At 71.8% G+C, this 49,287-nt stretch carries 47 protein-coding genes (1 of these 47 running past the window's edge); 29 read left to right on the plus strand and 18 right to left on the minus strand.

What is annotated here, in order from left to right:
• Positions 1 to 587 carry the 5' portion of an NADH-quinone oxidoreductase subunit D gene (locus ACZ32T_RS16805; protein WP_467269762.1) on the minus strand. It extends 556 nt beyond the left edge of the window, so only the first 587 of its 1,143 coding nucleotides appear in the window; it begins with the start codon at positions 585 to 587; its stop codon lies off the left edge, out of view.
• Between the two features lie 37 nt (positions 588 to 624).
• Entirely contained in the window at positions 625 to 1,623 is a 999-nt protein-coding gene (locus ACZ32T_RS16810; protein ID WP_467269764.1) for an SAM-dependent methyltransferase, read from the minus strand.
• 96 nt (positions 1,624 to 1,719) lie between these two features.
• On the opposite strand from ACZ32T_RS16810, the gene ACZ32T_RS16815 reads away from it, so the two are divergent.
• Positions 1,720 to 2,928 carry a sensor histidine kinase gene (locus tag ACZ32T_RS16815; protein WP_467269766.1) on the plus strand — a complete coding sequence of 403 codons (1,209 nt, stop codon included), beginning with the start codon at positions 1,720 to 1,722 and terminating at the stop codon, positions 2,926 to 2,928.
• 19 nt (positions 2,929 to 2,947) lie between these two features.
• Entirely contained in the window at positions 2,948 to 3,622 is a 675-nt protein-coding gene (locus ACZ32T_RS16820; protein ID WP_467269768.1) for a response regulator, read from the plus strand.
• A 54-nt stretch (positions 3,623 to 3,676) separates the two neighbouring features.
• Here ACZ32T_RS16820 and ACZ32T_RS16825 read toward each other — a convergent pair whose 3' ends face one another.
• Positions 3,677 to 4,789: a DUF5937 family protein gene (locus ACZ32T_RS16825; RefSeq protein ID WP_467269830.1), complete on the minus strand. Its 1,113-nt coding sequence runs from the start codon at positions 4,787 to 4,789 to the stop codon at positions 3,677 to 3,679.
• Positions 4,790 to 4,892: 103 nt separating this feature from the next.
• Here ACZ32T_RS16825 and ACZ32T_RS16830 point away from each other — a divergent pair, with 103 nt between their 5' ends.
• On the plus strand, positions 4,893 to 5,051 hold the full coding sequence (locus ACZ32T_RS16830) for a hypothetical protein (RefSeq protein ID WP_467269770.1): 159 nt from the start codon (positions 4,893 to 4,895) through the stop codon (positions 5,049 to 5,051).
• 61 nt (positions 5,052 to 5,112) lie between these two features.
• Here ACZ32T_RS16830 and ACZ32T_RS16835 read toward each other — a convergent pair whose 3' ends face one another.
• On the minus strand, positions 5,113 to 6,279 hold the full coding sequence (locus ACZ32T_RS16835) for a threonine aldolase family protein (protein ID WP_467367547.1): 1,167 nt from the start codon (positions 6,277 to 6,279) through the stop codon (positions 5,113 to 5,115).
• 166 nt (positions 6,280 to 6,445) lie between these two features.
• Between ACZ32T_RS16835 and ACZ32T_RS16840 the strand changes: the two genes are divergently transcribed.
• From ACZ32T_RS16840 to ACZ32T_RS16885, 10 genes are all read left to right on the plus strand, one after another.
• The gene (locus ACZ32T_RS16840) at positions 6,446 to 7,411 is read left to right on the plus strand and encodes a Rossmann-like and DUF2520 domain-containing protein (RefSeq protein ID WP_467269774.1); all 966 of its coding nucleotides are present in this window, start codon (positions 6,446 to 6,448) and stop codon (positions 7,409 to 7,411) included.
• Positions 7,408 to 8,421 (plus strand): pantoate--beta-alanine ligase, encoded by a 1,014-nt coding sequence (gene panC, locus ACZ32T_RS16845; RefSeq protein ID WP_467367549.1) that lies wholly within the window; start codon positions 7,408 to 7,410, stop codon positions 8,419 to 8,421. Before ACZ32T_RS16840 ends, panC begins: the two co-directional genes overlap by 4 nt.
• Entirely contained in the window at positions 8,418 to 10,181 is a 1,764-nt protein-coding gene (locus tag ACZ32T_RS16850; RefSeq protein ID WP_467367551.1) for an L-aspartate oxidase, read from the plus strand. Before panC ends, ACZ32T_RS16850 begins: the two co-directional genes overlap by 4 nt.
• Positions 10,182 to 10,183: 2 nt before the next feature.
• Positions 10,184 to 11,230 carry a carboxylating nicotinate-nucleotide diphosphorylase gene (nadC, locus tag ACZ32T_RS16855; RefSeq protein ID WP_467367554.1) on the plus strand — a complete coding sequence of 349 codons (1,047 nt, stop codon included), beginning with the start codon at positions 10,184 to 10,186 and terminating at the stop codon, positions 11,228 to 11,230.
• Positions 11,230 to 12,027, plus strand: coding sequence for a type III pantothenate kinase (locus ACZ32T_RS16860; protein ID WP_031091045.1), 798 nt, complete (start codon positions 11,230 to 11,232; stop codon positions 12,025 to 12,027). The genes nadC and ACZ32T_RS16860 overlap by 1 nt, the downstream gene beginning before the upstream one ends.
• A 140-nt stretch (positions 12,028 to 12,167) precedes the next feature.
• Positions 12,168 to 12,764, plus strand: coding sequence for a hypothetical protein (locus ACZ32T_RS16865; protein WP_467269832.1), 597 nt, complete (start codon positions 12,168 to 12,170; stop codon positions 12,762 to 12,764).
• A gap of 65 nt (positions 12,765 to 12,829) precedes the next feature.
• Positions 12,830 to 13,009 carry a hypothetical protein gene (locus ACZ32T_RS16870; RefSeq protein WP_356713786.1) on the plus strand — a complete coding sequence of 60 codons (180 nt, stop codon included), beginning with the start codon at positions 12,830 to 12,832 and terminating at the stop codon, positions 13,007 to 13,009.
• A gap of 102 nt (positions 13,010 to 13,111) precedes the next feature.
• Positions 13,112 to 13,546 carry a BlaI/MecI/CopY family transcriptional regulator gene (locus ACZ32T_RS16875; RefSeq protein ID WP_467269781.1) on the plus strand — a complete coding sequence of 145 codons (435 nt, stop codon included), beginning with the start codon at positions 13,112 to 13,114 and terminating at the stop codon, positions 13,544 to 13,546.
• A 129-nt stretch (positions 13,547 to 13,675) separates the two neighbouring features.
• Positions 13,676 to 14,173 (plus strand): amino-acid N-acetyltransferase, encoded by a 498-nt coding sequence (locus ACZ32T_RS16880; protein WP_104791746.1) that lies wholly within the window; start codon positions 13,676 to 13,678, stop codon positions 14,171 to 14,173.
• A 144-nt stretch (positions 14,174 to 14,317) separates the two neighbouring features.
• Entirely contained in the window at positions 14,318 to 14,653 is a 336-nt protein-coding gene (locus tag ACZ32T_RS16885; RefSeq protein WP_073750230.1) for a histone-like nucleoid-structuring protein Lsr2, read from the plus strand.
• On the opposite strand, the gene ACZ32T_RS16890 is transcribed toward ACZ32T_RS16885, so the two are convergent.
• Positions 14,632 to 15,216: an SCO3374 family protein gene (locus ACZ32T_RS16890; protein WP_467269784.1), complete on the minus strand. Its 585-nt coding sequence runs from the start codon at positions 15,214 to 15,216 to the stop codon at positions 14,632 to 14,634. The genes ACZ32T_RS16885 and ACZ32T_RS16890 overlap by 22 nt on opposite strands.
• Positions 15,217 to 15,656: 440 nt before the next feature.
• Here ACZ32T_RS16890 and ACZ32T_RS16895 point away from each other — a divergent pair, with 440 nt between their 5' ends.
• Positions 15,657 to 18,182 carry an ATP-dependent Clp protease ATP-binding subunit gene (locus ACZ32T_RS16895; RefSeq protein ID WP_467269786.1) on the plus strand — a complete coding sequence of 842 codons (2,526 nt, stop codon included), beginning with the start codon at positions 15,657 to 15,659 and terminating at the stop codon, positions 18,180 to 18,182.
• A 388-nt stretch (positions 18,183 to 18,570) separates the two neighbouring features.
• Here ACZ32T_RS16895 and ACZ32T_RS16900 read toward each other — a convergent pair whose 3' ends face one another.
• From ACZ32T_RS16900 to ACZ32T_RS16910, 3 genes are all read right to left on the minus strand, one after another.
• Positions 18,571 to 18,765: a hypothetical protein gene (locus ACZ32T_RS16900; RefSeq protein ID WP_467367556.1), complete on the minus strand. Its 195-nt coding sequence runs from the start codon at positions 18,763 to 18,765 to the stop codon at positions 18,571 to 18,573.
• A 92-nt stretch (positions 18,766 to 18,857) separates the two neighbouring features.
• Positions 18,858 to 21,287 (minus strand): NACHT domain-containing protein, encoded by a 2,430-nt coding sequence (locus ACZ32T_RS16905; protein ID WP_467367558.1) that lies wholly within the window; start codon positions 21,285 to 21,287, stop codon positions 18,858 to 18,860.
• A complete protein-coding gene (locus ACZ32T_RS16910) occupies positions 21,284 to 21,643 on the minus strand; it encodes a trypco2 family protein (RefSeq protein ID WP_467367560.1) in 360 nt (119 codons plus the stop codon). Before ACZ32T_RS16910 ends, ACZ32T_RS16905 begins: the two co-directional genes overlap by 4 nt.
• Positions 21,644 to 22,095: 452 nt before the next feature.
• On the opposite strand from ACZ32T_RS16910, the gene ACZ32T_RS16915 reads away from it, so the two are divergent.
• A complete protein-coding gene (locus ACZ32T_RS16915) occupies positions 22,096 to 22,818 on the plus strand; it encodes a M23 family metallopeptidase (protein WP_467367562.1) in 723 nt (240 codons plus the stop codon).
• Positions 22,819 to 22,837: 19 nt separating this feature from the next.
• On the opposite strand, the gene ACZ32T_RS16920 is transcribed toward ACZ32T_RS16915, so the two are convergent.
• A complete protein-coding gene (locus ACZ32T_RS16920; RefSeq protein WP_467269794.1) occupies positions 22,838 to 23,422 on the minus strand; it encodes a TetR/AcrR family transcriptional regulator in 585 nt (194 codons plus the stop codon).
• A gap of 137 nt (positions 23,423 to 23,559) precedes the next feature.
• On the opposite strand from ACZ32T_RS16920, the gene ACZ32T_RS16925 reads away from it, so the two are divergent.
• Positions 23,560 to 25,152 (plus strand): MDR family MFS transporter, encoded by a 1,593-nt coding sequence (locus ACZ32T_RS16925; protein WP_467367564.1) that lies wholly within the window; start codon positions 23,560 to 23,562, stop codon positions 25,150 to 25,152.
• 65 nt (positions 25,153 to 25,217) lie between these two features.
• On the opposite strand, the gene cseC is transcribed toward ACZ32T_RS16925, so the two are convergent.
• From cseC to ACZ32T_RS16950, 5 genes are all read right to left on the minus strand, one after another.
• Positions 25,218 to 26,540 carry a two-component system sensor histidine kinase CseC gene (gene cseC / locus ACZ32T_RS16930; RefSeq protein ID WP_467367566.1) on the minus strand — a complete coding sequence of 441 codons (1,323 nt, stop codon included), beginning with the start codon at positions 26,538 to 26,540 and terminating at the stop codon, positions 25,218 to 25,220.
• On the minus strand, positions 26,537 to 27,247 hold the full coding sequence (cseB, locus tag ACZ32T_RS16935) for a two-component system response regulator CseB (RefSeq protein WP_467269798.1): 711 nt from the start codon (positions 27,245 to 27,247) through the stop codon (positions 26,537 to 26,539). Before cseB ends, cseC begins: the two co-directional genes overlap by 4 nt.
• Before the next feature lie 12 nt (positions 27,248 to 27,259).
• A complete protein-coding gene (locus ACZ32T_RS16940; protein ID WP_467269800.1) occupies positions 27,260 to 27,874 on the minus strand; it encodes a hypothetical protein in 615 nt (204 codons plus the stop codon).
• A gap of 74 nt (positions 27,875 to 27,948) precedes the next feature.
• The gene (locus ACZ32T_RS16945; protein WP_467269802.1) at positions 27,949 to 28,533 is read right to left on the minus strand and encodes a SigE family RNA polymerase sigma factor; all 585 of its coding nucleotides are present in this window, start codon (positions 28,531 to 28,533) and stop codon (positions 27,949 to 27,951) included.
• A gap of 182 nt (positions 28,534 to 28,715) precedes the next feature.
• On the minus strand, positions 28,716 to 29,618 hold the full coding sequence (locus ACZ32T_RS16950; RefSeq protein WP_467367568.1) for an HhH-GPD family protein: 903 nt from the start codon (positions 29,616 to 29,618) through the stop codon (positions 28,716 to 28,718).
• Between the two features lie 262 nt (positions 29,619 to 29,880).
• On the opposite strand from ACZ32T_RS16950, the gene ACZ32T_RS16955 reads away from it, so the two are divergent.
• On the plus strand, positions 29,881 to 30,711 hold the full coding sequence (locus ACZ32T_RS16955) for a hypothetical protein (protein WP_467269835.1): 831 nt from the start codon (positions 29,881 to 29,883) through the stop codon (positions 30,709 to 30,711).
• A gap of 92 nt (positions 30,712 to 30,803) precedes the next feature.
• Here ACZ32T_RS16955 and disA read toward each other — a convergent pair whose 3' ends face one another.
• Positions 30,804 to 31,928 carry a DNA integrity scanning diadenylate cyclase DisA gene (disA, locus tag ACZ32T_RS16960; RefSeq protein WP_356713772.1) on the minus strand — a complete coding sequence of 375 codons (1,125 nt, stop codon included), beginning with the start codon at positions 31,926 to 31,928 and terminating at the stop codon, positions 30,804 to 30,806.
• A gap of 80 nt (positions 31,929 to 32,008) precedes the next feature.
• Positions 32,009 to 33,421 carry a DNA repair protein RadA gene (gene radA, locus ACZ32T_RS16965; protein ID WP_104786887.1) on the minus strand — a complete coding sequence of 471 codons (1,413 nt, stop codon included), beginning with the start codon at positions 33,419 to 33,421 and terminating at the stop codon, positions 32,009 to 32,011.
• A gap of 186 nt (positions 33,422 to 33,607) precedes the next feature.
• Between radA and ACZ32T_RS16970 the strand changes: the two genes are divergently transcribed.
• Positions 33,608 to 35,395, plus strand: a complete 1,788-nt coding sequence (locus ACZ32T_RS16970; RefSeq protein WP_467367570.1) for a BACON domain-containing protein — start codon at positions 33,608 to 33,610, stop codon at positions 35,393 to 35,395.
• Between the two features lie 121 nt (positions 35,396 to 35,516).
• Here ACZ32T_RS16970 and ACZ32T_RS16975 read toward each other — a convergent pair whose 3' ends face one another.
• Positions 35,517 to 36,359, minus strand: coding sequence for a DUF3109 family protein (locus ACZ32T_RS16975; RefSeq protein ID WP_467269809.1), 843 nt, complete (start codon positions 36,357 to 36,359; stop codon positions 35,517 to 35,519).
• A gap of 32 nt (positions 36,360 to 36,391) precedes the next feature.
• On the opposite strand from ACZ32T_RS16975, the gene ACZ32T_RS16980 reads away from it, so the two are divergent.
• The 5 genes from ACZ32T_RS16980 (at position 36,392) to ilvD (ending at position 42,300) form a co-directional block, all read left to right on the plus strand.
• Positions 36,392 to 37,339 (plus strand): Ppx/GppA family phosphatase, encoded by a 948-nt coding sequence (locus tag ACZ32T_RS16980; protein WP_467269811.1) that lies wholly within the window; start codon positions 36,392 to 36,394, stop codon positions 37,337 to 37,339.
• Between the two features lie 83 nt (positions 37,340 to 37,422).
• Positions 37,423 to 38,247, plus strand: a complete 825-nt coding sequence (locus tag ACZ32T_RS16985) for a sugar phosphate isomerase/epimerase family protein (protein ID WP_356713768.1) — start codon at positions 37,423 to 37,425, stop codon at positions 38,245 to 38,247.
• The gene (locus ACZ32T_RS16990) at positions 38,244 to 38,867 is read left to right on the plus strand and encodes a TetR/AcrR family transcriptional regulator (RefSeq protein ID WP_467269812.1); all 624 of its coding nucleotides are present in this window, start codon (positions 38,244 to 38,246) and stop codon (positions 38,865 to 38,867) included. Before ACZ32T_RS16985 ends, ACZ32T_RS16990 begins: the two co-directional genes overlap by 4 nt.
• 245 nt (positions 38,868 to 39,112) lie before the next feature.
• The gene (locus ACZ32T_RS16995) at positions 39,113 to 40,303 is read left to right on the plus strand and encodes a PQQ-like beta-propeller repeat protein (RefSeq protein WP_467269836.1); all 1,191 of its coding nucleotides are present in this window, start codon (positions 39,113 to 39,115) and stop codon (positions 40,301 to 40,303) included.
• 146 nt (positions 40,304 to 40,449) lie between these two features.
• Positions 40,450 to 42,300 (plus strand): dihydroxy-acid dehydratase, encoded by a 1,851-nt coding sequence (gene ilvD, locus ACZ32T_RS17000; protein ID WP_467269813.1) that lies wholly within the window; start codon positions 40,450 to 40,452, stop codon positions 42,298 to 42,300.
• A 30-nt stretch (positions 42,301 to 42,330) separates the two neighbouring features.
• On the opposite strand, the gene ACZ32T_RS17005 is transcribed toward ilvD, so the two are convergent.
• Complete coding sequence (locus ACZ32T_RS17005) at positions 42,331 to 44,481, minus strand: serine/threonine-protein kinase (protein ID WP_467367603.1); 2,151 nt, start codon at positions 44,479 to 44,481, stop codon at positions 42,331 to 42,333.
• A 123-nt stretch (positions 44,482 to 44,604) separates the two neighbouring features.
• Between ACZ32T_RS17005 and ACZ32T_RS17010 the strand changes: the two genes are divergently transcribed.
• The 6 genes from ACZ32T_RS17010 to proC all read left to right on the plus strand — a co-directional run bounded on the left by ACZ32T_RS17010 (position 44,605) and on the right by proC (position 48,845).
• Positions 44,605 to 44,937, plus strand: coding sequence for an SH3 domain-containing protein (locus ACZ32T_RS17010; protein ID WP_467269815.1), 333 nt, complete (start codon positions 44,605 to 44,607; stop codon positions 44,935 to 44,937).
• Positions 44,938 to 44,971: 34 nt separating this feature from the next.
• Entirely contained in the window at positions 44,972 to 45,526 is a 555-nt protein-coding gene (locus ACZ32T_RS17015; protein WP_467367572.1) for a hypothetical protein, read from the plus strand.
• A 51-nt stretch (positions 45,527 to 45,577) separates the two neighbouring features.
• The gene (locus tag ACZ32T_RS17020; RefSeq protein WP_467269819.1) at positions 45,578 to 46,348 is read left to right on the plus strand and encodes a class I SAM-dependent methyltransferase; all 771 of its coding nucleotides are present in this window, start codon (positions 45,578 to 45,580) and stop codon (positions 46,346 to 46,348) included.
• A 64-nt stretch (positions 46,349 to 46,412) separates the two neighbouring features.
• Positions 46,413 to 47,207, plus strand: coding sequence for an ABC transporter ATP-binding protein (locus ACZ32T_RS17025; protein ID WP_467269821.1), 795 nt, complete (start codon positions 46,413 to 46,415; stop codon positions 47,205 to 47,207).
• Entirely contained in the window at positions 47,204 to 47,962 is a 759-nt protein-coding gene (locus tag ACZ32T_RS17030; RefSeq protein ID WP_467367574.1) for an ABC transporter permease, read from the plus strand. The genes ACZ32T_RS17025 and ACZ32T_RS17030 overlap by 4 nt, the downstream gene beginning before the upstream one ends.
• Positions 47,963 to 48,026: 64 nt before the next feature.
• The gene (gene proC / locus ACZ32T_RS17035; RefSeq protein WP_467269840.1) at positions 48,027 to 48,845 is read left to right on the plus strand and encodes a pyrroline-5-carboxylate reductase; all 819 of its coding nucleotides are present in this window, start codon (positions 48,027 to 48,029) and stop codon (positions 48,843 to 48,845) included.
• Positions 48,846 to 49,287: the final 442 nt, after the last annotated feature.

Consider the following 49,287-nt stretch of genomic DNA (forward strand, 5'->3'; position numbering starts at 1 on the left):
TCGTACACGTCCATCCGCGAACGCACGGACGCCACCGCGTCCCTGGCCCGGCCGAGCCAGCCCGCGGGCAGGTCCTCCTTGAGGCCGCCGACCCGGTTGAACATGTAGTGCATCCGTCCGCCGGACACCTCCTCCATCGCGGCCTGGAGCTCCTCGCGCTCCCGGAACGCGTGGAACATCGGGGTGATCCCGCCGAGTTCGAGGGGGTAGGAGCCGAGGAACATCAGGTGGTTGAGCACCCGGTTCAGCTCGGCGAGCAGCGTCCTCGTCCAGACGGCGCGCTCAGGGACCTCCATGCCGAGCATCCGCTCGACGGCCATGACGACCCCGAGCTCGTTGGAGAACGCCGACAGCCAGTCGTGGCGGTTGGCGAGCATGATGATCTGCCGGTAGTCCCTGGCCTCGAAGAGCTTCTCGGCGCCCCGGTGCATATAACCGATGACGGGCTCGGCCTGCTGGATCCGCTCGCCGTCCAGGACGAGCCGCAGCCGGAGCACACCATGGGTGGAGGGGTGCTGCGGGCCGATGTTCAGCACCATGTCGGTGCTCTCCGCCGCGCCGCCGATGCCGATCGTCGTCTCCGTCATGCGGGACAGTATCCCTCTTCACGACGCGGAGGCCTTTTCACGGTCCGGCGCCCTCTTCCCGGTCCGGGACCCGGTTCCGCAGCCAGCCGAAGTCGCCCAGCCCGCCCCGCGCCGTCAGCTCCGCCGCCTCCCCGGCCGAGGCGAGCGCCCGGACGTAACCGACGGGATCGGCCGACGCCCGTGCCAGCGGCGGGCGTTCGCCGCTGATGCCCAGTTCCCGCAGCGCCGTCCGCTGGTCGAGGAGCTCGGCCACGCCGTCCGCCGCCGTCGCGCAGGCGTCCAGGGCCACATGCGAGGTGAGGTCGCAGCTCCCGTCGGGCACGGGTGGCACCTCGCGGCCTCCGCGGAACCCGGTCAGCGTCCCGAACGGCGGCCTCGACGCCCGTACATGCGCGTAGTCGACCGCCACCGCCGTCCCGCCGGCCAGGGACGCGACGGCGCCGGCCCAGGCCTCGTCACGCGGCCTCCCGATCTCGGCACGGTCGCCGGGACGGGACAGCGGCCACCAGCGGCTCAGCCACCGGGCGTCCGCACCGGTCACCGGATCGCCGAGCCGCTCGGCGCCGTCGGCACTCCGGACGAGGACGTAGCGGGGCACCCCGTCGGCGTCGGCCTCGGCGATGTCCACCGGGACGTTGTCCAGCCATTCGTTGGCGAACAGCAGGCCTCGCACGCCCCGCGGGGGCCGGGAGCACCACTCGATGCCCGGGTGGAGGCCCGGCGGGCGCGGGGCGAGCTCCACGGCGTACGCCCGTACGGTCAGGCCCGGGGCCAGGGTCCCGTCCCGCAGCGCCGCCAGCACCCCGGTCACCAGCTCGCCGCGGCCCGCTCCCACATCCACGAGGTCCACCGAGTCCGTCCCCAGCTCCCGTGCCGTGCCGGCCAGCAGCCGGGCGACGGCGGTGGCGAACAGGGGGGACGCGTGCACCGAGGTACGGAAATGACCCGCGGGGCCCTCCGGGCGCCGGTAGAAGCCCTCTTCCCCGTACAAAGCGGTCTCGGCGGCTTCCCGCCAGCGGCACCAGTCATACGTCACATAGGCAAGTCTCCACCTTGGGGAGTACGGTCCCAGGATCCGGATCGGCCCTCCGGCTGACCCGGGCACCGATCAGCTGTCCCTACGCTGGGTAATGTGCAGCGCTTCTACGATTTCATCCGCAGACACCCGACGGGCGTCGACACCCTCTGGGCTGTCCTCCTCCTCGGGTTCTCCGGCGTGTCCATCGTGGCCGGCCAGGTCGGGAGCGGTCCGGAGCGCGTCGCCGCGGTGCCGATCGCGGTCGGGCTGTGCGTCGTGGTCGCGCTGCGCCGCCGCGCGCCGGAGAAGATGCTGCTGCTCGCGATCGTGATGGGGCTCGCCCAGCTGCTGTTCGGGGTGCGGCCGGACGTGGCGGACTTCGCCCTGCTGGTGATCACGTACACCGTGGCCACCGTCGGGGAGCGCCGGGCGTCCTGGCTCGCCCTCGGGTGCAGCCTCGGCGCGGCGGGGATCTCCCGGCTGCGCTGGCCCGACGACGCACCGTACGGCGGCTGGGCTCAGTCGCTCGGCTACGTCGTGATGATGACCGTGCCCTTCGTCCTGGCCTGGGTGCTCGGCGATTCCATACGCACCCGGCGGGCCTACTTCAGCCAGCTGGAGGAGCGGGCCGCCCGGCTGGAGCGCGAGCGCGAGGCGCAGTCGAAGGTCGCCGTCGCCGCCGAACGGGCCCGTATCGCCCGCGAACTGCACGACGTCGTCGCGCACAACGTCTCGGTGATGGTGGTCCAGGCCGACGGCGCCGCGTATGTCATGGACTCGTCCCCCGACCAGGCCCGGCAGGCACTGGAGACCATCTCCGGCACCGGACGCCAGGCGCTCGCCGAGATGCGGCGGCTGCTCGGAGTGCTCAGGACCGGCGATTCCCCCGAGAGCGGGGAGTACGTCCCGCAGCCCGACGTCGAGCAGATCGAGGAGCTCGTCGGCAAGGTCAGGGAGACCGGCCTCGCGGTGGACTTCAGGATCGAGGGCACTCCTCGTCCGCTGCCGAGCGGGGTCGAGCTGACCGCGTACCGCATCGTCCAGGAGGCGCTGACCAACACCCGTAAGCACGGGGGCCCCGACGCCGGGGCGAGCGTGCGGCTGGTCTACTTCGACGACGGGCTCGGGCTGCTGGTCGAGGACGACGGCCGCGGCGCCCCGCACGAGCTCTACGAGGACGGCGGCGCGGACGGAGCGGGACAGGGAATGATCGGCATGCGGGAGCGGGTCGGCATGGTCGGCGGCACGCTGGACGCGGGCCCGCGACAGGGCGGCGGCTTCCGGATCAGCGCGCTGCTTCCGCTCAAGCCGGCCAACCAGTGACAGAAGGACGGGACACCTCATGGCCATCCGCGTAATGCTCGTCGACGACCAGGTGCTGCTGCGCACCGGCTTCCGGATGGTGCTCGCCGCCCAGCCGGACATGGAGGTCGTCGCGGAGGCGGGCGACGGGGCCGAGGCGATCGAGGTCCTGCGGTCCACGGCCGTCGACGTGGTGCTGATGGACGTACGCATGCCTCGGCTGGACGGCGTCGAGGCGACCCGGCGCATCTGCGCGGGAACCGAACCGCCGAAGGTGCTGATCCTGACCACCTTCGACCTGGACGAGTACGCCTTCTCCGGTCTGAAGGCGGGCGCCAGCGGCTTCATGCTGAAGGACGTGCCGCCCGGTGAGCTGCTCTCCGCCATCCGCGCGGTGCACAGCGGCGACGCCGTGGTGGCCCCGTCGACGACCCGCAGGCTGCTCGACCGGTTCTCGCCGATGCTGCCGAGCGGCAGGAAGGAGCCCCGGCACAAGCATGTCGAGAAGCTGACCGAGCGCGAGCGAGAAGTGATGCTGCTCGTCGCGCAGGGGCTGTCGAACGGCGAGATCGCGGCCCGGCTGGTGCTGTCCGAGGCGACCGTGAAGACCCACGTGGGCCGCATCCTGACCAAACTCGGCCTGCGCGACCGGGTGCAGGTCGTCGTCCTCGCGTACGAGACGGGACTGGTGCGGGCCGGCGGCGGATCGGGCTGACCGCACCTCGGCGGGGCGGCCGGGCAGGTGAACCGGCCGGAGGCCCCGCCCGGTTCACCGCAGTACGCCCTCCAGGAAGTCGCTGCCCAGGCGTGCCACGACCGTCAGGTCCAGCGAGTGCAGGACGTACCGGCCGCGCCGGCGGGTGGTGACCAGGCCGGCCTTCTTGAGCACCGCCAGGTGGCGGGAGACCTCGGGAGGCGTGATGCCGTGCGAGTCGGCGAGTTCACCGGTGGTGTACGGCGAGCGCGCCAGGTTGCGGCATAGCCTCATCCGCATGGGGTGGGCCAGCGCTTCCATGCGGAGCTGGAGCAGCTCGACGGAGGCGGGGGAGGGCAGTTCGGGGCGGTGCACCGGGTAGTGGATCACCGGGCGCCAGCCGGGAGCGTGCAGCACCATCAGATGCGGCCAGCCGAAGCTCGTCGGGATGAGGGTGAGGCCGGTGCCGGCCGCCGATCCCGTTGTGTCGGTCCGGCCGGTGGTCAGCTTGTCGACGCTGATCCTGCCGGTCCTCTCGTCCAGCGAGAGGGCCGCCGAGACCGCGCCCAGAGCGGCGCCGACACCCTTGTGCCGCAGCACCTCGGTCTTGTGCCGGGCGTCGGCGACCAGCTGGACCTGGGTACGCCGCCAGGTGTCGGCGAAGAAGGCCTGGTCACAGTCCTCGAAGAGGCGCCGGACCCAGCCGCGCACGGAGCCCGGGTCGGCCAGCAGCTGCCGGGTGAAGCCGAGCTGCTTCGGTCCCCTGGCCGCTGCCATGTCGAGCGCGCGGGTCCGCATCCCGGCGTCGGTGAGCGGCGAGGGCGCTCCCGTTCCGTACAGGCTCGCGCAGGTGAACTCCAGAGCGGACGAGACGAACCGCTCGTCGTCGAGCCTGTCCAGGATGTCCAGGTCCTCGGCGAGGGTCGAGCCGGTCCTCCCGTCCCCGCCGCGGACGCCGGCGAACGGCATGAAGACGTCGGAGAAGGTGTTCCGCCACAGGAACTCCGCCTCGTGGAGCCGGTCCGCGAGGTCCGGTTCCAGGGCCGCGGAGGTCGCGGTCGCCCAGCCGTGCAGTCCGGGGTGGTGGCCGGGCTCGGAGAGGGCGTGGAGGGCGAGCCCCAGCTCGGCGAGAGGGGAGGTCTCGAAAACGATGCGCTCGGGGGGCAGGCCGGCGATGTCGATGTGCACACTCACCCCTCCATGGTGAGGGGTGAGGGGCGACGGCCGTCGCCACTTGACTGCGGCCGTCAATCCACGGGCGGGCCTGCCGGGCCGGGGTCAGGCTGGATCCATGGACACCGTTCAGCAGCACATGCTCGACAGCTACCGCGCCGCGCAGCACGGTGAGGGCCCGCCCCCGCCGCCCGGCGCGCACGACCGGGACGTCCTGCGTACCCTCCGCAGGCGTATCCGCGTCTGGACGGCCGCGCACCGCCCGCCCTACTCCTGAGGCGACACGCCTCCGCCCGGGGCCGCGCCGCTCCTGGGGTGCGCCTCCTCCTGGAGCCGCGCTACTCCTGGGGTGCCGCCCCCTCCTGGAGCCGCGACACGAAATCCGCCACCGCTTCCCGCACGTCGTCGGCGGTCCACTCCAGCCCCTGCGCCGCCACCGTGACCTCGGTGGACGAGAGTCCTGGCGGCCCGGCCGGAGCCGCGGACCAGCGGCGGAAGAGCGTCACGCCCGTCTCCTCGGCCTGCCGAACCGACGCTTCGTCCAGCACGTCAGCGGCGTAGGGCAGCCAGACCTGGAACTGGTGCGTGTGCGGCGGCTCGGGGTGCACCCGGAACCACGGCACCGCCGATCCGGCGAAGCCGTCCGCCAGCGCACCGGCGACCACCTTCGCGTGCGCCACGTACGACGGCAGCCTGGGCAGCTCCCGCTCCAGGCCCAGCAGGGCCGAGAGGGCCGCCGGGTACTGCTGGAAGACCTGGCCGCCGTACCTGTGGCGCCACGTCCTCGCCTCCTCGATCAGGGATTCCGAGCCCGCGAGCACCGCTCCCGACAGCCCGTCCAGGGACTTGTAGAACGAGACGTAGACACTGTCGGCGAGCGCCGCGATCTCCGGCAGGCCGCGCCCGAAGTGCGGCGTGCACTCCCACAGGCGCGCCCCGTCCAGATGCACCACCGCGTCCCTGTCCCGGGCGGCGGCCACGACTGCCTCCAGCTCCTCCCAGGAGGGCAGGACGAAGCCGGCGTCACGCAGCGGCAACTCCAGCATCAGCGTGCCGAACGGCTCGGGGAAGTCGCGGATCTCGTCCGCCGTGGCGTGCCGGGGCTCCGTCGTCGGATGCACCGTACGCAGTCCGCTCACCGAGGCGAGCGCGCCGCGCTCGTGTACCTCCGGATGGGAGAGGGGGTGCAGTGCCACGGCCGGATTGCCCGTGCGCCCCGCCCAGCAGCGCAGCGCGACCTGCTGGGCCATCGTCCCGGTCGGGAAGAAGGCGGCGGCCTCCATGCCCAGCAGGCCGGCCGTGCGCCGCTCGGCCTCCGCGACGACCCCGCCGCCGTAGACGTCCGTCCAGTCACCCAGGTCGTGGACCGTGCCGGCGTCGGCGGCCAGGGCGGCCAGCCGGCCGGCCAGCGTGTGGTCCGCGGACATCCGCGCCAGTACCTTCCCGGAACGCTGCCACGCGGTCAGCCTGCGGTGTCGCTGCTTCTGCTCGTCGGTGTCTCCCATGGGACGATCATCACCCGGGTCGCGGACGGCGCCCATTCCGGGTCCTCTCTCCGCCAGAAGTTATCCACAGGCTGTGGACGGCCGGGGTGCATGACGAAACGCTGGCGTAGCATGCAGAGGAATCGTCCGGTACCCCCCGCGGACTGGAACGGAAGGCCATCGCCGCGTGAACGCATCAGTTTCCAAGGAAGCCCTCGACGCGAGGGACCGCCCCGCCCGTCTCACCGTCGGCGTGGTCGGCGCGGGACGGGTCGGCCCCGCCCTCGCCGCCTCGCTGCAGCTCGCCGGGCACCGCCCGGTCGCAGTGTCGGGCGTCTCCGACGCATCCGTGCGCCGGGCCGCCGCACTGCTCCCCGACGTCCCCCTGGTCACCCCCGCCGAGGTCCTCGCCCGCGCCGAGCTCGTGCTGCTGACCGTCCCCGACGACGCCCTGCCCGGCCTGGTCGAAGGCCTCGCCGAGACCGGCGCCGTACGACCGGGCCAGCTGCTCGTCCACACCTCCGGCCGGTACGGCACGAAGGTGCTCGACCCCGCGCTGCGGGCCGGCGCCCTCCCGCTCGCGCTGCATCCGGCGATGACCTTCACCGGCAGCTCCGTCGACGTACAGCGGCTGGCGGGCTGCTCCTTCGGGGTGACCGCTCCCGAGGAGCTCAGGCTCGCCGCGGAGGCGCTCGTCATCGAGATGGGCGGTGAGCCCGAGTGGATCGCCGAGGAGTCCCGGCCGCTCTACCACGCGGCGCTCGCCCTCGGCGCGAACCACCTGGTCACCCTCGTCGCGCAGTCCATGGACCTGCTCCGCCAGGCCGGGGTGGGCGCGCCCGACCGGATGCTCGGCCCTCTGCTCGGGGCCGCGCTCGACAACGCCCTGCGCTCCGGTGACGCGGCACTGACCGGCCCCGTCGCCCGGGGCGACGCGGGGACGGTGTCCGCGCACATCCGCGAGCTGCGCGCCCACGCGCCGCAGACGGTGGCCGGATATCTCGCCATGGCGCGCGCCACGGCCGACCGCGCCCTCGACCACGGCCTGCTCAAGCCCGAGTTCGCGGAGGACCTCCTCGGCGTCCTGTCGGACAGCAACGCCGCGAACGGAACACACGGGCCGGACGCGTCCGGGCCGGGGGAGAAGCGATGAACACCGCACCCGCCACCCTGCTGCGCTCCGCCGCCGAGCTGGAGGCTCTCGGCCGGCCCGCCGGAGCCCGCCGCGCCGTCGTGATGACGATGGGCGCGCTGCACGACGGCCACGCCACGCTGATCCGCGCCGCGCGGGCCGCCGCAGGACCCGACGGCCAGGTCGTGGTCACCGTCTTCGTCAACCCGCTCCAGTTCGGCGAGGCCGCCGACCTCGACCGCTATCCCCGCACCCTGGACGCCGACCTCGCCGTCGCCTCCCGGGCGGGCGCCGACGCGGTCTTCGCCCCCTCCGTCGACGAGGTCTACCCCGGGGGTGAGCCGCAGGTCAGGATCGTCGCCGGCCCCATGGGGGAGCGGCTGGAGGGCGCCGCCCGTCCCGGTCACTTCGACGGCATGCTCACCGTCGTCGCCAAGCTCCTGCACCTCACCCGGCCGGACGCGGCGTTCTTCGGGCAGAAGGACGCCCAGCAGCTGGCGCTGGTCCGCCGCATGGTGCGCGACCTCAACTTCGGCACGGACATCGTCGCGGTGCCGACCGTCCGCGACCCCGACGGTCTGGCGCTCTCCAGCCGCAACCGCTTCCTCTCCGCCGAGGAGCGGAGGACCGCGCTGGCCCTGCCCAGGGCCCTGTTCGCCGCCCGCGACCGGCTGGTCGCCCAGCAGACGCTGCACGCCCGGGCGCGGACGGTCCCGGAGCACGAGGGCCGCGCCGCCGCCCTGAACGAGCTGGGCGAGGTCCGTGCGGCCGCCGACACCCAGGCCGTGGCACTGGCCCGGCCGACCGTCGCACCCGCCGCGGTGCTGGCCGCCGCCCGGACCGTCCTGGACGAGGCGGCGGAGGAAGCGGTGCCGCTCGCCCTGGACTACGTGGCGCTCGTGGACCCGGCGGACTTCACCGAGGTGCCCGACGACCGGGTCAGCGGCGAGACGGTCCTCGTCGTCGCGGCGCGCGTGGGAGCCACCCGCCTCATCGACAACATCCCGCTGACCCTCGGAGCCCTCACGTGACCGGAATACGGCTGACCGCCCCCGCCCCCGGCTGGGCCATCGACGCGGACGTCGTCGTGGTCGGCTCCGGCGTGGCCGGTCTCACCACCGCGCTGCGCTGCGCCGCCGCCGGCCTCGCGACCGTGGTCGTCACCAAGGCCCGCCTCGACGACGGCTCCACCCGCTGGGCGCAGGGCGGCATCGCCGCCGCGCTCGGCGAGGGCGACACTCCCGAGCAGCACCTCGACGACACCCTGGTCGCCGGAGCCGGCCTCTGCGACGAGACGGCGGTGCGCGCCCTGGTCACCGAGGGCCCCGACGCCGTACGCCGGCTGATCGAGACCGGCGCGCACTTCGACACCACCGACACCGGCGCGATCGCCCTGACCCGTGAGGGCGGCCACCACCGCCGCCGTATCGCGCACGCGGGAGGCGACGCGACGGGCGCGGAGATCTCCCGCGCCCTGGTCGAGGCGGTCCGCTCGGCCGCCCTGCGCATCATCGAGAACGCCCTGGTCCTGGACCTGGTCACGGACGCCGAAGGCCGTACGGAGGGTGTCACCCTGCACGTCATGGGCGAGGGCCAGCACGACGGCGTGGGCGCGGTGCACGCCCCGGCCGTGGTGCTCGCCACCGGTGGCATGGGCCAGGTCTTCTCCGCCACCACCAACCCGCCGGTCTCCACCGGCGACGGGGTGGCCCTCGCGCTGCGTGCGGGCGCCGAGGTCTCCGACCTCGAATTCGTTCAATTCCATCCGACCGTCCTGTTTCTCGGAGCCGACTCCGAGGGCCAGCAGCCGCTCGTGTCCGAAGCGGTACGGGGTGAGGGCGCCCATCTCGTCGACGCCTCCGGCACCCGCTTCATGCTCGGGCAGCACGAGCTGGCCGAGCTGGCCCCCCGCGACATCGTCGCCAAGGCCATCACCCGGCAGATGCACCTCCAGGGCACCGAGAACATGTACCTCGACGCCCGTCACTTCGGCGCCGAGATGTGGGAGAAGCGCTTTCCGACGATCCTCGCCGCCTGCCGTGCGCACGGCATCGACCCCATAACCCGGCCGATCCCGGTGGCCCCCGCGGCGCACTACGCCTCCGGCGGCGTCCGCACCGACCTCCGGGGCCGTACGACGGTGCCCGGGCTGTACGCCTGCGGAGAGGTCGCCTGCACCGGGGTGCACGGCGCGAACCGGCTGGCCTCCAACTCGCTGCTGGAGGGCCTGGTGTTCGCCGAGCGCATCGCGGCCGACATCGTGGCCGGCACCGATTCCGGGGCCGCCGCCTCCCGGCGCACCCCCGCGAAGCCGCCCGCCGCGCCCCGCACCGTCCCGCTGCTCACCGCCGAGTCGCGGACCGCGATCCAGCGGATCATGACCAGGGGTGCCGGGGTGATCCGCTCCGCCGGCAGCCTCGCCACCGCGGCCGGGGAGCTGGAGGCGCTCCGGCACGCCGCGACCGCCGCCGACGAGGACGGTGCGAAGGACGCCGTACCCGGGGTGGAGGCGTGGGAGGCCACGAACCTCCTCCTGGTCTCTCAGGTGCTGGTCGCCGCCGCGCGGGAGCGTGAGGAGACCCGCGGCTGCCACTGGCGCGAGGACCACCCCGAGCGCGACGACGACGTCTGGCGCCGCCATCTGACCGTCCGCGTCGACCCGCGCCTGCGACCCGTCGTCCGCACGACGGACACTTCCGCGTTCCCGCCCGTACGCCCCGGAGACCCGGCAGACTCCGCTCTGCCCGCAGGCCTCCCGAACCGCCCCGCCGACGCCCCCGAGGAGCCGTAACCGTGAGCACGCCCGAAGAGAATCCGCGCCCCACACCTGTGGACGTACCGCTGATCCACATCGGCGCACCCGCCGACTCCGGTGGTGGCTGCGGCGACGGCTGCGGCTGCGGTGACGGCTACGACCCCGACGGCCTCGAGTGCGGCCTCGACCCCGCCCTGGCCCAGCTGCTGGCCGAGGCCGGACTGGATCCTGTGCAGGTCGAGGACATCGCCCACGTCGCGATCGAGGAGGACCTCGACGGAGGTGAGGACGTCACCACCGTGGCGACCGTCCCGGAGGACTCCGTCGCCACCGGCGACTTCACCGCGCGTGAGGCCGGCGTCGTCGCGGGTCTGCGTGTCGCCGAAGCCGTCCTCTCCATCGTCTGCACCGACGAGTTCGAGGTCGTGCGCCACGTCGAGGACGGCGACCGCGTCGCGCCGGGCCAGAAGCTGCTCACGGTGACCACGCGCACCCGTGACCTGCTCACCGGCGAGCGCAGCGCGCTCAACCTGCTGTGCAGGCTCTCCGGCATCGCGACGGCGACCCGCGCCTGGGCGGACGTGCTCGACGGCACGAAGGCGCAGGTACGCGACACCCGCAAGACCACCCCGGGGCTGCGCGCCCTGGAGAAGTACGCCGTGCGCTGCGGCGGCGGGGTCAACCACCGCATGTCGCTCGTGGACGCGGCGCTGGTCAAGGACAACCACGTTATCGCGGCGGGCGGCGTCGCCGAGGCGTTCCAGCGGGTCAGGAAGGCGTACCCGGAGCTCGCGATCGAGGTCGAGGTGGACACCCTGGAGCAGGTCCGCGAGGTCCTCGGAGCGGGCGCCGACCTGATCCTGCTGGACAACTTCACCCCGGCGGCGACCGCCGAGGCGGTCGCGCTCGTCGGAGGCCGTGCGGTGCTGGAGTCCTCGGGCCGGCTGACCCTCGACTCCGCCCGCGCCTACGCCGAGGCCGGCGTCGACTACCTGGCGGTCGGCGCACTCACGCACTCCTCGCCGATCCTCGACATCGGCCTTGACTTCCGCGACGTGGCGGCGACCGACGGGGCCGGCGCCTGATGCTGCTCACCATCGACGTGGGCAACTCCCACACCGTCCTCGGCCTGTTCGACGGCGAGGAGATCGTCGAGCACTGGCGGATCTCCACCGACGCCCGCCGCACCGCCGACGAGCTCGCCGTCCTGCTCCAGGGGCTGATGGGCATGCACCCGCTGCTCGGTGTCGAGCTCGGCGACGGCATCGAGGGCATCGCGATCTGCTCGACCGTCCCCGCCGTCCTGCACGAGCTCCGCGAGGTCACCCGCCGCTATTACGGCGATGTCCCCGCGGTCCTCGTGGAGCCGGGCGTGAAGACCGGCGTCCCCGTGCTCACCGACAACCCGAAGGAGGTCGGCGCGGACCGCATCATCAACGCGGTCGCCGCGGTCGAGCTCTACGGCGGCCCGGCCATCGTCGTCGACCTCGGCACGGCCACGACCTTCGACGCGGTCTCCGCGCGCGGTGAGTACACGGGCGGGGTGATCGCGCCGGGCATCGAGATCTCCGTGGAGGCGCTCGGGGTGAAGGGCGCACAGCTCCGCAAGATCGAGCTGGCGCGGCCCCGCAGCGTGATCGGCAAGAACACCGTCGAGGCCATGCAGTCCGGCATCGTCTACGGATTCGCGGGTCAGATCGACGGCGTGGTCGAGCGCATGAAGAAGGAGCTGGCGGCCGACCCCGACGAGGTCACCGTCATCGCGACCGGCGGCCTTGCTCCGATGGTGTTGGGCGAGTCCTCCGTCATCGACGAGCACGAGCCCTGGCTGACCCTGATCGGACTGCGCCTCGTGTACGAGCGGAACATCGCCCGGATGTAGGGCGCGCCCGCGGTCACCTGCGGGAACGACTCGGCGGCGCGGAGTACGGCGCCGCGCCGCCGAGCGGTTAGTTAAGCGGATTTTGTCCATTTAGCACGTATTGTCGCTTCATGCCCACGCCCTACGGATCACGCGGCGGCATGGCGTTCAGCGCGGACGAGCTCCGGGTGCTCCGACGTGCTCTCGCCAACGCCCTCCACCCCACGCCCCTGCCGGAAGAGGATGTCCAGGACTGCCTGCGCCTCGCGGGCGCGGTGGACGAGGTGGTGAGCGAGGCGGGCCGGCTGCGCGCCTTCCTCCTCGCCGATCTCGCCCGCTACCGCGACGCCCTCCCCGGCTCGCTCAGTGGCTATCTGGAGCTTCTCCAGGACGCCCTCGCGGCCGGCTACGACCCCCGCCCGGACGATCTCGCGGCCTTGCGCGCCCTGCGCGCCGGTCCGGTCGCGGCGGCCCTGCTGGAGCGCTGCCAGATGCTGGCCGAGCGCTCCGTGCGGGCGCGCCTCGCCGGTCGCGCGGTGCCCATGACGACGCCCGCGCCGCGCGGCCGGCTGCTCGCCCTGCCCGGCGGTCTGTCGGCGGCCAAGGAGCCCGAGCGGCCCCGGAACCCGTCGCGGCCGGCCGAGCCGGCCCGTCCTCCGGCGCCGGGCGAGCGGCCCATGCCGAAGCCGTCCGAGGTCTTCCCGCCCCGCCGCCGGCCCGCCCCCGCTCCGCCGGCCGAGGAGCGCGCCGTGTCCTGAGGCGCCGACGCGCCTGAGGGGTGCCCGGGAGTGGCCGGAATGCCGGGCTCGCTACCCTGGAGGGCATGGACTACGTATCCGCGCTCGTTCCCCCCGTGGTGATGGCCGTCTTCTTCATCGGCCTCGTCAGGACGATCATCAAGAGCCAGGGCGGCCCGAACAAGGCCAAGGAGGACGCCGCGGTGGACGCGGCGCTCGCCCGCGCCGAAACGGCCCGGCAGGCTCCGAGGCCCGGGGGCGCCTGACCCGGGCCCGAGCATGAAGGGCGCACGGCTCCCCGGAGCCGTGGCGCCCTTTTTTCGTCCCTGAAATATCCCATTCCAGACATCTAGCACTAAGGTGACGCTGTGCCTCGCCAATTGGGAGAGCTGGAAGACACCGTGATGACACGGGTCTGGCAATGGAACCGCCCGGTCACCGTGCGGGAAGTTCTCGAGGACCTTCAACAGGAACGGTCCATCGCGTACACGACCGTCATGACGGTAATGGACAATCTCCATCAGAAGGGCTGGGTACGCCGGGAAGTGGATGGCCGGGCATATCGATATACGGCCGTCTCCACCCGCGCCGCATACTCTGCCGCACTGATGAACGAAGCATGGTCGCAGAGCGACAACCCCGCGGCCGCACTGGTCGCGTTCTTCGGGATGATGTCCGCGGAGCAGCGCGAAGCTCTCCGCGATGCGATGCGCGTCGTGGCGCCCACCTTCCCCGAACCGGCCGGGAGCGGGCCCGAAGACGGGGCCCCGGCCGATGAGGCGCCGCCGGAGAGCGGGCGATAGCGTCGGGGGATGTCCCCAGAGCAGTCGCAAACCGAGCACCCCCCCGAGGCGCAAACCGGAGATCACGGCGGGCCGGAAACGGGATCTCGCGCAGATGTTCATACCGGCCCGTCGGTAAATAGGCCGGCCATCACCGTCCGCCGAGCCAGGACCAGCGATGTGGCGTCCGTCCGCGGACTGCTCGACGGCTACGTCTCCGAAGGCATCCTGCTCGACAAAGCGACGGTGACGCTTTACGAGGACATCCAGGAGTTCTGGGTCGCCGAACGCGACGAGGACGCCCGCGTCATCGGCTGCGGCGCGCTCCACGTGATGTGGGAAGACCTGGCCGAAGTGCGCACTCTCGCCGTCGACCACGCCATCAAGGGCGCCGGAGTGGGGCACCAGGTCCTGGACAAGCTCTTGCAGACCGCGCGCTGGCTCGGTGTCCGCCGGGTTTTCTGTCTCACGTTCGAAGTCGACTTCTTCGCCGCGCACGGCTTCACCGAGATCGGAGAGACGCCGGTCGACGGAGATGTCTACAGCGAGCTGCTGCGTTCCTATGACGAGGGTGTCGCCGAGTTCCTGGGTCTCGAACGAGTGAAGCCGAACACCTTGGGCAACAGCCGCATGCTTCTGCACCTGTGAACGGCGGAAGATGCCGGAACCCTATGTCCGAATCGCGCATGTTTCCCGCGCTCTTGCGCTCCTGAAGCTCTCCCAGGGGTTTGTGTTTTCCGGAGAAAAGCGGTTTCCTTTCCGCGTACTCCATTTTCGATGAAAGGAAATCCGGTGGCGCAGAAGGTTCAGGTCCTTCTTGTTGATGACCTCGACGGTGGCGAGGCGGACGAGACCGTGACGTTCGCTCTGGATGGCAAGACGTACGAGATCGACCTCACCACGACCAACGCGGACAAGCTCCGTGGTCTTCTTGAGCCGTACACCAAGAGCGGGCGCCGCACCGGCGGCCGTGCCGCGACCGGCCGTGGCAAGGGCCGCGCCGTTACCGGTGGCAACAAGGACACGGCCGAGATCCGTAGGTGGGCGCGCGAGAACGGCCACAACGTGAATGACCGCGGCCGCGTTCCCGCCGAGATCCGCGAGGCTTACGAGAAGGCGAACGGCTGACCTGTCGGCCGATGGGTCCGCAGGTGTGTCCGGGCATGAGCGAGTGTGGCCCGGTGGCATTCAGCCGCCGCCGCGTCCACGAGTCGTACGAGATCGGGAGCATCCCCACCGCTGCTCCCGAGGCCGCCGAGGGCCGGGAGTGAGCGTTCCACCTCCTGGCGCGATCCGGGGGGCCGCAGCCAGACCGCGGTCCCCGGCGAGCCCACCGCCCCGCCGGGCGGCACCGGGGCCGTGATGTGCCCGCCCGTGCCGACGGCGGACAGGTCGAGGGCGATCCCGCCCCACTCCAGCCAGTCCAGCAAGCCCGGCAGCTCGTCGGCGCTGCCCGCGGCCACCAGCAGCCGCATCCGCCGCCCCGCCAGCGCCACCGGTCCCGTGCGTCCGACCCGGCGCAGCACCGCGTGTCCCGCCGGGGCGGGCAGCTCCAGGACGTCGAAGCGCAGGCCCGTCAGCAGCCGGACCGGCCGTGTGCCCGTCGTGTCCCAGCCGAGTTCACGGGCGTACCACTGGGCACGGGCGCCGGATTCCGGCGACGAGCGGGGAGGCGGGACGAGGAAGGCCATGTCCGATGAACCGCCGAACCGGCCCCGGGGTTACGCGCTGTCCTTGATCGACTGCCCTGCGTGTATGCCGCGGGGGCGTACGGAAGCTCCCGGCGGCGCGAAGTTGTTCGCCCGTAGCGGAGTAAACGGGGGTGCGCCGCATGGACTGTCGGTGAGTGCGGGTAAGACATCCCTAGTGGGAAGGGGCGACACGCGGGCAAAAACGTCTCACGTTCGCCATCGGCGTACTGGCGAAAGGGCTATCTGCCTGGCCTGCGGGAACATCGTCTCGCACCATCGGGTTGGAGCAGTTGTCGGCGTTCGGGGCGGGAGCTCCCCCGGGAAGCAGGGCCGGGTGTCGGCAGTTGAAATGAGCGGTCCCCGCTTGCGGGACTAAGCTGCGGAAGGACAGGGAGGGGACCGACCCCTTACTGCCTGACCGCTCTGAGGAGCGATTAACGATGTTCGAGAGGTTCACCGACCGCGCGCGGCGGGTTGTCGTCCTGGCTCAGGAAGAAGCCCGGATGCTCAACCACAACTACATCGGCACCGAGCACATCCTCCTGGGCCTGATCCACGAGGGTGAGGGTGTCGCCGCTAAGGCCCTGGAGAGCCTCGGGATTTCGCTCGAGGCGGTCCGCCAGCAGGTGGAGGAGATCATCGGTCAGGGCCAGCAGGCCCCGTCCGGGCACATCCCCTTCACTCCCCGGGCCAAGAAGGTCCTGGAGCTGTCGCTCCGTGAGGCCCTTCAGCTCGGCCACAACTACATCGGCACCGAGCACATCCTGCTCGGCCTGATCCGCGAGGGCGAGGGCGTCGCAGCCCAGGTCCTCGTGAAGCTGGGCGCCGACCTGAACCGGGTGCGGCAGCAGGTCATCCAGCTGCTCTCCGGGTACTCGGGAGGCAAGGAGGCGGCCACTGCGGGCGGCCCCGCGGAGGGCACGCCCTCCACGTCCCTGGTGCTCGACCAGTTCGGCCGGAATCTCACCCAGGCCGCTCGTGAGTCCAAGCTCGACCCGGTCATCGGGCGCGAGAAGGAGATCGAGCGGGTCATGCAGGTGCTGTCCCGCCGTACGAAGAACAACCCGGTTCTCATCGGCGAGCCCGGCGTCGGCAAGACGGCGGTCGTCGAGGGCCTGGCCCAGGCCATCGTCAAGGGCGAGGTGCCCGAGACCCTCAAGGACAAGCACCTCTACACCCTCGACCTCGGTGCGCTCGTCGCGGGCTCCCGCTACCGCGGTGACTTCGAGGAGCGCCTGAAGAAGGTCCTCAAGGAGATCCGCACCCGCGGCGACATCATCCTGTTCATCGACGAGCTCCACACCCTGGTGGGTGCGGGCGCCGCCGAGGGCGCGATCGACGCGGCGAGCATCCTCAAGCCCATGCTGGCGCGAGGCGAGCTCCAGACCATCGGTGCCACGACGCTCGACGAGTACCGCAAGCACCTGGAGAAGGACGCCGCGCTCGAGCGCCGCTTCCAGCCCATCCAGGTCGCTGAGCCGACGCTGCCGCACACCATCGAGATCCTCAAGGGTCTGCGCGACCGTTACGAGGCCCACCACAGGGTCTCCATCACGGACGAGGCACTGGTCCAGGCCGCGACCCTGGCCGACCGGTACGTCTCCGACCGCTTCCTGCCGGACAAGGCGATCGACCTGATCGACGAGGCCGGGTCCAGGATGCGCATCCGCCGGATGACCGCGCCGCCGGACCTCCGCGAGTTCGACGAGAAGATCGCGGGTGTCCGCCGCGACAAGGAGTCGGCGATCGACTCCCAGGACTTCGAGAAGGCGGCGTCCCTCCGTGACAAGGAGAAGCAGCTGCTTGCGGCGAAGGCCAAGCGGGAGAAGGAGTGGAAGGCCGGCGACATGGACGTCGTCGCCGAGGTCGACGGCGAGCTGATCGCCGAGGTCCTGGCAGCCTCCACCGGCATCCCGGTCTTCAAGATGACCGAGGAGGAGTCCTCGCGTCTGCTGCGCATGGAGGACGAGCTCCACAAGCGCGTCATCGGCCAGAAGGACGCCATCAAGGCCCTCTCGCAGGCGATCCGCCGTACGCGAGCAGGCCTGAAGGACCCGAAGCGCCCCGGTGGCTCGTTCATCTTCGCCGGCCCGTCCGGTGTCGGTAAGACGGAGCTCTCCAAGACGCTCGCGGAATTCCTCTTCGGCGACGAGGACGCGCTGATCGCTCTCGACATGTCGGAGTTCAGCGAGAAGCACACGGTTTCCCGCCTCTTCGGTTCGCCCCCCGGTTACGTGGGCTACGAGGAGGGCGGCCAGCTCACCGAGAAGGTGCGCCGCAAGCCGTTCTCCGTCGTCCTCTTCGACGAGGTCGAGAAGGCCCACCCCGATATCTTCAATTCCCTGCTCCAGATTCTGGAGGACGGTCGCCTGACCGACTCCCAGGGCCGGGTCGTGGACTTCAAGAACACGGTCATCATCATGACGACCAACCTCGGGACCAGGGATATCTCCAAGGGCTTCAACCTGGGCTTCGCCGCCCAGGGTGATGTGAAGACGAACTACGAGCGGATGAAGAACAAGGTCAACGAAGAGCTCAAGCAGCACTTCCGGCCCGAGTTCCTCAACCGTGTCGACGACACGGTCGTCTTCCACCAGCTCACGGAGGAGGACATCATCCGGATCGTCGACCTCATGGTCGCCAAGGTGGATGAGCGTCTGAAGGACCGCGACATGGGCATCGAGCTCAGTGCCGAGGCCAAGTCGCTCCTCGCGAAGAAGGGCTACGACCCCGTGATGGGCGCCCGGCCGCTGCGCCGGACGATCCAGCGCGAGATCGAGGACATCCTCTCCGAGAAGATCCTCTTCGGCGAGCTGCGTCCCGGGCACATCGTGGTCGTGGGCACCGAGGGCGAAGGGGACGAGAAGAAGTTCTCGTTCCGCGGTGAGGAGAAGTCGGCTCTGCCCGACGTCCCGCCGATCGAGCAGGCAGCGGGCGGCGGCCCGAACCTGACGAAGGAGGCGTAGGGCGCGCGCGTAGCGCCTGAGCGTCACAGGGGCTGCCCCGGACCGTGTGGTCCGGGGCAGCCCCTTTTGCGCGCGGGCTCAGTAGAGGTCGATCCGGAGTCGGTCCCCCAGCTCGTGGGCCTGCACGGCGAGGTTCCGCGCAGAGGGGACGCGCGCCGATCCCGGCCAGGGCGTCGTCGAACGCGGCGAGCTCCGAAACCTGCGGATCCGTGACGTGGGGCCATCGGTCGAGGACGTCGAGGACGAGCGGCTGCCGGCTCTCCACGGAGAGGTGGGTGACCGCCGGTGGCGCGGGAACCGCGCTCAACCGGCTGGTGGGGAGGTCACTCACATCGAGGCCGGTGAGCCGGGAGAGGCGCGCGAGCGGTGCCAGGCGCTCAGGCGGCGGTTACGCGGCGTCCAGGTCCAGGTGGGTCATGGCCGTCAGTTCCGTGAGCGGGGTGAGGTCCTGGACAGCTCGGCACTTGCTGATGACCAGGTGCCACAAGGCCGCTGCCGAGCTGCTCAGGCAGGAGAGGTCCGTGAAGACCGAGTTCCTGAGGACGACGACTTCGAGTGCCGTCTGCCTCAGTGCCGCTCGCATCTCCGCATCGGGGGCCTCGGCCTCGATCGACAGATGTCTTGCGGACGGCAGATGGCGCCTGGCTGCGAGCCGGTACCTGTCGCCGATCGAAATCAGCGTGTGTTCGAGGCCGAGGTGGGCCAGACCTCCCTGGCGTGGACCTCGGCCGGGTAGTTCGGCCAGCTGCATTCGAAATGCACGCCGAGATCCGGGTGCCGGAGTGCCCAGGCACGGGCGTACGGGACGGCCTCGCTCCCGCCGATGTAGCCGATCAGGTTCACCACCGGAACCAGCGCCGGATCGTCGGGCGCCAGGCTCTCCGGCTCCGGCAGGCAGGGCAGTGCTGCGGTTCCGAGCCGGGCGAGCACGTTCGCTTGTTCGCTGTCGGTCGGAGGGAAGAGCTCTGCCGTACACCGCCGGACACGTTCGCGTACCGCCCTGTCGAGCCACGTGGCGTGCTGCTCGCAGAGAGCTGCCAGCACGTGGATGTCCATGCGTGACTGGGAGCCCTTCTCATGGGCCAGGCCCGCGTCCAGCAGCCCCTCGACCAGGAGCGGGAGCTCCCGGCGCCCGCAGTGCCCGGCTGCCAGCAGGATCACGTCCTGCCACTGTTCCTCGCCGGCGTGGCCGAGGAGCTCCTTGAGGTGGTCGTCCTCGACGAGTTCCTTCGCGGCGAGGAAGTCCTGGAAGGTGCGGTGCGCGAACTGGTAGGTGTCGTCGGTGTGCTCCTGGAGGAGGCCGCTGCGGTTGAGGAGGTGGGTCAGGATCCTGGTCGCCGGCCCCTGCGCGCTCACCCGGTCCATCCCGGGCAGGGCCCGGGACAGCTGCCTCAGTGCCTGTTCGCGGGTGAATTCGGACTGGCCCTCGCGCACCAGCCACACGGCGATGCGCTGGAGGAGCTGAGTGTGTTCGTCGACGTCCATGACGATGCCCTCGGGGCCGTCGATCCGGCGGCGGCGGTCGCGGTGGCCCAGCAGCATCTCCAGGGCCGAGCGGTACAGCTTCCACCGGGTCTCCGGCAGGAAGCCCTCCCGCCGCCGGTGCAGGGCGCAGATCACCGCGCACAGGAGCGGGGTCCGGGCCAGGTCCCTGAGGGGCGCGTTCTGTGCGAACTGACGGGAGAGCTCCCGTTCCAGCTCGGCCAGTCTCTCCCGGTCCTCGCCCTCCTCGGCCAGCCGGGCCGCCCGGTGCCATGACGCCACGAAGGACAGGATGTCCTCGTTCCGCATCGGCAGCAGTCGCAGTTCCTCGAAACCCTCTGACCTGAGCCAGTCCTGTTCGACGGCCAGCGGGCGGACGGTGGCGACGCAGCGGGTTTCCGGGTAGCGCCGCAGGAGCTGCGACAGCCAGATGTGGGCCTCCTCCCGTTCCTCCGGCGGCACCTCGTCCAGACCGTCCACCAGCAGGAGTGCCCGGCCCGCCTCCAGTACCCGGCCCGCCCAGCCGTCGGGGGCGGAATCGACCATCAGGCCGGCCGCGTCGGGCAGCTGGGCGGGGGCGGGAAACGTTCTGCCCCGGGCGCGGAGCGTCCGCAGCGGGACGACGAAGGGGACCAGGCCGTTCAGCGGAGCCAGGGCATCGCTCATCGTGCGGGCCGAGGCATGGGCGGCCAGCCACCACAGGAGCGTGGTCTTCCCCGCACCGGCGTCGCCCCGGAGCAGGACCCGGTGCCGGCCGGCGAGGAGCGCGTCGACGCGCTGGGGCCCGTGGGGGGCCTGCGGGGTGTGGGACAGGGACGAGGCGCCGGCGGATGTCTGCGCCTCCAGGCTCAGATAGGCCGTGTCCAGGTCCCACTCCGAATCGTTCCGGCCCAGCTCGTCCAGCCCGAAGACCTTCGTACGCCGGTAGGCGGCACCGAGGGCGGCCGCGTACTCCTCCTCGTACCGGAGGTCCCGGGGGAAGTGCCCGTGGATCTTCTCGTGGCGGAGCCGGGGGCCGCTCTGTTCGTAGACCAGCCGGAACGGCTTCGCCGCCAGTACGGGGCCGAGCGGTACGCACTCGACCCGCCTGCCGCCCCGCTGCTGGGGGACCTGGCGGGCGATGCCGAGCAGGACGTCCCCCGCGAAGACGGGCCCGCCGGAGAGCCCCGCCAGCACGGAGGGCGCCTGGTCGGAGCGGGTGGCCGGCGGTCCGTCGAGGTCGCAGACCAGCAGGTTGCGCATCCGCCCCGCCATGGGCAGGACCGTCGCGGTGTACTGGTCCGCCTCGGTGTGCCGCTCGGCGCCGTACCGCTGGACGCGGGGGAACCCGGTGATCTCGCACGCGTCGATGGCCTGCCGCGTGTCCACCAGGCCGAGCCGGGCCGGTCCCACCGGAAGGACCGCGCTCGCGGTCTGGAGCAGGGCGGCGTCGAGGTCGTGGTCGATCCAGGACACGGTCGCCGGCACCGGGCCTGCGACGTCCGGGTGGGCGACGTGGCACCCGTTGCCGCTCTTGACCACGTGGGCGCAGGTCAGCACCAGCCGGTCGGTGAGCAGCACCCCGCTGCCCTGGAGGGCGCCGGAGACGACGACCGTGCGGTCGGCCGGCTGCAGCGCCCTCACGGCCGTGCCGTGCCGCTGGCACCGAAGTGCGCGGTGCTCCCCGCCTCCTCGTCCCCGATCTCCCATGCCTCCCCGGAGACGGCGTTGTGCGGGGTCAGAGTGAAGCCGACCTTGTGCGTGCGGCCGGTGGAGCGCGAGGTGTCGGCGCCCGCCTCGACGACCCAGGCCTTCACCTTGCCGCCTGCCTTGTGCTCCCTGCGGAGTTCGAGCGTGAACTCCATCTGGATGTCGCCGACGGAGAAGGCGAGGGGCCGGCCGGTGGCGCGGGCCGCCGCGTCGACGAGCTGGTTGCGGATCGACTCGACGGCGTCGGCGAGCTCGATGCCGTCGAGGTCATGGGTGGTGTCGTCGTCCATCTGTCCCCCCGGAGTGCTGGGCGTGTGCCCGGACAGCGTAGCCAGGGCGGGGGCCGAAGGTCCCGAAACGGGCAGGCTTCCGGCCCGCCGGCGGTGACAAGGCGCACAGGCCCTCGGAGGCCTACTAGGCGGGTTCGGAGAAGCCGGGGTGGCCGGCCGTGGGACCTTCGGCCCGCCATCAGCGAGCCCTTCGGCGTTTGGGTGAATATGACCGTATTGCTGGCCCGTGTCCCGTAAGGGCGCCTTTGGAACTGGGGTTAAACCTGCTTCGCGGAAAAGATCCCGAAGATCGTCCACTTGCTCCGGGTCGGTGACCGCGATGAATTCCCGCCCCCTCGGCTACGGCTTTTGATCGTAGATGGGGTGTTTGAGTGTTCTGGGGGGCGCGGGTTACCAAGGTGGAGCAAGCCCGGTCGAGCATCGGGTCCAGTCACCCCGGAGGTTCTCCCCGCATGTCGAAGCGCGTTACGTTCCAGCACTCCCGCCGCCCGTCCATGCCTCGCGTCAGTGGCGCCGTCGTGGCCGCCGGCCTGGGTGCGTCGATGGTGTTCGGCGCGGGCGCGGCGTTCGCGTCCGGCACGACGGGTACCGCGGACACCGCGGCCCTCGCCGGCGCGGCCACTGCCGACTCCGTCGCCCAGCAGGCGACCGCCCAGAGCAAGGCCGCCGCCAAGGCGAAGGCCGACAAGGCCGGGAAGGCCGACGCGGAGAAGAAGGCGGCCGCGAAGAAGAAGGCCGCGGCCAAGAAGAAGGCCGCCTCGTGGGAGGCCCCGGTCGACCACTACGTGCTGAGCGCCACCTACGGCACCGGCGGCGACCGCTGGGCCAGCAAGCACTCCGGCCAGGACTTCGCGGTGCCGATCGGCACCAAGGTCGAGGCCGCGCACACCGGCCGGGTCGTCAAGGCCGGCCCGAACGGCGGCGGCGACGGTCCCGCGTACGGCAACGCCATCGTGATCAAGCACGCCAACGGCAAGTACTCGCAGTACGCGCACCTGTCGAAGATCGAGGTCAACGTCGGCGACCGCGTGAAGACGGGCGACGAGATCGCCAGGTCCGGCAACACCGGTAACTCCAGCGGTCCGCACCTGCACTTCGAGATCCGGACCTCGCCGAACTACGGTTCCGCGCTGGACCCGGTCTCGTACCTGAAGTCCGTGCACGTCAAGATCTGACGCGCGCACCCCGTAGCCGCTAAGCGGCGGGCCCCGGGTCATGGGCCTTGGTCACCAGTTCGAAGGCGACCTCGAGAGCGGCCTCGCGCTTCTCGTCGGGGTCGCCTTCGGCGTCTTTGAGGGCCATCATCCCGGCGTGCATCGCGAAGAGCGCGGTGAAGCAGCGCACCTGGTCGGCGAGCGGGGCGTCGGGATCCTTGATCAGGTCGACCAGGGCCACGATCCGGTGCTTCATGGTGTGGCCGATGCTGAGATCGCGCACCGTCGCCTGGTTCTCCTGCATGAAGACGAAGAGCGGCGCGGCCGCCTTGAGCGCCTCGCTGTAGCGGACCAGGATCTCCTTCTTCGTCTCCAGGGTGCGCGGCTGCTCCTGGCCCCAGGCGACGAGCTCCTCGACGGGCCTGTTCAGGTCCTCGAAGATGCCGATGAGGATGTCTTCCTTGGTCTTGAAGTGGTAGTACAGCGCCGCCTTGGTGACCTGCAACTGCTCGGCGATCTCGCGGAGCGAGGTCTTCTCGTAACCCTGCTCGGCGAAGAGCTTCAGAGCGACGTCCTGAATGCGTTGGCGGGTGTTGCCCCGGCGCGGCTGCGGCGTGCTGCTCATGCGACTCTCCCAAGAACTTACTTGACGCCCGGCTAGTTACGGGTCTACTTTTCCTCAGTGTAGCCAACTAGCCGGGCGGCAAGTAAGTGCCGGTTCGGCGGCAGACCGGGCATCAGGGGATCAGGGGAGCGGACGGCATGGCAGAGATCGAGAAGGCGACGGCGAGCGGGAAAGCGGAACCACAGCCGCGTAGTGTCCGGGTGGTGGTCCTCGCGCTGATGATCGCGATGCTGCTGGCCATGCTCGACAACCTGATCGTGGGCACCGCCATGCCGACGATCGTCGGCGATCTGGGCGGAATGGAGCATCTGTCCTGGGTGGTCACCGCCTACACCCTGGCCACCGCGGCCTCCACGCCCATCTGGGGCAAGCTCGGCGACATGTACGGGCGCAAGGGCGTCTTCCTCACGTCCATCGTGATCTTCCTGATCGGCTCGGTGCTGAGCGGAATGTCCCAGGACATGAGCCAGCTGATCGGCTTCCGGGCCGTCCAGGGCCTCGGAGCGGGCGGTCTCATGGTGGGCGTCATGGCCATCATCGGCGATCTCGTACCGCCCCGGGAGCGCGGCAAGTACCAGGGCATGATGGCCGGCGTGATGGCGGTCGCCATGATCGGCGGGCCGCTGGTCGGCGGCACCATCACCGACCACCTGGGCTGGCGCTGGAGCTTCTACATCAACCTTCCGCTCGGCGCCGTCGCGCTGGCCATGGTCACCGCCGTGCTGCACCTGCCCCGCAAGGAGCGCCGGAAGGCGAAGGTCGACTACCTGGGCGCCGCGCTCCTCACCGTCGGCATCACCGCGATCGTGCTGGTCACCACCTGGGGCGGTACGGAGTACGCCTGGGGCTCGGCCGTGATCATGGAGCTCATCGCCCTCGGTGTCGCCTCACTCGTCGGCTTCCTCTTCGTCGAGACGAAGGCCGCCGAACCGATCGTGCCGCTCCACATCTTCCGCAACCGCAACTTCACCCTCATGTCCGTGGTCGGCTTCATGGCGGGCTTCGTGATGTTCGGCGCGGTGCTCTTCCTGCCGCTGTTCCAGCAGTCGGTGCAGGGGGCGTCCGCGACCAACTCCGGACTGCTGCTCCTGCCCATGCTGCTCGCGATGATGATCGTCTCGCTGGTCGCGGGCCGGATCACCACCAGCACCGGCAGGTACAAGGTCTTCCCGATCGTCGGCAGCGCCCTGATGGTCGCCGGCCTGTTCCTGCTCGCCGGCATGGACACCGGGACCACGCGCCTGACGTCCGGCATCTACATGGCGGTGCTCGGTGCGGGCATGGGCTTCCTGATGCAGATCACGATGCTCGTCGCCCAGAACAGCGTCGAGCTCCGGGACATGGGCGTCGCCTCGTCCACGACCACCCTCTTCCGCACGCTCGGCAGCTCCTTCGGAGTCGCGATCATGGGCGCTCTGTTCACCGGCCGCGTGCAGGACGAGATGACGGCACGCGGCGGCGGGGGCGCCACCGAGAAGTCCGCGCAGCTGGACGCGGCGAGCCTGGCGAAGCTGCCCGACGCGATGCGCGAGGCGTACGAGTACGCGGTGGCATCCGGCACACACATCGCCTTCCTGGTGGGCGGCTCGGTCGCGATCCTGGCCCTGGTGGCGGCGCTGTTCGTCAAGGAGGTCCCGCTGCGCGGCACGGTGAAGCCGGACGCTCCCTCGGACGGCGACGGGCCGGCGTCCGCCCGGCCCGCGGCGGCCAAGGCGCCGCAGAGCGCCTGAGCCGGTCCTGACAGGGGCGGGCCCCGGGGGGAGACGCCTCCCTCCCGGGGCCCGCCCCCGTCCCGTCAGCCCGGTTCCGCCTGCCGCAGGACGGGGAAGCTCCCGGTGTTCGTCGGCGCGTGCTCGGGCAGCCACAGCACGGCGACCGCACCCCCGGTGTCCCCGCCCCCGCCGGGCCCCGCGTTGCGGAACGTCAGCCTCGCCCCCAGCACCCGCGCCTGCCCCGCGGCGATGGTCAGCCCCAGGCCGTGTCCGCGCCCGGCCCTGTCACTGCTCCCCGTACGGAACCGGCTCGGCCCCTCCCGCAGCAGCGCCTCGGGGAACCCGGGCCCGTGATCGCGGACGCGCACCACCCGGCCCTCGACCGTGACCTCGACCGGGGCCGCCCCGTGCTTGGCGGCGTTCCCCAGCAGATTGCCCAGGATGCGTTCCAGCCGCCGCGGATCCGTGGACACCCAGGACTCGTGCACCACACGCACCGTGATCTCCGGATCCAGCAGCCGGACCCGCCGGCTGACGAATTCGCCGAGCTGCAGCTCCTGGAGCTCGGCACGCTCCGACGCACCGTCCAGCGTGGCCACCTCCAGGACGTCCTCGACCAGGGTCCGCATCGCCTGCGCCCGGTCCCGTACGAGCTCGGTGGGCCGCCCCGGCGGGAGCAGCTCGGCCGCCGTGAGCAGCCCGGTCACCGGAGTACGCAGCTCGTGCGCGATGTCGGCGGTCACCCGGCGCTCCGCCTCGATCCGCTCGTTCAGCGCGTCCGTGAGCGCGTCCACCGCCCGGGCCAGCTCGTCGGTCTCGTCCCGTACGACCCCGCCGACCGCCTCCCGCACGCGCACCTCCGTATTGCCCTGGGCGACCTTGCCCGCCGCTGCCGCCGCCTTGCGTAGCCTCCGGGACAGCTGGCCGCCGATCAGGACCCCCAGCGCGCAGCCGCCGAAGACGACGGAGACCGAGCCGATGATCAGGGCCCTGTCCAGGTCGCCCATGATCGTGGCGCTGCGGTCGGCGAAGCGGGTGTGCAGGGACAGGACGTCACCGTTGGCCAGCGGGACGGCCGCCCAGACGTCGGGCACCCCGTCGTCGTACTCGTCGACATGGGTGGCGCGCCGGTTGTCCCGGATCCGGCTGCGCAGGCTCGCCGGCAGCGACGGGTCGTTGATCTTCGCGCCGAACTTCGGCGACGGCTTCTTCGTGTTCGTCGCCTCGTACAGCCGCTGGGCGAACAGCAGCCGCTCCAGCTGCACCTCGCGCGCGTTCTCCAGCATCGAGACACGGGCGGCGTTGTGGACGACGAGGCTCAGCGCCAGCGCGATGAGCGCGCCGACCGCGGCGATCGCGATGCTGATCTTCCAGCGGACACCGGTCCGCAGCGCCAGCCGCCTCATGCGCGCAGCTTGTAGCCGAAGCCGCGGACCGTCTCGATCCGGTCCTGGCCGATCTTGGTGCGCAGCCGCTGCACATGGACGTCGACGACGCGGGTGTCCCCGCCCCAGCCGTAGTCCCAGACCCGCTCCAGCAGCCGGTCCCGGGAGAGCACGGTGCCGGGCGCCGAGGAGAACTCCAGCAGGAGCCGCATCTCCGTCGGCGTCAGACCCACGTGTGCGCCCCCTCGGCGTACCTCCATGCCCTCCGTGTCGATCTCCACGTCACCGAAGACCAGCACTCCGCCCGCCTCGTCCTGGCCGCCACCTGCCCCGTCGGGTGTCCGGCCCGTGCCGGCGGCGTGGCCGAAGCGCCGCAGCACGGCGCGGATGCGGGCGACGAGCACCGCCCCGTCGAACGGCTTGGTGACGTAGTCGTCGGCCCCCGCCTCCAGGCCGAGCACCACGTCGATCGCGTCGGCGCGCGCCGACAGCATGATCACGGGGACGGTCGACTCGTCGCGGATGCGCCGGCACAGACTGACCCCGTCGAGACCCGGCACCATCACATCGAGCAGCGCGATGTCCGGACGGTCCGTCCGGAAGGCCTCCAGGCCCAGCAGGCCGTCGGGCACCGCGGTGACCGTGAAGCCGACCCGCTCCAGTGCGAGCTGGGTGGCCTCACGGATGACGTCGTCGTCCTCGACGAAGAGGACATGGGTATCGGCCATTGCGGGCGGCTCTCAGTTCTGCGCCGTCTGCGGTGCGGGAAGTGCGCCCTCCCCGCTGCCGACGGCCCGGTTGAAATCGTTGTGCACCCGGTCGGTCTCGGTGAACCGGCCCGCGGACCAGTGGTACGTGATGACGTCCTCGCCCGAGGGGTACACGACCGAGTCCTTCGACCCGTACACCTGCGTCGTCACGACCAGGTCCCCCCGGTCGATGGTGCTGTACACCGCGGGCACCTCGGCGGCGAAGACGTTCCCGTACGAACCGTCCTCCCGCCGCTGGTAGACGTACGTCCCGACCCCCACCGAGTCACCGCAGGTCATCACGTTGACCACGACATCGCTCTCCGGGCCGCCGGTGAGCGAGCCGTACGAGGTGTCGACCGGGTACTCGTCGCCGGTGCAGGGCTTCAGGTCGTCCTTGAGCTGCCGGCTCACCTTCGGGTCGCCCTTGACGAGCATCACGGCGTTGACCCGGGGGGAGGGCTTCGCCGTCCCGCTGGGCGCCGCCGCCCTCGACGGGGTGGCCCGGGCGACCTGCTGGGTGTTCGCCGGGCCCTCGTCCCGCGTGCCCGTGCCGCCGGCCGAACAGCCGGCGCACAACAGCCCGAAGGCGGCGAGCCCGGCCACTGCCGTGCTCCCCGCCGCGAGGCCGCCGCCCCGGAGTCTTCCGCGGCCGGGCCTCCTGCCCTCTCTGAAGCCCGTCAGGCCGCGCACCGCTCCCGCCCCCGCTCGTCGTGACGCCCGTTCCGCTGCGAGGGTATCCGCGCCGGTGTCTCCTCGGCCTCGCGGCTCCGGGCCGCACGGTCCTCCAGCTCCTGGCGCAGACGCGCCAGAGCGCGGTGCAGCGTGCTCTTCACCGTGCCGGCGGACATGCCGAGGGCCGCGGCGGTCTCCTCCGTGCTCATCTGCTCCCAGTGTCGCAGCACGACGACGCTGCGCTGCTTCGGAGCCAGCACCCCGAGGACGTCCACGAGCAGGGCGCGGTCGGCACGCTGCTCGGCGCCGTCGTCGACGCTCGCGTCGGGGAGCTGCTCGGTGGGGACCTCGTCGAGCTTGCGGGCCCGCCACCACTCCGTACGCGTATTGATCATGACGCGGCGCAGATAGGCGTCGGCGAGGGACTTGTCCGCGATGCCGTCCCAGCGGCCGAAGGTGCGCACCAGGGCGGTCTGGAGCAGGTCCTGCGCGTCCACGGGATCGGGAACGAGACGCCGTGCACTGCGCAGCAGCGCGTCCTGCCGGGTCCGTACGTACTCCTCGAAACCGAGCACCTCGCCCTGAGCCATTACAACCGCCTCCGTCCCCGTGGATCCCCGTGTACCGCCGTCGGCCGGGTGGTCCCGTCCGACGTCCGGTGACGTTACGGAGGCGTTGTCACGAGGGTGTGCGGAGCAGCCGTAGGCGGACGCACGGCTGTCCATCGGTTGTGTAACAGCCGCTGGACAGCCCGGTCCGCCGGAGCGCGCGGTCAGGTCAGGGGCAGCCGGTACCGGCCGTTCGCCAGGGGCTCGACCAGGCCGTCGGCGACGAGCCCGTCCAGGGCGCGCGCCCGCTGCACGGGCTCCTCCCACACCGCGTCCAGCGCCGACTGCGGCACCGGTGTGACCGCGTCCCGCAGCACCGCGAGGAGCCGCCCCCTGACCTGCCGGTCCGTGCCGGCGTACGTCTGGCCGCGGCGCGGCGGACCCTGGTGGGCGGGCTTGCCCGCCAGCCGCCAGGCGCACTGACCGGCGATCGGGCAGCGCGTGCAGTCCTCGTTCTTCGCGGTGCACACGAGTGCGCCGAGCTCCATCGTGGCCGCCGCCCAGCTCGCGGCGCGCTCGTCCTCCTCCGGGAGCAGTGCGCGGGCGAGCTTGCGCTCGGCCGCGGTGGTCGCGTTCGGCGGGTACTGGATGCCGGTGGCGGCCCGGGCGAACACCCTGCGGACGTTCGTGTCCAGCACGGCGTGACGCTGCCCGTACGCGAACGAGGCCACGGCCGCGGCCGTGTACTCCCCGATCCCGGGCAGTGCGAGCAGCTGGCCGTGCTCGCTCGGCACGTCGCCGCCGTGGCGTTCCGTTATCGCCTGCGCGGCCCCGTGCAGCCGGAGCGCACGCCGGGGGTAGCCGAGCCGGCCCCAGGCGCGGACGGCTTCGCCCGGTGCGTCGGCGGCCAGGTCGGCCGGGCGCGGCCAGCGGGCCATCCACTGCTCGTAGACCGGCAGGACTCGGTTCACCGGGGTCTGCTGGAGCATGAACTCGCTCACCATCACACCCCAGGCACCCGCATCGGGGCGGCGCCAGGGCAGATCGCGTGCGTGCTGCTCGAACCACCCGATGACGGGGGTATGGAGGGAGGCGGGGGGCGTCTGTGTCGTAGTCGTGGCAGTCATCGCACCCCCGATCCTGGCACGGAAGGCGGGACATCGTGCACGGCAACGGGGGTGTCGGCCCGGCCGAGCGCTCAGGGAGTGATAACGCCACCCGTTCTGACCCTTCGAGCGGGGCGTACGGGGGCCGAGCCGGTGCAAAGCGGACGGAAGCGCCCCGGTAACGGCCGCTCCAGGATGATGATCAGGAAAACTTGTCGATCAGAGCGGCGGTTGGGGGCCGGAGTTGGCCTGGATCTCTCGTACAGTTCGGTCCGTGGGTTCTATGCGCAATCCGGTCGGGCCGCTTCCCTCCAGCATCTACTGGCGACGGAGAACAGTAGCGGTGCTGGTGATCGCGCTGCTCGCGGCCCTGGTCGCCTGGGCTGTCACCTCGGGTGGCGGCAGCGGCGGCGGGCAGGACGACGGGAAGCCCGGAGGCGCCGGCCCCGCCCCGTCGATCACCCCCGGGCCTTCGAGTTCCGGCCCGGTCACCGGCCAACCCCCCGGCGGACGCGACGAGTCGGACGACTCCGGTGCGGCCGCGGGCTCCGGGTCGGGCGGCGGGAGCACCGGGACAGGGACGGGCGGTGCCGGAGGGGCGGACACCGGCGGGGGCACGGGCGCGGGCACCGCGGGATCGGGCGGCTCCGCGTCGGGCGCCGGAACCGGCGGCAGCACGGGTGGGCAGCAGGTACCCGCCGGATCACCGCTCCCCAAGTGCACGCCCTCCGTCCTGCAGTTGAGCCTGAAGACGGAGATCAGCTTCGGACCCGACGACAAGCCGGAATTCCGGCTGAGCGCCAGGAACACCTCGGCTGCCGACTGCAAGGCCGACTTCGGCCCGAAGAGCGCTGTGCTCACGGTCACCGAGGCCGGCGAGGACGACGAGCAGGTGTGGTCCTCCAAGGACTGCCCGAAGCCCGGCGGCGCCCTCTTCCTGCGGGTCCCGGCGGGAGCGACGGTCGTCCACATCGTGGAGTGGGACCGCAAGGGGAGCGCGCCCTCGTGCGCGACACCGCCCGTCCGGTCCGCGGGGCCGGGGACCTACCTGCTGGAGGCCGAGGTCCCGGGCGAGACCGTCCAGCGCGCCTCGTTCGTCCTGGCCAAGGACTGACGGCGCGGCGGCCGGTCCCCACCGGGACCGAACGCCGCAGGGCCCCGCCGGACGACGTTCCGGCGGGGCCCTGCGGCGTTCGGTCGGAAGGTCTAGACGTACCGCTCCAGGATCGAGGACTCCGCGAGCCGCGAGAGGCCCTCCCGGACGCTCCGCGCCCGCGCCTCGCCCACTCCGTCCACGGCCTGGAGGTCGTCCACGCTCGCGGCGAGCAGCTTCTGCAGGCCGCCGAAGTGCTCCACCAGCCGCTCGATGATCGCCCCGGGAAGCCGCGGCACCTTCGCCAGCAGCCGGAACCCGCGGGGGGAGACAGCCGAGTCCAGCGTCTCCGGCGAGCCGCTGTAGCCCAGTGCCCGTGCCACCACGGGAAGTTCGAGCAGCTCGGTGTGGGTCAGGGTGTCCAGCTCGGCCAGCGCCTCCGGGACCGTACGGGACCGCTTCGCGGTGGGCTCGGGCACGTAGTCGCGGACGACCAGCTCGCGCTCCGGCTCCACGCCCGCGATCAACTCGTCCAGCTGGAGGGCCAGGAGGCGGCCGTCGGTGCCCAGCTCCACGACGTACTCGGCGATTTCGGTCGCGATGCGGCGCACCATCTCCAGCCGCTGCGAGACGGCCGTCACGTCCCGGACCGTGACCAGGTCCTCGATCTCCAGCGCGGAGAGCGTCCCGGCGACCTCGTCCAGCCTGAGCTTGTACCGCTCCAGGGTGGCGAGCGCCTGGTTGGCGCGGGACAGGATCGCGGAGGACTCCTCCAGGACCCGCCGCTCCCCGTCCACGTACAGCGCGATCAGGCGCATCGACTGGGAGACCGACACCACGGGGAAGCCGCAGGCCTTGGAGACCCGGTCAGCCGTGCGGTGGCGGGTGCCCGTCTCCTCGGTGGGGATGGAGGCGTCCGGGACCAGCTGCACACCGGCCCGGAGGATCTTCGTCATGTCCTTGTCGAGGATCATCGCGCCGTCCAGCTTGCACAGTTCACGCAGGCGCGTCGCGGCGAAATCCACGTCGAGCACGAAACCGCCGGTGCACATGGATTCGACGGTCTTGTCCATGCCGAGGACGATCAGTCCGCCGGTGTTGCCGCGGAGGATGCGCTCCAGACCGTCGCGGAGGGCCGTTCCGGGCGCGACCGCGCTCAACGAGGCGCGCATCAGCGCCTCGTTCCCCGTGCCTTGGCCGGACTTTCCGGGCGATGCTGCCCGGTCGTTGGCTGCCACTGCACTCCTCCGGTCACAGGTCGGCGGTGCCCTTGCGTCCCTCGTACCGTTCGTACGGGCGGGCGAGACCAGGGCAAAGTCTACCGGCGTGCGCCGTCCTCCTGTGGTCCGTCCGGCCGAGAGCGGCGGGGAAGGACTCTCAGAGCGTCGCCCATGTCGGCCACTTCTGTGACCTTCATACCGGCCGGGACCTGTCCAGGGTCCCTCGGAACCAGGGCGTGCTTGAACCCGAGACGGTACGCCTCCGCCAGCCTGCGCTGGACCCCGGTCACCCTTCTGACCTCCCCGGCGAGGCCCACCTCACCGATCGCGACGAGGTTCTTCGGCAGCGGTGTGTCGCTCGCCGCACTGGCGAGTGCCAGGGCGATGGCGAGATCCGCGGCCGGTTCGGTGAGCTTCACGCCGCCCACCGTCGCGCTGTAGATGTCCCGCTTGCCGAGGGCGCTGATCCGGCCCCGCTGTTCGAGGACGGCCAGCATCATCGAGACCCGGGAGGTCTCCAGGCCGGAGGTGGTGCGCCGGGGCGAAGGGATCTGCGAGTCGACCGTCAGCGCCTGCACCTCGGCGACGAGCGGCCGCTTGCCCTCCAACGTGACCGTCAGACAGGTGCCGGGGACGGGCTCGTCACGGCGGGTGAGGAAGAGCCCCGAGGGGTCGGCCAGCCCCGTGATGCCCTCGTCGTGCAGCTCGAAGCAGCCGACCTCGTCCGTGGCGCCGTAGCGGTTCTTGACGCCTCGCACGAGCCGGAGGCGGGCGTGCCGGTCGCCCTCGAAGGACAGCACCACGTCGACGAGGTGCTCCAGGAGGCGGGGGCCCGCGATCGCGCCGTCCTTGGTCACGTGGCCCACCAGGAGCGTCGACATGCCGCGCTCCTTGGAGGCCCTGATGAGCGCGCCCGCGACCTCGCGGACCTGCGCCATGCCGCCGGGCGCGCCGTCGATCTCCGGCGAGGCGACGGTCTGCACGGAGTCGAGGACGAGAAGCGACGGCTTGACCGCGTCCAGATGCCCCAGGACCGCCGAGAGGTCGGTCTCGGCGGCCAGATACAGGTGATCGTTGATCGCCCGGATGCGGTCGGCCCGCATGCGCACCTGGCTGGCGGACTCCTCGGCCGTGACGTAAAGGGTGCGGTGGTCGTCGCTCGCCGCCTTGGCGGCCACGTCCAGCAGCAGCGTCGACTTGCCGACGCCCGGCTCGCCCGCGAGCAGCACGACGGCGCCGGGGACGAGCCCCCCGCCGAGCACGCGGTCCAGCTCTCCGACCCCGGTCGAGCGGGCGGTGGCCTGCCGGCTGTCGACCTGGCCGATCGGCACCGCGGCGGTGGAGACCCGGCCGGCCGCCGTCGTCCGGACCGCGGGGGCGCCGCCGAACTCCTCGACTGTCCCCCAGGCCTGGCACTCGGGACAGCGGCCGAGCCATTTGGCCGTCGTCCAGCCACATTCGGTGCAGCGGTAGGACGGGCGGTCCTTCGCGGATTTCGTACGGGCAGCCATGGCGTCACCGTATAGGTGGGGTCTGACAGCTCCGGTCATGGGCGCGGTGGTCGAACGTGTGCCCGATGCGGCAATTCTGCCGGAATCCGGGATTCCCGTCCCCTTTCGAGGGAGACCGTCACCCGTAAGGATTAAATGCAGGAAAGTGCTGTCAGGGCCCCGCACCTGTCTGCCTACGGTCGCCCCGTGACGAGCAGCAGGCTGGAGACCCCCACACATCCCACCGGCGCACACCGGGCGCACCGCCGCGCCGCCCGCTCTTCGGCGCAGCGGTCGTCCGCGCGGTACGAGCCGTATCTCGACGGCCTGTTCACGTACTGCCTCTCCGTGCTCTGCGACCACGAGGCGGCCACCGAGGCGCTCGGCTCGGTCCTGGCCATCGCCGAGCGGCAGGACGGCCGGTGCCCCGCGGCCGAGGAGGAACGTAAATCCTGGCTGTACGCCCTGGCCAGATGGACGTGCCTGCGGGCGCTCACCGAACAGCGGCGGGGCCGCCAGGCGCACCGGCGCACGCCGCACACACCGCGCACGCCCCGCGAGGGCGGCCGGGCGTCCCGTCGCCGGCCCGCCCACGCGCCGGAGGAGGCCCCCGCCCCCGACCGCCCCACGGAGTCACCGGTGGCCGAGGCGCACCGGCGTGAGCTCGCGCAGCTGGCCTGGCCCGAGGCCGCGGGCACCACCCCCGAGCAGCGTGAGGCGCTGGAACTCGCCGTGCGCCACGGGCTCACCCCACGCGCCGTCGCCGCCGTCCTCGGACTCGACCCCGGCAGCGCCAGGGAGCTCCTGGCGGGCGCCGCCTGCGAGGTGGAGCGCACCCGCGCGGCCCTCGCCGTCGTGGAGACGGGCGACTGCCCTTCCGTCGCCCGTCTCACCGGCGCCCATCAGGTGCTGCTCTCGGCGGCCCTGCGCCGGGAGCTCGTCCGGCACGTCGACGACTGCCCCCGCTGCCGCCGCGCCGCCGAGCGGGCCGGGGCGGCCGGCCCCTGGCCCGGCGCGACGGTCACCCCGGCCACCGCGCTGCCGGTCGTCGAGGCGCCCCGCCCCTCGGTGCACGTCGCCCTGACCCATGCCCGGCGCTCCCGGTCCGGGGCCCCGCGCTTCGGCCGGACCGGTTTCCCGCTGGACCCCAAGGACCACGCGGCGCGCCGGGACCGGCTGCGCGCCCGGGTCGTGACCACGACGGTCGTCGCGACCGTCGTCGCCGCCCCGGTGATCGCCCTCTGGGCCGCCTACCGTGGTGCGCCGCTGACCGGCGAGGGCCGCGACACATCGGTCACGGCGACGGACGTGGACGGCGAACCGAGCCCCGACGGCGATCCGTACGACCACTACGAGAACGCCGGCAACGCCCGCCCCGACGGGCACGACGGCTTCGCGGAAGGCACCGGGAGCCCGGACGTCTCGGCCGAAGTCATCAGCGTGGGCGCCGGCCCGGACGAAGCGTCCTCGCTCGCGGTCTCGGCCCGCTCGCACGGCAGCCGTACGACGATCACTCTCACCGCGACCGGCGACGAGACCGTCGTCTGGTCGGCCCGGGCGGACGCCCCGTGGCTGCGCCTCAGCCGTACGTCCGGCACGGTCGCGCCGGGCCGGAGCGTCAGCCTCCATGTCTTCGTGAACGGTGCGGCCGAGCCCCGGGGGCCGTGGAGCGCGCGTGTGCTGTTCGCCCCGTCCGGGTCCGCGGTCGCGATCACCGGCTACGGGGCCACGGCCCCACGCCCCGGCGGTCCGTGGCCGTCACCGGATCCGTCGTCCGGGCCCCCGAGCCCCACCCCGTCCTCCCCGGCCCCCTCGGAGCCGACCCCCGGTCCCACAGCGCCCACGGACCCCACCGGTCCGCCGGACCCCACGCCCACGCCGACGGATCCGCCCACCGACGGACCGGGCTCTCCCGGCCCCACCCCGGCACCCTCCGACGGCGCCACGGAGCCCGGCGCCACGGAGCCCGGCGAGCCCTCCGGGCCCGCCGGCTGACGCGGACGGCGCCCCGGTGCGCGGCGGAACGTTTGTGCGCCGCACACCAGGACGCCGCACACCAGGACGCCGCACACCGGGACGCCGTGAGGGAGCGGAAGCCGCCCCCGCAGGGCCTGCCTCAGGCCGGATCGGCCGGATGCGGCGCCATCGGCAGCAGCGACGCCAGCCGCTGCTCGCAGAGCTCGACCAGCCGGTCGTAGGCCTCCTTGCCCATCAGCTCGGTGAGCTCGGGCCGGTACGACACGTAGACCGGGTCGCCGGCCCCGTGCGCGGACGTCGCCGAGGTGCACCACCAGTGCAGATCGTGACCGCCCGGGCCCCAGCCCCGCCGGTCGTACTCCCCGATGGAGATCTGGAGCACGCGCGTGTCGTCGGGCCGTTCGATCCAGTCGTACGTACGCCGGACAGGCAGCTGCCAGCACACGTCCGGCTTGGTCTCCAGCGGCTCCTTGCCCTCCTTGAGGGCCAGGATGTGCAGCGAACAGCCCATGCCGCCCGCGAAGCCGGGGCGGTTCTGGAAGATGCAGGAGCCCTCCCAGCGCCGCGTCTGGCGCTCGCCGTCCTCGTCGACCCCGACCCAGCCGGTCCCGGTGCCGACATCGTGGAACTGCCACAGTTCCGGTGTGAGCCGTGCCACGTGCCCGGCGACCCGCTTCTCGTCGTCCTCGTCCGAGAAGTGCGCGCCCAGCGTGCAGCAGCCGTCGTCCGCCCGGCCCGCCTGGATTCCCTGGCAGCCGCTGCCGAAGATGCAGGTCCACCTGGACGTCAGCCAGGTCAGATCGCAGCGGAAGACCTGCTCGTCGTCGGCGGGGTCGGGGAACTCGACCCAGGCCCGCGCGAAGTCCAGCCCCTTCTCGTCGGGCCCGTCCGGCCCCGTTGCTTCCGGCTGCTGCATCTCCCGCTTCACCTTCGGCTGCTTCTTCGTGGCTTTGTCCGGCTTCGCCTTTTTCGTCTTTGGCACATGCCCAGAGTAAGCCGCAGTAGCGTTCCCGTATGAGACTCGGAGTCCTCGACGTGGGGTCGAACACGGTGCATCTGCTGGTCGTCGACGCGCATCGCGGCGCCCGCCCGCAGCCGGCCCACTCGCACAAGGCGGAACTGCGGCTCGCCGAACTCCTCTCCCCGGACGGGGCGATAGGCCGTGAGGGCGTGGACCGCCTGGTGACGACGGTCGCCGACGCCCTCCAGGCAGCCGAGGACAAGGGCTGCGAGGACGTGTTGGCGTTCGCCACCTCCGCCGTGCGTGAGGCGAGCAACGCCGACGAGGTGCTGGCCCGCGTGCGGGACGAGACGGGTGTCACCCTCGCCGTCCTCAGCGGCGAGGAGGAGGCCCGGCTGACCTTCCTGGCCGCCCGCCGCTGGTTCGGCTGGTCCGCCGGGAAGCTGCTCGTCCTGGACATCGGCGGCGGCTCGCTGGAGGTCGGCTACGGCCTGGACGAGGAGCCCGACGCCGCCGTCTCCCTGCCCCTGGGTGCCGGCCGGCTCACTGCGGCCTGGCTCCCGGGCGACCCGCCCGACGCGACGGACGTACGTGCTCTGCGCCGCCATGTCCGCGCGGGGATCGCCCGCAGTGTCGGCGAGTTCACCCGGCTGGGGCGGCCCGACCACGTCGTGGGGACCTCCAAGACGTTCCGGCAGCTCGCCAGGATCACGGGCGCCGCCCGTTCCGCCGAGGGGCTGTACGTCCAGCGTGTCCTCACCCGCAAGGCCCTGGAGGAGTGGGTGCCGAAGCTGTCCGCGATGACCGTGGAGCAGCGGGGGAACCTGCCCGGCGTCACGGAGGGGCGTGCCGCCCAGCTCCTGGCGGGCGCGCTCGTCGCCGAGGGCGCGATGGACCTGTTCGAGGTCGAGGAGCTGGAGATCTGCCCCTGGGCGCTGCGCGAGGGAGTCATCCTGCGCCGGCTCGACCACCTGCCCGCGGAGCAGGCCGCCCTGGCCTGATCCCGGCGGTCGCTCCTCATGGGCCTCGTCACTTTCAGCCGGGCTCCCTCGGACTCGCGTACCGCTGCCCGTACGCTGTCCACGTGGCAGAACCAGTGGTGCGCATCCCGGATGCGAAGGTCGCCCTGTCGACGGCCTCGGTCTATCCGGAGTCGACGGCGACGGCCTTCGAGATCGCCGCACGCCTGGGCTACGACGGTGTCGAGGTCATGGTCTGGACCGACCCCGTCAGCCAGGACATCGAGGCGCTGCAGCGGCTGTCGGACTATCACCAGGTGCCGATCCTGGCCGTGCACGCGCCCTGTCTCCTGATCACCCAGCGGGTCTGGTCCACCGACCCCTGGGTGAAGCTCCAGCGGGCCAGGGCCGCGGCGGAGAAACTCGGCGCCTCGGCGGTGGTGGTCCACCCGCCGTTCCGGTGGCAGCGGAACTACGCCCGGGACTTCGTCTCCGGCATCTGGCGCATGGCGGACGAGACCGACGTGCGGTTCGCGGTGGAGAACATGTACCCGTGGCGCTACCGGGACCGCGAGATGCTCGCCTACGCCCCCGCCTGGGACGTCAGCAACGACGACTACCGGCACTTCACCGTGGACCTCTCGCACACCTCGACCGCGCGCACCGACAGCCTCGCCATGGTGGACCGGATGGGCGACCGGCTCGCCCACGTGCACCTGGCCGACGGCAAGGGATCGGGCAAGGACGAGCACCTGGTGCCCGGCCGGGGCGACCAGCCGTGCGCGGAGCTGCTGGAGCGGCTGGCCCGTACGGGCTTCGACGGCCATGTGGTCATCGAGGTCAACACCCGCCGTGCCATGTCCTCGGCCGAGCGCGAGGCCGATCTCGCGGAGGCGCTCGCCTTCACCCGGCTCCATCTGGCGTCGCCGGCGCGGACGCCCCGCCCGTGACCCCCGGCGCCGACGGCCCGTCGCCCCGGCGCAGGGGCCGCCCCTCCCGCACGGCGGGCACCACCGGCCCCGACGCCAGGACCCGGATCCTGGAGGCGGCCCGCAAGGAGTTCGCCGAACGCGGCTACGACAGGACGACGGTCCGGGGCATCGCCAGGGCGGCGGACGTCGACGCGGCCCTCGTCCACCACTACTTCGGTACGAAGGACGAGGTCTTCGCCGCGGCCATCGAGGTCTCCTTCGAGCCCGCGCTCGTCATCCCCACGCTCCTGGGCGGCCCCTCGGAGGACCTGGGGGAGCGGCTGGCCCGGTATTTCATCGGCGTGTGGGAGAACCCGGCCTCCCGGGCACCGCTCCTGGCGATCCTGCGCTCCGCGCTCACCCACGAGGCGGCGGCGAAGGTTCTGCGCGGCTTCGTGCTGCGCCGCCTGCTGGAGCGGATCGCGGCGGAGCTGGACGTGCCCGACCCGACCTTCCGCGCCGAGCTCGCGGCCTCGCACATGATCGGTATCGCGATGCTGCGCTACGTCATCCGGGCGGAGCCCCTGGCGTCCGCGGACCCGGAGAAGATCATCGCGATGGTGGCCCCCGCGCTCCAGCGGTACCTGGGCGAAGGGTGACCCGGGTCCTGCCCGTGTGACGGCTGTGCCGGTCGCATCACAACGATGTTCCGAGTCGGTACCGGCACCGGCCGTGGCCGGATCCGGATGGTTGGCTGTCCGGGATCATGCGAGCCGGACGCACACGGCGTGCACAACGTACGGGGGAGACGATCATGAGCGGATCGATCAGGGGCGGACGGGGACAGGGCGGGCCGTCGGACGGCGGCAGGGCTGCCACCGTGGAGCGCAGACGGTTCCTGCGGCTGGCCGGCGCGGGTCTGGGCGTCGTGCTGGCCGGAGCGGTGACGACCGCGTGCGGGCCGGAGGAGGCCGACGCCTCCGGCGGCAACACCGGGGGTCCGAAGCCCGGCGGCAGCGGCAAGGGCGGCGGCGACGCTTTCACGACCCCTCCCGCAGGAACCGCCCCGCGCGCCCTGTGGCAGGAGAAGACCGACGTGGGCACCCTCGGAAACCACGAGGTGCTCGCCGTCGTGGGCGATGTCGTGCTGGTCGCCGGTGACCCCCTGGTGGGCCGGGACCTCGCCACCGGCAAGGAGCTGTGGTCGCTGCCGGGCGCCGCCCAGCCGGGCGCGCGGCTGATCATGGGCGGGGACACGCTCTACCTGGCCAGCGGGAAGTACGACGGTGACCTCGTGGGGCTCGACCCGGCCACGGGCAAGGAGACATGGCGCAGCCGCCTGGAGGGGCGGTACAGCCAGCCCCGGCCCATCGGCGCCGACACCGGACGCGTGTACGTGATCGCGGGCATTCTGGAGAAGGACCTCAGCTCCCGGACCAATGTGATCGCCGCCATCGACGTGCGTACCGGCAAGGCCGTCTGGAGCGAGAAGCGGGACACCGGGACCGACGAGTCCGGGCTCACCTCCGCGGTGCTCGGCGACCGCCTCGTCTACACCGACCTCCGCAAGAACCTCACCGTCCGCGACACCGCGACCGGGCGGCAGTTGTGGACGAAGAAGATCAGCAGGGCCAACTTCGAGAGGATCGCCGTCCACGACGGAGCGGTGGTCGTCTCGGACGGGCGGCACCTGCGCTCCTTCGGCGTGGACGACGGCGCCGAGCGCTGGGCGCTGAAGACCGAGGAGTTCGACACGTTCAACGGGCCGACCGTCCTCGACGGGGTGATCTACGCCTCGGACAGCGCCCACGCCCTGTGGGCCGTCGACCCCGCCACCGGCAGGAAGCTGTGGCACAACCCCGACGACCTGCGCGAGGTATCGGTCCCGCTCCAGTTCGCCAAGGTGGGGGACACTCTGTACGGGGCGACGGAGTTCGGCAAGGACGGCGGCGTCCAGGCGTACGGCGCGCGGGACGGCAAGCTCCGCTGGACTTTCGGCGACGGTGCGGGCACCGAGCAGTGGTACGTGGCCGCCGGCGGCAAGCGGCTGGCCGCGCTGCACGCCGAACGCCTGACGGCGCTGCCGGCGGTGTGACGCGCGGGGCGACCCCGGCCGGGTGAAACGGCCTCCGCTGACCACCCGTTGAGCATCACATCCCGCATTCCGGACGGTGTGTCCAGATCTTGGCACGGGAGGCGTACGCTCGGAGACAGTCTTTTCTGTCGAAGGAGCGAGAGACGATGCCCCAGCTGAGGTCCCGCACTGTCACCCACGGCCGCAACATGGCGGGCGCCCGCGCCCTTATGCGGGCGTCCGGCGTAGCCAGTGAGGACATCGGTAAGCCCATCATCGCGGTCGCCAACTCCTTCACCGAGTTCGTCCCGGGCCACACCCACCTCGCCCCGGTCGGCCGGATCGTCTCCGATGCGATCAAGGCGGCGGGCGCGGTGCCCCGCGAGTTCAACACGATCGCGGTGGACGACGGCATCGCCATGGGACACCAGGGCATGCTCTACAGCCTGCCCTCCCGCGACCTCATCGCGGACAGCGTCGAATACATGGTCGAGGCCCACTGTGCCGACGCCCTGATCTGCATCTCCAACTGCGACAAGATCACCCCCGGGATGCTGATGGCCGCGATGCGCCTCAACATCCCCACGGTGTTCGTCTCCGGCGGTCCGATGGAGGCCGGAAAGGCCACCCTCGTCGACGGCACGGTCCGCAAGCTGGACCTGGTCAACGCGATCAGCGACGCGGTCGACGAGAGCATCTCCGACGAGGACATCCTCCGCATCGAGGAGAACGCCTGCCCCACCTGCGGCAGCTGCTCCGGCATGTTCACGGCCAACTCGATGAACTGCCTGACCGAGGTCCTCGGCCTCTCCCTCCCCGGCAACGGCTCCGTCCTCGCCACGCACACCGCCCGCAAGGCGCTGTACGAGGACGCCGGCCGCACGGTCGTCGAGATCACCAAGCGCTACTACGAGCAGGACGACGAGACCGTCCTGCCGCGCGCCATCGGCACCCGCGCCGCGTTCGACAACGCCATGGCGCTGGACATCGCCATGGGCGGCTCGACCAACACGATCCTGCACCTGCTCGCAGCGGCCGAGGAGGCCGAGCTGGCGTACGACCTCGACGACATCAACGCTGTCTCGCGCCGCGTGCCCTGTCTGTCGAAGGTCGCCCCCAACGTCGCCCCCGGCGGCACGTACTACATGGAGGACGTCCACCGGGCGGGCGGCATCCCCGCCCTCCTCGGTGAGCTGCACCGTGGCGGTCTGCTCAACGAGGACGTGCACTCGGTCCACTCCGACACCCTCGCCGAGTGGCTGAAGAACTGGGACGTCCGCGGCGGCTCCCCGTCGCCCGAGGCCGTCGAGCTCTGGCACGCGGCCCCGGGCTGCGTCCGCAGCGCCACCGCCTTCTCGCAGTCCGAGCGCTGGGACACCCTGGACCTGGACGCCGCGGGCGGCTGCATCCGCGACCTGGAGCACGCGTACTCCAAGGACGGCGGTCTGGCGGTCCTCAAGGGCAACCTCGCCGTGGACGGCTGCGTCGTGAAGACGGCCGGCGTCGACGAGTCGATCTGGACCTTCGAGGGCCCGGCCGTCGTCTGCGAGTCGCAGGAGGACGCCGTCGACAAGATCCTCCGCAAGGAGATCAAGGACGGCGACGTCGTCGTCATCCGTTACGAGGGCCCGCGCGGCGGCCCCGGCATGCAGGAGATGCTCTACCCGACGTCCTTCCTGAAGGGCCGCGGCCTCGGCAAGACCTGCGCGCTCGTCACCGACGGACGGTTCTCCGGCGGCACGTCGGGCCTGTCCATCGGCCACGCCTCGCCCGAGGCGGCCTCCGGCGGCACGATCGCGCTGGTCGAGGACGGGGACCGGATCCGGATCGACATCCCGAACCGCTCGATCGAGCTGCTCGTCCCGGACACCGAGCTCACCACCCGCCGCGAAGCGCTGAACGGCGTGTACGCCCCGAAGAACCGCGACCGCAAGGTCTCGGCAGCCCTGCGCGCCTACGCCGCGATGGCCACGAGCGCCGACCGCGGCGCGGTCCGCGACGTCACCAAGCTCGGCTGACCTTCCCGGCCCCCGGCCCCGTTCCTGGTCTCACCAGTGGGCGGGGTCGTCCGCGTCCACGGCGAAGACGGACCCGTCCGGCGCGGTGCCGATGACGCTCCGTCCCAGGACGACCGGGGCGGGCAGGGACGACGCGTGGCTGAGCTTCCCGTCCCTCAGCCGGGGGCGCGTCTGGCCGAGCAGCGTCCCGCGCTCCGTGTCGACGGCGAGCAGCCGCCCGTCCGCGGCGGAGAAGTAGAGCCGGCCGCCCGCTCCGACGACCGGTGCCGAGGTCGTGCTGACGGCCGTCTCCAGCCGCCACCGCTCGGCCGGCCCGGCGCCCGGGCCGACATCGACGGCCAGCAGCGTCCCGCCGCGCTCCAGGAGCAGGGCCGTGTCCCCGTCCACCACGGTCTCCGGCCCGTCCATCCGGAAAGGCAGTGCGACGCGCGTCGCTCGCCGCAGCACCGGGTCGTAGCGGACGAGCCCCGTGGTCTGCGCCTTCTCGTTCATCGAGGTGAGCAGGAGCGCTCCGTCCGACGTCCCGGCGGGGGTGAGCATCCCGTCCAGCCTGCGCTGCCACGCCGTCTCGCCGGTCTTCGTCCTGATGGCCGTGACCAGCGTGGTGGCCCCGTCCGCCGAGCCCTCGAAGGCGTAGGCGAGGCCGGTCCGCGGATCGTGGAGCCCGTAGCCCGGACTCACATGACCCGGGACGGCGCGCCGCCACCGGGACGCGCCGGTCGCCGCTTCGAGCGCCTGGAGCGACCCGTCCCGGCGGACCGTCAGCAGGGCGTCCCCGGCCGGGAACGGCGCGTCGAGGTACGCGGAGAGATCCTTGCGCCAGAGCTGCGTGCCCTCACCGGGTGAGTACGCCCGGACCTCATCGCCCGCCACGACGGTGTAGGCCACGCTCCCGGACACCGCGCCCGCGGGGCCCGGGCCCCCTGACCCCTTCGACGACGTGTCCCGGTGCGACCAGACCGGCCGGCCGTCCGACGGATCCAGCCGGGCCGTGCCGTAGCCGGCGCAGACGCAGTACAACTCCGCGGCCGGCCCCGAGGCGCAGGACGGTGTGGAGCCGCCGCGCGACATCAGCGGCGTCTGCCACGGTACGAAGGCCGCCGCACCCCCCTTCTCCGCGCCGGTCCCCGCCTCCGGCGCGCCGGAGCCGCCCCCGGCCGCCCAGAGGCCTCCGGCCACCAGCACCGCTGCCACGGCGACGGCCGCTGTGCCGTACCGCCTGCGACGGCCCTTCACCGACACCGCGACGTCCGGCAGCCCGTTCGCCACCCGCACATGCGTCGTGCCCTCGTCCGCGTCCACGGACTCGGCGGCCACCGGCTTGCGCTGGACGGGTATGAAGGCGGCGGCCTCGTACGACGGAGGGTGCAGCGCCGACATGATCTCGTCCGGGGTGGGGCGCTCACCGGGGTCCTTGGCGAGGCAGCGTCCCACCAGCGGCGCGAGGTCCGCCGGTACCCCCGCCAGGTCGGCCTCGTCGTGCACCACCTGGTAGGCCACGAGGTACGGACTGTCCGAGTCGAAGGGCCCCCGCCCCGTCGCAGCGTGGACCAGGACCGCTCCCAGCGCGAACACGTCCGCCGCCGGACCGACCTCGCGGGGCCGCTGGAACTGTTCGGGCGCCATGTAGGGCGGCGAGCCGATCAGCTTGCCCGTCTCCGTGCGGAGATCACTGTCGTACGGCCTGGAGATACCGAAGTCGATGACCTTGGGCCCGGAGTCCGGGAGCAGCACGTTGCTCGGCTTGAGATCCCGGTGGATGACACCGGCGCGGTGGATGTCGCGCAGTGCCTCGGCGAGGCCGGCCGTGAGCCTGCGGAGCTCGGCGGGGCTCATCGGCCCGTTCCGCTTGACCTGCGCGGCGAGCGTCGGGCCGGGGACGTACAGGGTGGCCATCCACGGCAGCGCAGCCCCCGGATCGGCATCCACGACCGGAGCGGTGAACGCGCCGCTGACCCGCCGGGCGGCCGCGACCTCCTGCCGGAAACGCGCCCTGAACTCAGGGTCCGCGGCGTGCTGGCGGTGCACCACCTTCACCGCGAGCTGCAGCCCGGAGGGGGAGCGCGCCAGGTGTACGACACCCATGCCGCCCGCTCCGAGACATGCTTCGAGCCGGTACTGCCCGGCGTAATCAGGATGCTCCGCTTCCGGATGTGATCCGGTCCCTCGCAGCGGCGGCATCGCCCACCCCCGTGTGTTCGTGCGCAAGCGCGACGCACGGAGCCTAGTCGATGGTGCGTGCGAGGAACGTGGGGCTTGTTAGCCTGCGCGTCACACGCATCGCTTTCAACGGGGGAGGCCCTCATGGGTGTTGAAGAGAACGCCGTCACCACAGTCACCACGGACGAGCCGGATGCCGCGGGGGAGGTGACGACGCTCGCCGCGAGCGCCGTCGTCTACCCGATCGCTCCCGGCTACCGCGTCAACGTCCGCAGGGGTCCCGGGACGCAGTACGGGATCGTCCGGACGCTGCCGTACGGGATGAGCGTCCCGGTGTACTGCCAGAAGCCGGGGGAGCGGGTGTCCGGTCCGTACGGCACGTCGAACCTCTGGGACAACATCGCCAACGGGCAGTTCGTCTCGGACGCCTATGTCAAGACAGGCAGTGACGGCTACATCGCTCCGCGCTGCGACTGACGGAAGAGACGCGCGGCCGGGGATAATCGATTCCGTGAGCGAGAACAGCGAAGCCCCCGGAACACCCTCGGCCGCGCCTTCGGGCTCCACCGCACCAGGGCCGCGGCCCGAACCCCTCCGCTTCTTCGGCACGACCTGGGTCGGCCACGACGGGGGATACGGGTTGCGGCGCGTAGGCGCCACCCTCGGCTCGCTCGTCGCGGCCGTGGCCGGGTGCCTCGTCCTGCGCTTCGCCTACCAGGGCCTGGAGATCGCCGAGGTCGGCAGCCTCGTCGGCATGCTCGTCGTCCTGATGTTCGCGGTCTGCAGCGCCATCGCCTTCCGCAAGACCTGGGAGGGCTTCACGCGGCGCCCCGCCGACCCGTCCCACGAGGACAGGCTGCGCGGCCTCAAGTCCATCGGCTTCATCGGCTCGCTGCTCGCCTACTTCATCCGCTCCTTCCAGGAGGCACCGGGCGAGAAGCTGCGACGCACCGAGTACGAGACGGCACTCGACCGGTACACGAAGCGCCGCTCCTCGCGGACCGGTAACCCGGCGGCCCGGAAGAACGCCAAGGGAGCCAAGGGAAAGCGCTCCGGCCGCAGGTAGAGCTGACGCGTTCCACTCCCGCGTGCGCCGGGGGGCGCGCACGATGAACGCATGACCGCATCCACGTCCCGCGCCCTCTCCTTCGACAGCGCCGCCGCCCGGTACGCCGCCGCGCGCCCCAGCTATCCGCCCGTACTCCTGGACACGGTCGAGGAGCTGGCCGGCCGTCCCCTCAAGGGCGCCCGCACCGTCGACGTCGGCGCGGGTACGGGCATCGCCACCCGCTTGCTGCACGACCGGGGCGCCCTGGTCACCGCCGTCGAGCCGGGCCCCGGCATGGCCGAAGAGCTGCGCCGGTCACTGCCGTCCGTCCCCGTGGTGCGGGGCGACGGCAACCGCCTCCCTCTCGCCGGCGCGTCGGCCGACCTGGTCACCTACGCACAGTCCTGGCACTGGACCGACCCTGCCCTGTCCCTGCCCGAAGCACTCCGCGTGCTGCGTCCCGGGGGTGTGCTGGCGCTCTGGTGGAACGTCGCCGACGCATCCGTCCCCTGGATCGCCGCCCAGGACATCCGGCTGCGCCGTCACTTCGGCACGGACGACAGCGCCCACGGCACCCCGGGCGGCGCCGGCTCACAGAACCTCGGGCAGCTGCCCGGCGGCGAGTTCACGCAGCGGCTGCTGCCGTGGTCCCGGACCGTGCCGATCGGCCTGCATCTCGAGAACCTCGCCAGCCACTCCGCGTTCCTCGTGCGCGGCGCGGCCGGAGAGGCGTCCACCCGCCAGTTCCTGGACGAGGAGCGCGGGCATCTGGCCGCCGCGTTCCCCGACGGCACCGTCGAGGAGCGTTACGTGGTCGAAGTCGCCCTGCTGGTCCGCTGACAGCCCGGTCCGGGTGTGCCGCCTCCCTTGACGCGGCACACCTGGCAGGATCAATATTCATCACATGATGAATTCTCTGCGTGGAGCGGACGCGGGGGCCGTCGAGGCACGCGCCCTCACCGTCGTACGAGGAGGCCGCACCGTCCTGCGCGGCCTCGACTTCACCGTCGAGCCGGGCAGGATCACCGGCCTCCTCGGCCCGTCCGGCTGCGGCAAGTCCACGCTCATGCGGGCCGTCGTCGGCACCCAGGCCAAGGCCACAGGCACACTCGACGTCCTCGGCCGCCCCGCAGGCCACCCCTCCCTGCGGGCCCGCGTCGGCTACGTGACCCAGGCCCCGTCGGTCTACACGGACCTCACCGTGCGGCAGAACCTGGACTACTTCGCGGCCGTGCTCCAGCCGGGCCGCGCCCACCGGACCGACCGGGCGGAAGCGGTCACCCGCGCCATCGCCGACGTCGACCTCACCCGCCACGCCGACGCACTCGCCGGCACCCTCTCCGGCGGCCAGCTCAGCCGCGTCTCCCTCGCCGTCGCCCTGCTCGGCACCCCCGGACTCCTGGTCCTCGACGAGCCGACCGTCGGCCTCGACCCCGTGCTGCGCCGTGATCTGTGGGACCTCTTCCACACCCTCGCCGCCGACCGCGGCACCACGATCCTCGTCTCCTCCCACGTCATGGACGAGGCCGAACGCTGCCACCGGCTGCTGCTCATGCGCGAGGGCGCGATCCTCGCCGACGACACCCCCGACGCCCTCCGCACCCGTGCCGGCTCCGCCACCGTCGAAGAGGCCTTCCTCCACCTGGTGGACGAGGCCGCCGCGGACGAGGCGGCCACCCGCCAGGAGACGACCCGATGAGCACAGAGACCCCCGCACTCTCCCCGGCCCGCACCCTCGCCACCGCAGGCCGCGTCCTGCGCCAGCTCCGCCACGACCCCCGCACCGTCGCGCTCCTGCTGATCGTCCCGGTCCTGATGATCACGCTGCTGCGCTACGTCTTCGACGCGGACGCCGGGACCTTCGACGCCATCGGCGCCTCGCTGCTCGGCATCTTCCCGCTGATCACGATGTTCCTGGTGACCTCGATCGCCACCCTCCGCGAACGCACCTCCGGCACCCTCGAACGCCTCCTCGCCATGCCCCTCGGCAAGGGCGACCTGATCGCCGGATACGCGCTGGCGTTCGGGGCCGTCGCAGTCGCCCAGTCGCTGCTGGCCACCGCGATGTCCGTATGGGTCCTCGGCCTGGACGTGGTCGGCTCCCCCTGGCTGCTGCTCCTGGTCGCCCTGCTCGACGCGCTCCTCGGCACGGCGCTCGGCCTCTTCGTCTCGGCCTTCGCCGCCTCGGAGTTCCAGGCGGTCCAGTTCATGCCCGCCGTGATCTTCCCGCAGCTGCTCCTGTGCGGACTGTTCACCCCGCGCGACCGGATGCACCCCGTCCTCGAGGCCGTCTCCGACGTCCTGCCGATGTCGTACGCCGTCGACGGGATGAACCAGGTCCTCACACACACCGACATCACCGCCGACTTCTACCGCGACATCCTGATCGTCGCCGGCTGTGCCCTGCTCGTTCTCTGTCTGGGCGCCGCCACCCTCCGTCGCCGCACCGCCTGACGGGCGCGGTGCGAGGATGGCGGCCAACGACGAGCACCGCGTACCGCGCGCCGCCACCCGGAGGATGAACCGCATGACCCAGACAGTCGCAGTCCTCGGTACAGGAAAGATCGGCGAGGCCCTGCTCAGCGGCATGATCCGGGCCGGCTGGAAAGCCCGCGACCTGCTGGTGACCACTCGCACCACCGAGCGCGCCGATAAGCTCCGCGCCCGTTACGGCGTCGAGCCCGTCACCAACGCCGAGGCCGCCAAGAACGCCGACATCCTCATCCTCGCGGTCAAGCCCCAGGACATGGGCAAGCTCCTCGACGAACTCGCCCCGCACGTCACCGCCGACCGGCTCGTCATCAGCGCCGCCGCGGGCATCACGACCGGATTCATCGAGGAAGGCCTCGCGGCCGGCACCCCTGTCGTACGCGTCATGCCGAACACCCCCGTCCTGGTCGACGAGGGCATGTCCGTCATCTCCGCGGGCACCCATGCCACCGCCGAGCACCTCGACCACGCCGAGGCGATCTTCGGCGGAGTGGGCAAGACGCTGCGGGTACCGGAGTCCCAGCAGGACGCGGCGACCGCGCTCTCCGGTTCGGGACCCGCGTACTTCTACTTCCTCGTCGAGGCGATGACCGACGCCGGCATCCTGCTCGGCCTGCCGCGCGCCCAGGCCCACGATCTGATCGTCCAGGCCGCCATCGGCGCGGCGGTCATGCTCCGGGACAGCGGCGAACACCCGGTCAAGCTCCGCGAGGCCGTCACCAGCCCGGCCGGAACGACCATCAGCGCCATCCGTGAACTGGAGAACCACGGAGTACGGGCCGCCCTCATCGCCGCGCTCGAAGCGGCCCGGGACCGGAGCCGGGAGCTGGCCACGGGCAACGGCTGACCAACGGGTCCCTTGCCGGCGACTCCCTCACGGAGGCGGGCAGGACGAGGGTTGACACGTCCTGCCCCGGTCCGTAGTGTGCTCCGAGTTGTCCGACGTGAGCCCCGGCCCCGGTCGGTCCCCGGACAGCCATTCCGCAGTAACCACTCGAAACGAACGACGTCTGTCGTGCGTTTTTACGTGCACACGTGCGAAATGAGGAATCAGCGTTCGAAGGCGACCCGATTAGCGTCGGGGCCGGGGATTCCGCTAAAGTCTCACTCGTCGGAACGGCCCAAGGGCCCGGAAGACAAACCCCGCTGACTGGGAATCAGGCCCGAAAGGATCTGATAGAGTCGGACTCGCCGGAAAGGGAAACGCGAAAGCGAAGAACTGGAAAGCGATTGAGCAGGAACCCGCTTCGGCCGGGAATCGGACACGAAAGAGTCTGATAGAGTCGGAA

Source organism: Streptomyces sp. NPDC023573, from assembly GCF_055559735.1.

Bases quoted from the DNA above. Each gene is read 5' to 3' on its own strand.
- ACZ32T_RS17020 (WP_467269819.1), top strand. From the start codon at position 45,578: ATGACCGCATCCACGTCCCGCGCCCTCTCCTTCGACAGCGCCGCCGCC.
- ACZ32T_RS16890 (WP_467269784.1), bottom strand. From the start codon at position 15,216: ATGGCCTTCCTCGTCCCGCCTCCCCGCTCGTCGCCGGAATCCGGCGCC.
- ACZ32T_RS16980 (WP_467269811.1), top strand. From the start codon at position 36,392: ATGAGACTCGGAGTCCTCGACGTGGGGTCGAACACGGTGCATCTGCTG.
- ACZ32T_RS16900 (WP_467367556.1), bottom strand. From the start codon at position 18,765: ATGCGAGCGGCACTGAGGCAGACGGCACTCGAAGTCGTCGTCCTCAGG.
- cseC (WP_467367566.1), bottom strand. From the start codon at position 26,540: ATGAGGCGGCTGGCGCTGCGGACCGGTGTCCGCTGGAAGATCAGCATC.
- ACZ32T_RS17025 (WP_467269821.1), top strand. From the start codon at position 46,413: ATGATGAATTCTCTGCGTGGAGCGGACGCGGGGGCCGTCGAGGCACGC.
- ACZ32T_RS16895 (WP_467269786.1), top strand. From the start codon at position 15,657: ATGTTCGAGAGGTTCACCGACCGCGCGCGGCGGGTTGTCGTCCTGGCT.
- ACZ32T_RS17010 (WP_467269815.1), top strand. From the start codon at position 44,605: ATGGGTGTTGAAGAGAACGCCGTCACCACAGTCACCACGGACGAGCCG.
- ACZ32T_RS16945 (WP_467269802.1), bottom strand. From the start codon at position 28,533: ATGGCTCAGGGCGAGGTGCTCGGTTTCGAGGAGTACGTACGGACCCGG.
- ACZ32T_RS16830 (WP_467269770.1), top strand. From the start codon at position 4,893: ATGGACACCGTTCAGCAGCACATGCTCGACAGCTACCGCGCCGCGCAG.
- ACZ32T_RS16950 (WP_467367568.1), bottom strand. From the start codon at position 29,618: ATGACTGCCACGACTACGACACAGACGCCCCCCGCCTCCCTCCATACC.
- ACZ32T_RS17030 (WP_467367574.1), top strand. From the start codon at position 47,204: ATGAGCACAGAGACCCCCGCACTCTCCCCGGCCCGCACCCTCGCCACC.
- ACZ32T_RS17005 (WP_467367603.1), bottom strand. From the start codon at position 44,481: ATGCCGCCGCTGCGAGGGACCGGATCACATCCGGAAGCGGAGCATCCT.
- ACZ32T_RS16955 (WP_467269835.1), top strand. From the start codon at position 29,881: ATGCGCAATCCGGTCGGGCCGCTTCCCTCCAGCATCTACTGGCGACGG.
- ACZ32T_RS16910 (WP_467367560.1), bottom strand. From the start codon at position 21,643: ATGGACGACGACACCACCCATGACCTCGACGGCATCGAGCTCGCCGAC.
- cseB (WP_467269798.1), bottom strand. From the start codon at position 27,247: ATGGCCGATACCCATGTCCTCTTCGTCGAGGACGACGACGTCATCCGT.
- ACZ32T_RS16820 (WP_467269768.1), top strand. From the start codon at position 2,948: ATGGCCATCCGCGTAATGCTCGTCGACGACCAGGTGCTGCTGCGCACC.
- panC (WP_467367549.1), top strand. From the start codon at position 7,408: ATGAACACCGCACCCGCCACCCTGCTGCGCTCCGCCGCCGAGCTGGAG.
- ACZ32T_RS16920 (WP_467269794.1), bottom strand. From the start codon at position 23,422: ATGAGCAGCACGCCGCAGCCGCGCCGGGGCAACACCCGCCAACGCATT.
- ACZ32T_RS16925 (WP_467367564.1), top strand. From the start codon at position 23,560: ATGGCAGAGATCGAGAAGGCGACGGCGAGCGGGAAAGCGGAACCACAG.
- proC (WP_467269840.1), top strand. From the start codon at position 48,027: ATGAACCGCATGACCCAGACAGTCGCAGTCCTCGGTACAGGAAAGATC.
- ACZ32T_RS16835 (WP_467367547.1), bottom strand. From the start codon at position 6,279: ATGGGAGACACCGACGAGCAGAAGCAGCGACACCGCAGGCTGACCGCG.
- ilvD (WP_467269813.1), top strand. From the start codon at position 40,450: ATGCCCCAGCTGAGGTCCCGCACTGTCACCCACGGCCGCAACATGGCG.
- radA (WP_104786887.1), bottom strand. From the start codon at position 33,421: ATGGCTGCCCGTACGAAATCCGCGAAGGACCGCCCGTCCTACCGCTGC.
- ACZ32T_RS16870 (WP_356713786.1), top strand. From the start codon at position 12,830: ATGGACTACGTATCCGCGCTCGTTCCCCCCGTGGTGATGGCCGTCTTC.
- ACZ32T_RS16860 (WP_031091045.1), top strand. From the start codon at position 11,230: ATGCTGCTCACCATCGACGTGGGCAACTCCCACACCGTCCTCGGCCTG.
- ACZ32T_RS16915 (WP_467367562.1), top strand. From the start codon at position 22,096: ATGTCGAAGCGCGTTACGTTCCAGCACTCCCGCCGCCCGTCCATGCCT.
- ACZ32T_RS16865 (WP_467269832.1), top strand. From the start codon at position 12,168: ATGGCGTTCAGCGCGGACGAGCTCCGGGTGCTCCGACGTGCTCTCGCC.